This is a genomic window from Paenibacillus artemisiicola (assembly GCF_017652985.1).
Lineage (GTDB): Bacteria > Bacillota > Bacilli > Paenibacillales > Paenibacillaceae > Paenibacillus_Z > Paenibacillus_Z artemisiicola.
This window is the reverse complement of the sequence record NZ_JAGGDJ010000014.1, coordinates 56,600-114,270: the sequence shown is the minus strand read 5'-3', so window position 1 is coordinate 114,270 and position 57,671 is coordinate 56,600. Positions and strand designations below refer to the sequence as shown.

Annotated in this window: 54 protein-coding genes; 49 read left to right on the top strand and 5 right to left on the bottom strand. The window is 62.6% G+C overall.

Annotated elements, in window-relative coordinates; translation table 11 throughout:
- Nucleotides 1-57: 57 nt before the first annotated feature.
- From I8J29_RS17715 to I8J29_RS17695, 5 genes are all read left to right on the top strand, one after another.
- Nucleotides 58-459, top strand: coding sequence for a LysM peptidoglycan-binding domain-containing protein (locus tag I8J29_RS17715; RefSeq protein ID WP_208848856.1), 402 nt, complete (start codon nt 58-60; stop codon nt 457-459).
- 170 nt (nt 460-629) lie between these two features.
- On the top strand, nt 630-827 hold the full coding sequence (locus I8J29_RS17710; RefSeq protein WP_090636015.1) for a DUF896 domain-containing protein: 198 nt from the start codon (nt 630-632) through the stop codon (nt 825-827).
- A gap of 27 nt (nt 828-854) precedes the next feature.
- The gene (locus I8J29_RS17705; protein WP_208848855.1) at nt 855-1,841 is read left to right on the top strand and encodes an aldo/keto reductase; all 987 of its coding nucleotides are present in this window, start codon (nt 855-857) and stop codon (nt 1,839-1,841) included.
- A 69-nt stretch (nt 1,842-1,910) separates the two neighbouring features.
- Complete coding sequence (locus I8J29_RS17700; protein WP_208848854.1) at nt 1,911-2,432, top strand: hypothetical protein; 522 nt, start codon at nt 1,911-1,913, stop codon at nt 2,430-2,432.
- A 24-nt stretch (nt 2,433-2,456) separates the two neighbouring features.
- A complete protein-coding gene (locus I8J29_RS17695; protein WP_208848853.1) occupies nt 2,457-3,242 on the top strand; it encodes an HAD family hydrolase in 786 nt (261 codons plus the stop codon).
- A 262-nt stretch (nt 3,243-3,504) separates the two neighbouring features.
- Here I8J29_RS17695 and I8J29_RS17690 read toward each other — a convergent pair whose 3' ends face one another.
- On the bottom strand, nt 3,505-4,041 hold the full coding sequence (locus I8J29_RS17690) for a 1,2-dihydroxy-3-keto-5-methylthiopentene dioxygenase (protein WP_090636021.1): 537 nt from the start codon (nt 4,039-4,041) through the stop codon (nt 3,505-3,507).
- A 228-nt stretch (nt 4,042-4,269) separates the two neighbouring features.
- On the opposite strand from I8J29_RS17690, the gene metH reads away from it, so the two are divergent.
- The 19 genes from metH to I8J29_RS17595 all read left to right on the top strand — a co-directional run bounded on the left by metH (nt 4,270) and on the right by I8J29_RS17595 (nt 28,139).
- Nucleotides 4,270-7,707 carry a methionine synthase gene (gene metH, locus I8J29_RS17685; RefSeq protein WP_208848852.1) on the top strand — a complete coding sequence of 1,146 codons (3,438 nt, stop codon included), beginning with the start codon at nt 4,270-4,272 and terminating at the stop codon, nt 7,705-7,707.
- 97 nt (nt 7,708-7,804) lie between these two features.
- The gene (gene rnz, locus I8J29_RS17680; protein ID WP_208848851.1) at nt 7,805-8,743 is read left to right on the top strand and encodes a ribonuclease Z; all 939 of its coding nucleotides are present in this window, start codon (nt 7,805-7,807) and stop codon (nt 8,741-8,743) included.
- Between the two features lie 84 nt (nt 8,744-8,827).
- Entirely contained in the window at nt 8,828-9,802 is a 975-nt protein-coding gene (locus I8J29_RS17675; protein WP_208848850.1) for a metal-dependent hydrolase, read from the top strand.
- Between the two features lie 238 nt (nt 9,803-10,040).
- The gene (locus tag I8J29_RS17670) at nt 10,041-12,290 is read left to right on the top strand and encodes a DEAD/DEAH box helicase (protein ID WP_208848849.1); all 2,250 of its coding nucleotides are present in this window, start codon (nt 10,041-10,043) and stop codon (nt 12,288-12,290) included.
- Between the two features lie 95 nt (nt 12,291-12,385).
- Nucleotides 12,386-13,864, top strand: coding sequence for a ribonuclease H-like domain-containing protein (locus tag I8J29_RS17665; protein ID WP_240546276.1), 1,479 nt, complete (start codon nt 12,386-12,388; stop codon nt 13,862-13,864).
- 5 nt (nt 13,865-13,869) lie between these two features.
- Nucleotides 13,870-14,697: a TIGR01457 family HAD-type hydrolase gene (locus tag I8J29_RS17660; RefSeq protein ID WP_208848848.1), complete on the top strand. Its 828-nt coding sequence runs from the start codon at nt 13,870-13,872 to the stop codon at nt 14,695-14,697.
- 16 nt (nt 14,698-14,713) lie between these two features.
- Nucleotides 14,714-15,556 (top strand): Fpg/Nei family DNA glycosylase, encoded by an 843-nt coding sequence (locus tag I8J29_RS17655; protein WP_208848847.1) that lies wholly within the window; start codon nt 14,714-14,716, stop codon nt 15,554-15,556.
- 6 nt (nt 15,557-15,562) lie between these two features.
- Nucleotides 15,563-16,396, top strand: a complete 834-nt coding sequence (locus I8J29_RS17650; protein WP_208848846.1) for a deoxyribonuclease IV — start codon at nt 15,563-15,565, stop codon at nt 16,394-16,396.
- Between the two features lie 5 nt (nt 16,397-16,401).
- On the top strand, nt 16,402-16,710 hold the full coding sequence (locus tag I8J29_RS17645) for a cyclic-phosphate processing receiver domain-containing protein (protein WP_208848845.1): 309 nt from the start codon (nt 16,402-16,404) through the stop codon (nt 16,708-16,710).
- Nucleotides 16,711-16,729: 19 nt separating this feature from the next.
- The gene (locus I8J29_RS17640) at nt 16,730-17,512 is read left to right on the top strand and encodes an ABC transporter ATP-binding protein (protein ID WP_208848844.1); all 783 of its coding nucleotides are present in this window, start codon (nt 16,730-16,732) and stop codon (nt 17,510-17,512) included.
- Nucleotides 17,509-18,525: an SAM-dependent methyltransferase gene (locus tag I8J29_RS17635; protein ID WP_208848843.1), complete on the top strand. Its 1,017-nt coding sequence runs from the start codon at nt 17,509-17,511 to the stop codon at nt 18,523-18,525. Before I8J29_RS17640 ends, I8J29_RS17635 begins: the two co-directional genes overlap by 4 nt.
- Before the next feature lie 119 nt (nt 18,526-18,644).
- Nucleotides 18,645-20,258: a serine/threonine protein kinase gene (locus I8J29_RS17630; RefSeq protein ID WP_208848842.1), complete on the top strand. Its 1,614-nt coding sequence runs from the start codon at nt 18,645-18,647 to the stop codon at nt 20,256-20,258.
- Nucleotides 20,259-20,460: 202 nt separating this feature from the next.
- Complete coding sequence (locus tag I8J29_RS17625) at nt 20,461-21,159, top strand: response regulator transcription factor (protein WP_090636040.1); 699 nt, start codon at nt 20,461-20,463, stop codon at nt 21,157-21,159.
- Nucleotides 21,156-22,514, top strand: coding sequence for a HAMP domain-containing sensor histidine kinase (locus I8J29_RS17620; protein ID WP_208848841.1), 1,359 nt, complete (start codon nt 21,156-21,158; stop codon nt 22,512-22,514). Before I8J29_RS17625 ends, I8J29_RS17620 begins: the two co-directional genes overlap by 4 nt.
- Before the next feature lie 25 nt (nt 22,515-22,539).
- Nucleotides 22,540-23,403: a carbon-nitrogen hydrolase family protein gene (locus I8J29_RS17615; RefSeq protein WP_208848840.1), complete on the top strand. Its 864-nt coding sequence runs from the start codon at nt 22,540-22,542 to the stop codon at nt 23,401-23,403.
- A gap of 37 nt (nt 23,404-23,440) precedes the next feature.
- On the top strand, nt 23,441-24,118 hold the full coding sequence (locus tag I8J29_RS17610) for a GNAT family N-acetyltransferase (RefSeq protein ID WP_208848839.1): 678 nt from the start codon (nt 23,441-23,443) through the stop codon (nt 24,116-24,118).
- A 20-nt stretch (nt 24,119-24,138) separates the two neighbouring features.
- A complete protein-coding gene (locus tag I8J29_RS17605) occupies nt 24,139-24,807 on the top strand; it encodes a GNAT family N-acetyltransferase (RefSeq protein WP_208848838.1) in 669 nt (222 codons plus the stop codon).
- 90 nt (nt 24,808-24,897) lie between these two features.
- Nucleotides 24,898-25,671 carry an MBL fold metallo-hydrolase gene (locus tag I8J29_RS17600; protein ID WP_240546275.1) on the top strand — a complete coding sequence of 258 codons (774 nt, stop codon included), beginning with the start codon at nt 24,898-24,900 and terminating at the stop codon, nt 25,669-25,671.
- Between the two features lie 470 nt (nt 25,672-26,141).
- The gene (locus I8J29_RS17595) at nt 26,142-28,139 is read left to right on the top strand and encodes an endonuclease MutS2 (RefSeq protein ID WP_208848837.1); all 1,998 of its coding nucleotides are present in this window, start codon (nt 26,142-26,144) and stop codon (nt 28,137-28,139) included.
- A 58-nt stretch (nt 28,140-28,197) separates the two neighbouring features.
- Here the strand turns inward: I8J29_RS17595 and I8J29_RS17590 are convergent, their stop codons facing one another.
- A complete protein-coding gene (locus I8J29_RS17590; protein WP_208848836.1) occupies nt 28,198-28,839 on the bottom strand; it encodes a thiamine diphosphokinase in 642 nt (213 codons plus the stop codon).
- Nucleotides 28,840-29,213: 374 nt separating this feature from the next.
- On the opposite strand from I8J29_RS17590, the gene I8J29_RS17585 reads away from it, so the two are divergent.
- Together I8J29_RS17585 and I8J29_RS17580 are read left to right on the top strand one after the other, a co-directional pair.
- Nucleotides 29,214-29,897, top strand: a complete 684-nt coding sequence (locus I8J29_RS17585; protein ID WP_240546285.1) for a trimeric intracellular cation channel family protein — start codon at nt 29,214-29,216, stop codon at nt 29,895-29,897.
- Nucleotides 29,894-30,376 (top strand): low molecular weight protein-tyrosine-phosphatase, encoded by a 483-nt coding sequence (locus tag I8J29_RS17580; RefSeq protein ID WP_208848835.1) that lies wholly within the window; start codon nt 29,894-29,896, stop codon nt 30,374-30,376. The genes I8J29_RS17585 and I8J29_RS17580 overlap by 4 nt, the downstream gene beginning before the upstream one ends.
- Nucleotides 30,377-30,493: 117 nt before the next feature.
- On the opposite strand, the gene I8J29_RS17575 is transcribed toward I8J29_RS17580, so the two are convergent.
- Complete coding sequence (locus tag I8J29_RS17575) at nt 30,494-31,234, bottom strand: alpha/beta hydrolase (RefSeq protein ID WP_208848834.1); 741 nt, start codon at nt 31,232-31,234, stop codon at nt 30,494-30,496.
- 353 nt (nt 31,235-31,587) lie between these two features.
- On the opposite strand from I8J29_RS17575, the gene pdhA reads away from it, so the two are divergent.
- The 11 genes from pdhA (at nt 31,588) to I8J29_RS17520 (ending at nt 44,452) form a co-directional block, all read left to right on the top strand.
- Nucleotides 31,588-32,655, top strand: a complete 1,068-nt coding sequence (gene pdhA / locus I8J29_RS17570) for a pyruvate dehydrogenase (acetyl-transferring) E1 component subunit alpha (protein ID WP_208848833.1) — start codon at nt 31,588-31,590, stop codon at nt 32,653-32,655.
- 41 nt (nt 32,656-32,696) lie between these two features.
- Nucleotides 32,697-33,674 (top strand): alpha-ketoacid dehydrogenase subunit beta, encoded by a 978-nt coding sequence (locus I8J29_RS17565; protein WP_090636055.1) that lies wholly within the window; start codon nt 32,697-32,699, stop codon nt 33,672-33,674.
- 55 nt (nt 33,675-33,729) lie between these two features.
- On the top strand, nt 33,730-35,067 hold the full coding sequence (locus I8J29_RS17560) for a dihydrolipoamide acetyltransferase family protein (protein WP_208848832.1): 1,338 nt from the start codon (nt 33,730-33,732) through the stop codon (nt 35,065-35,067).
- Nucleotides 35,068-35,072: 5 nt separating this feature from the next.
- Nucleotides 35,073-36,491, top strand: coding sequence for a dihydrolipoyl dehydrogenase (gene lpdA, locus I8J29_RS17555; RefSeq protein ID WP_208848831.1), 1,419 nt, complete (start codon nt 35,073-35,075; stop codon nt 36,489-36,491).
- Nucleotides 36,492-36,638: 147 nt separating this feature from the next.
- On the top strand, nt 36,639-37,127 hold the full coding sequence (locus I8J29_RS17550; RefSeq protein ID WP_208848830.1) for an acyl-CoA thioesterase: 489 nt from the start codon (nt 36,639-36,641) through the stop codon (nt 37,125-37,127).
- 57 nt (nt 37,128-37,184) lie between these two features.
- Nucleotides 37,185-38,147 (top strand): thymidylate synthase, encoded by a 963-nt coding sequence (locus I8J29_RS17545; RefSeq protein WP_208848829.1) that lies wholly within the window; start codon nt 37,185-37,187, stop codon nt 38,145-38,147.
- 29 nt (nt 38,148-38,176) lie between these two features.
- A complete protein-coding gene (gene folA, locus I8J29_RS17540) occupies nt 38,177-38,674 on the top strand; it encodes a type 3 dihydrofolate reductase (RefSeq protein WP_208848828.1) in 498 nt (165 codons plus the stop codon).
- A gap of 205 nt (nt 38,675-38,879) precedes the next feature.
- The gene (locus I8J29_RS17535) at nt 38,880-40,367 is read left to right on the top strand and encodes a glutamate synthase subunit beta (RefSeq protein ID WP_208848827.1); all 1,488 of its coding nucleotides are present in this window, start codon (nt 38,880-38,882) and stop codon (nt 40,365-40,367) included.
- Nucleotides 40,368-40,448: 81 nt separating this feature from the next.
- Complete coding sequence (locus tag I8J29_RS17530) at nt 40,449-40,772, top strand: hypothetical protein (protein WP_208848826.1); 324 nt, start codon at nt 40,449-40,451, stop codon at nt 40,770-40,772.
- A gap of 47 nt (nt 40,773-40,819) precedes the next feature.
- Entirely contained in the window at nt 40,820-41,965 is a 1,146-nt protein-coding gene (locus I8J29_RS17525; protein WP_208848825.1) for a glucosaminidase domain-containing protein, read from the top strand.
- Nucleotides 41,966-41,980: 15 nt separating this feature from the next.
- The gene (locus tag I8J29_RS17520; RefSeq protein ID WP_208848869.1) at nt 41,981-44,452 is read left to right on the top strand and encodes a DNA topoisomerase 3; all 2,472 of its coding nucleotides are present in this window, start codon (nt 41,981-41,983) and stop codon (nt 44,450-44,452) included.
- A gap of 70 nt (nt 44,453-44,522) precedes the next feature.
- Here I8J29_RS17520 and I8J29_RS17515 read toward each other — a convergent pair whose 3' ends face one another.
- Nucleotides 44,523-45,263: an HAD family hydrolase gene (locus I8J29_RS17515; protein ID WP_208848824.1), complete on the bottom strand. Its 741-nt coding sequence runs from the start codon at nt 45,261-45,263 to the stop codon at nt 44,523-44,525.
- 126 nt (nt 45,264-45,389) lie between these two features.
- Between I8J29_RS17515 and I8J29_RS34235 the strand changes: the two genes are divergently transcribed.
- A complete protein-coding gene (locus I8J29_RS34235; protein WP_256252509.1) occupies nt 45,390-45,524 on the top strand; it encodes a hypothetical protein in 135 nt (44 codons plus the stop codon).
- Nucleotides 45,525-45,732: 208 nt separating this feature from the next.
- Here I8J29_RS34235 and I8J29_RS17510 read toward each other — a convergent pair whose 3' ends face one another.
- Nucleotides 45,733-45,954, bottom strand: coding sequence for a hypothetical protein (locus tag I8J29_RS17510; RefSeq protein WP_090636072.1), 222 nt, complete (start codon nt 45,952-45,954; stop codon nt 45,733-45,735).
- Nucleotides 45,955-46,136: 182 nt separating this feature from the next.
- Between I8J29_RS17510 and I8J29_RS17505 the strand changes: the two genes are divergently transcribed.
- The 11 genes from I8J29_RS17505 (at nt 46,137) to I8J29_RS17455 (ending at nt 57,652) form a co-directional block, all read left to right on the top strand.
- Nucleotides 46,137-46,862: a phosphonate ABC transporter ATP-binding protein gene (locus tag I8J29_RS17505; protein WP_208848823.1), complete on the top strand. Its 726-nt coding sequence runs from the start codon at nt 46,137-46,139 to the stop codon at nt 46,860-46,862.
- Entirely contained in the window at nt 46,859-47,392 is a 534-nt protein-coding gene (locus I8J29_RS17500; protein WP_208848822.1) for a GNAT family N-acetyltransferase, read from the top strand. Before I8J29_RS17505 ends, I8J29_RS17500 begins: the two co-directional genes overlap by 4 nt.
- A 70-nt stretch (nt 47,393-47,462) precedes the next feature.
- Nucleotides 47,463-48,080, top strand: coding sequence for a DUF3298 and DUF4163 domain-containing protein (locus I8J29_RS17495; protein WP_208848821.1), 618 nt, complete (start codon nt 47,463-47,465; stop codon nt 48,078-48,080).
- Nucleotides 48,081-48,105: 25 nt separating this feature from the next.
- The gene (locus tag I8J29_RS17490) at nt 48,106-48,675 is read left to right on the top strand and encodes a response regulator (protein WP_208848820.1); all 570 of its coding nucleotides are present in this window, start codon (nt 48,106-48,108) and stop codon (nt 48,673-48,675) included.
- 236 nt (nt 48,676-48,911) lie between these two features.
- Nucleotides 48,912-50,603, top strand: coding sequence for an amino acid permease (locus tag I8J29_RS17485; protein WP_208848819.1), 1,692 nt, complete (start codon nt 48,912-48,914; stop codon nt 50,601-50,603).
- 287 nt (nt 50,604-50,890) lie between these two features.
- The gene (locus I8J29_RS17480) at nt 50,891-51,553 is read left to right on the top strand and encodes an MOSC domain-containing protein (protein ID WP_208848818.1); all 663 of its coding nucleotides are present in this window, start codon (nt 50,891-50,893) and stop codon (nt 51,551-51,553) included.
- Nucleotides 51,550-52,599, top strand: coding sequence for a phosphotransferase (locus tag I8J29_RS17475; protein WP_208848817.1), 1,050 nt, complete (start codon nt 51,550-51,552; stop codon nt 52,597-52,599). The genes I8J29_RS17480 and I8J29_RS17475 overlap by 4 nt, the downstream gene beginning before the upstream one ends.
- A 139-nt stretch (nt 52,600-52,738) precedes the next feature.
- Entirely contained in the window at nt 52,739-53,659 is a 921-nt protein-coding gene (locus I8J29_RS17470) for a polysaccharide deacetylase family protein (protein ID WP_208848816.1), read from the top strand.
- A gap of 213 nt (nt 53,660-53,872) precedes the next feature.
- Nucleotides 53,873-54,883, top strand: coding sequence for a 2-oxoacid:acceptor oxidoreductase family protein (locus I8J29_RS17465; RefSeq protein WP_208848815.1), 1,011 nt, complete (start codon nt 53,873-53,875; stop codon nt 54,881-54,883).
- A 42-nt stretch (nt 54,884-54,925) separates the two neighbouring features.
- Complete coding sequence (locus tag I8J29_RS17460; protein ID WP_208848814.1) at nt 54,926-57,232, top strand: thiamine pyrophosphate-dependent enzyme; 2,307 nt, start codon at nt 54,926-54,928, stop codon at nt 57,230-57,232.
- Nucleotides 57,233-57,364: 132 nt separating this feature from the next.
- Nucleotides 57,365-57,652, top strand: coding sequence for a hypothetical protein (locus I8J29_RS17455; protein WP_208848813.1), 288 nt, complete (start codon nt 57,365-57,367; stop codon nt 57,650-57,652).
- The last annotated feature ends 19 nt before the right edge of the window (nt 57,653-57,671 follow it).

The window sequence follows — 57,671 nt, the reverse complement described above, 5'->3', positions numbered from 1 at the left end:
TGTTCGTGTTAAGCTGAGTGCATAAGAACAGAACAAACGTTTGGGGTGCTGATGATCATGCAAACAATCTCGACATACTCGACTGCTTATACCGACTCGACTGTTAATTCCAATAAGAAACCCGCCGTTCGCAAAGCGAACGCGTCCCGTAAGGATCGCGCTATCGAACGGCTGCTGCTTCGTCTTGCCGCCGCCTCGCTGTTTTTCGTCCTGTTGTTCGTCGGACTCACGATCGTGAAGGGACACGCGGACAGCGACCTCCCCGCCGTACCTGCCGCGGGCGAACAAACCATCGTCGTCGGAGCCGGAGATACGCTGTGGGACATCGCGAGCAGCGTGCGCAAGGAAGGCGAAGATATTCGCCGGACGGTCTACGATCTGCAGAAGCGGAACAACTTAAGCTCCTCTTCCTTGCGGGCGGGCCAGACGCTTATCGTGCCTGCGGACGACCGGGAGTAACGCCTAGCCTAGACCAGACGACGAAGACCGAACGCATGCGTTCGGTCTTTTCTCTTGTCCGAAGCTTGTCCGGCTCTGCGCGCAAGGCCGCCTTGCCTTGACAATGGCCGTTAGAAAATGTCAAAGTAAAGGATGGGATATTGGCCGAAGGACGAGAGGAGTAGACATACATGGAGAAAATCATCGCTCGCATCAACGAGCTTTCCCGGAAAAATAAAACGGTGGGACTGACGGCGGAGGAGCTTGCGGAACGCGACGAGCTGCGCCGCATCTACCTGGACAACTTCAAACGCAATTTCCGCAACCAGCTGGACACGATCAAGTGGGCGGAAGACGAAGAAAACGGCGACGGTTCCATCAAGCATTAAACGATTCATTCGAGGAGGGGAAACCGAATGCGATATCGGCTTTTGGGCCGCAGCGGTCTTGCGGTGTCGGAACTCTGTCTGGGCACAATGACGTTCGGCAACACGACGAGCGAAGCGGATTCCATCGCGATGGTCCATGATTTCCTGGGTCGGGGCGGCAATTTTCTGGATACCGCCAACGTATACGTGCAGGGCAAGTCGGAGGAGATCGTCGGCAAAGCGATCAAGGGCCGGCGCTCGGAAACGGTGCTGGCGACGAAGGTCAGGTTCATGACCGGCGCGCATCCGAACAGCGGCGGCGTCTCGCGCAAGCATATCATGGACGCGGCGGAAGCGAGCCTGAAGCGGTTGGATACCGATTACATCGACCTCTACCAAGTGCATGTCTGGGATCACGCGACGCCGATCGAAGAGACCCTCCGCGCGCTCGACGACCTGATCACGGCGGGGAAAGTCCGCTACATCGGCTGCTCGAATTTCTTCGCGTGGCAGCTGATGAAATCGCTGGCCGTCAGCGACCGCGAGCGTTACGCCCGGTTCGTGTCGATTCAGCCGCAGTACAGCCTCGTGAGCCGCGAGATGGACCGCGAGATGATGTCCCTCTGCCTGGAGGAGAACGTCGGCGTCATTCCGTGGGCGCCGCTCGGCGGCGGGTTCCTGACGGGCCGCTACACCCGCGAGGAGCCGGTCAGCGGACGCCTGACGGCCAAGCAGGGCGAGAGCTCCTGGGCGCTGCGTGCGTCCGACAAAAACTTCGCCGTGCTCGAAGCGGTGCGGTCCGCCGCGAAGGAATTGGATAAGACGCCGGCTCAGGTCGCGCTGGCCTGGCTGCTGCGTCGCGAAGGCATCACCTCGCCGATCTTCGGGGCGAGCACGCTCGCGCAGTACGAAGAGAACATGGGCGCGGCCGGGTGGACGATGCCGGACGGGATTTGGAACGCCCTCGACGAAGCGAGCGCGCTTCCGAGCGAGTATCCGAACCGGTTCATCGCCAAATTCGCCCGTCCGTTCTGATCGCGCGCTTACATATGAAGAGGCAAGCGAACGAGAGAAAGGTTTGCAACATTTCGAGGGGGTTCATTCGTGTCCAGATCGTGGCAGCGTAAAGTGCAAAAAAACCAGGAACTCATCAACAAACAGCGCAAAAAGCGCGGAGAAGCCCCGCTAATGTCCGCCAAGTCCGGCGGCGCGGCCGGGGTGGAGACCTTCAAGGGGCGCAGCTATTTAATGCCGGCGTTCCTGCTGCTCTTCATTCTGTTCTACGTGATCGTGACGGTCACGTCCGACGCGTTCAAGCAGGGCGATACGATGTTTTGGGTGACGATCGCGTGTTACGTGCTGCTCGCGGGCTTGTTCGTCCTGCGCCGGCCTTACTTGGCGATCGGCCGCGACTTCGTCCGCTCCCGCCGGTTCGCGGGGGACCGCAACATTTACGTCAGCAACATCAAGGGAATCAACGCGCAGAAGGGCTATGTCGTCATCGAGCAGCACAAGGGCGGCAATTGGGTGTTCTCCCGCGTCATGAACCGCTATCCGACGGAGCAAATGGCGGCGCGCCTGAAAGCCTTCGCGGAACAGAACGGAATTCCGTTTACCGAAAAATAACGAGAGTGGAGTGCGACTGGAACCATGGCCAAACAAGCAGTTTTGTTCGATTTGGACGATACGCTCCTATGGGACGACCGCAGCGTGCAGGAAGCGTTCGACGCGACCTGCGAGGCGGCGGCGGCCCTTACGGGCGTCGACGCCAAAGCATTGGAGGAGGCCGTTCGCCGCGAGGCGCGCGCGCTCTATGAATCGTATGAGACGTTTCCGTTTACGAAAATGATCGGCATCAACCCGTTCGAAGGGTTGTGGGCGAATTTCCTGGAAGGCGAGCAGGAAGAGTTTCGCAAGCTTCAGGCGCTTGCGCCCGGCTACCGCAAGGACGCGTGGACCCGCGGACTGAAGGCGCTCGGCGTGAACGACGAAGCGCTCGGCGCGGAGCTGGCGGAGCAATTCCCGGCGGAGCGGCGCAAGCGGCCGTACGTGTACGACGAGACGTTCGCCGTGCTGAACGAGCTGAAAGGGAAGTACAAGCTGCTGCTGCTGACGAACGGTTCTCCGGACCTGCAGCGCGAGAAGCTCGCCGGCGTGCCCGACATCGTTCCATACTTCGACCATATCGTCATTTCGGGCGAATTCGGCAAGGGCAAGCCGTCCGCGGACATTTTCCGCCATGCGCTGGAGCGCCTCGGCATCGAGCCGGAGCACGGCATCATGGTCGGCGACAAGCTGACGACCGACATTCTCGGCGCGAACACGATCGGCATGACCTCGGTATGGGTCAACCGCCACGGCGCGATGCGTACGGACGATATCATTCCTACGCACGAAATCAAGCATCTTGCGGAGCTGCTGCCGCTGCTGGCCTAGCGGTTCCGGCTATCTGCCGGACATTGCCGGACGCTTGTTGCAACAGGAAGAGACCGACAGTAAGCAACCAGCGGAAAGCAACCAACGGAAAGCAACCAACGGAATGCAACCGACGGAATGCAACCGACGGAATGCAACCGACGGAATGCAACCGGCGGAATGCAACCGATAGAGCAGCCCAATGCAAAAGAGACCTATCTGCGGACAGGTCTCTTTTGCATTGCTGTTTTGTCCTAGCGCTTGTGCTCGGGATCCTTGGCGCTTACGCGAACGCCGAGTCTTCGACGTTGTGCGCGATCCAGCCGTCTTTCTCGATGAACAGGCGGACGGCGATGATTTGGCGGTTGTCCATCAGCGTGAAGAAGTGATTCTTGTTCTCCGGCACGGAGATGACGTCGCCGGCTTCGAGTTCGACGTCGAAGTAGCCCGTCTCCTCGTCGCCCTTAATGATGAAGATGCCGCGTCCGGACACGATGCCGCGGATCTCGTCTTCGGTGTGCGTATGAATCTGCTCGAACTTCTTCAGCAGCTCTTCAATGTTCGGAGTGGCGTCGGACAGGGAGATGACGTCCCAGATCTGATACCCGCGGCGCGCGGCAAGGTCGCGGATCTCGCCGTCGAACGTCGACAGAATCGTCGCTTTCTCTTCGTCGCTCAGGACGAATTTGTCCTGCAGCTCGGCCGGGAGCTTGGAAGCGTCCCAATGCTCGTACAACACTTCCTGTTTGTCCAAAAACGCCCGGACGTTCGCTTCGCCGGTAATGCGTTCGTTCGTGCTGCGAATACGGATTTCTGCCATGCGTATCCCTGCTTCCTTCAATAAGATCGTTATTCCGATACGAATAAGTATAGAGCATATTCCGGGACCTGTCGACCGGAGCGCGGAAGCTTTCGAATACGGGTGAACATGCCTTTTCACCGGGTGCGAATTCTGGTAGAGTATAGGGAAATGATTTTTGAGCTGGACCTTGACCAAGTTGAACCATGGTTCGGCGGCGAGCGGCAGCTTCGGAAGGGAAGGGCACCAATGACGAAACCGACAATCAAAGAAGAGCTAGGGAAGCGCATTCTCATCTTGGACGGCGCCATGGGGACGATGATTCAGCAGCGGGACCTCGGTCCAGCCGACTTCGGCGGCGACGAGCTGGAGGGCTGCAACGAGATGCTCGTGCTGACCCGTCCGGACGTCATCCGCGACATTCACGAGGAATATTTGGCCGCGGGCGCGGATATTCTCGAGACGAACACGTTCGGCGCGACGAGCGTCGTGCTCGCGGAATACGACATTCCGGAGAAGGCGAGGGAAATCAATCTGGCGGCGGCGAAGCTGGCGCGCGACGCGGCGGATAAGTATTCCACGCCGGACAAGCCGCGGTTCGTGGCCGGCGCGCTCGGGCCGACGACGAAGACGCTCTCCGTCACGGGCGGCGTGACGTTCGACGAGCTCGTCGACAGCTACTACGAGCAGGCGATCGCGCTCATCGAGGGCGGCGTGGACGCAATGCTGCTGGAGACGTCGCAGGATACGCTCAACGTCAAAGCCGGCACGATCGGCATCCAGCGCGCCTACGAAGCGGCCGGCAAGACGCTGCCGCTCATGATCTCGGGCACAATCGAGCCGATGGGCACGACGCTCGCCGGGCAGAACATCGAGTCGTTCTACATCTCGCTCGAGCACATGAACCCGGTCTCGATCGGGCTCAACTGCGCCACCGGCCCGGAATTCATGCGCGACCATATCCGCTCGCTCGCGGGCATCGCGCGCACCGCGGTCAGCTGCTACCCGAACGCGGGCTTGCCGGACGAGAACGGCAACTATCACGAGTCGCCGGCTTCGCTCGCGAAGAAGATCGCCGATTTCGCCGAGAACGGCTGGCTGAACATCGCCGGCGGCTGCTGCGGCACGACCCCGGCGCATATCAAGGCGCTGGCCGAGACGCTCGCGAACTACGCGCCGCGCAAGGAGTACGGCGACCATCCGCCGGCCGTCTCCGGAATCGAGACGGTGTTCATCGAGGAAGACAACCGCCCGATCATGATCGGGGAACGGACGAACATTTCCGGCTCGCGCAAATTCAAACGCCTCATTAAAGAAGAGAAATTCGACGAGGCGTCGGAAATCGCCCGGGCGCAGGTCAAGGGCGGCGCGCACGTCATCGATATCAACCTGCAGGACACGGACATCGACGAGTCCTATGCCGTCAAGCGGTTCTTGCCGGAGGTCGTCAAAAAAATCAAGGTCCCGCTCATGCTCGATTCGACGTACGATCACATCATCGAGCTCGGGCTCAAATATTCGCAAGGCAAAGCGATCATCAACTCCATCAACCTGGAGGACGGCGAGTCGAAGTTCGAGAAGATCCTGCCGCTCATCCACCGTTACGGAGCGGCGGTCGTCTGCATCTTGATCGACGAGCGCGGCCAGGCGGTCTCGCGCGAAGCGAAGATGGAAGTGGCGACGCGCGCGTACGAGCTGTTGACGGAGAAGTACGGCATGCAGCCGGAGGACATCATTTTCGACCCGAACATGTTCCCGGTCGGCTCGGGCGATCCGCAGTACATCGGCTCCGCCGTGGAGACGATCGAAGGGATCAAGATGATCAAGGCGAAGTACCCGCGCGCGAAGACGATTCTCGGCCTCAGCAACATATCGTTCGGCTTGCCCGACGCCGGCCGCGAAGTGCTGAACTCGGTCTACCTCTACCATACGACGAAGGCCGGCCTCGACTACGCGATCGTGAACACGGAGAAGCTGGAACGGTACGCGTCCATTCCGGAAGAGGAGCGGCGCTTGGCGGAGGACCTCATCTACAACACGAACGACGAGACGCTCGCCGCGTTCGTCGCCGCGTTCCGGGAGAAGAAGGTCGAGAAGAAAGAAAAGGTGTCCACGCTGACGCTGGAGGAACGGCTCGGCGCGTACATCGTGGAAGGCACGAAGGAAGGGCTTTATCCGGATCTCGACGAAGCGCTCGGCAAGTACCCGCCGCTCGACATCATCAACGGTCCGCTCATGAAGGGGATGGAAGAGGTCGGCCGTCTGTTCAACAACAACGAGCTGATCGTCGCGGAGGTGCTCCAGAGCGCCGAGGTCATGAAGGCGTCCGTCACGTACCTCGAGCCGCATATGGAGAAGGCGGAGTCCGCGGTCAAAGGCAAGATCATGCTCGCGACCGTCAAGGGCGACGTGCACGATATCGGCAAGAATCTGGTCGAGATCATCCTCTCGAACAACGGGTACAAGATCATCAATCTCGGCATCAAAGTACCGCCCGAGCAGCTCATTGAAGCGTACCGCAGCGAGCCGGTCGACGCGATCGGCCTCTCCGGCCTGCTCGTCAAATCGGCGCAGCAGATGGTCGTGACGGCGCAGGATTTGCGCAACGCCGGCATCGACGCGCCGATCCTGGTCGGCGGCGCCGCGCTGACGCGGAAGTTCACGAAGACGCGGATCGGCCCGGAATACGACGGTCTCGTCCTGTACGCGAAGGACGCGATGGACGGCCTCGACATCGCCAATAAGCTGATGGATCCGGCGCATCGCCTCGCGTACGAGGAAGAAATGGCGGCGTTCAAGGCGTCCGGCGCGTTGGACGAGGCGGAGAAGAAGCCGATGCCGGAGCTGACCCGCGCCGTCCGCTCCAACATCTCGCCGGACGCGCCGGTGTACATCCCGCCGGATACGGACCGCCACGTCCTGCGGAACGTGCCGATTCCGCACATCGTCCCGTACGTCAACATGCAGATGCTGCTCGGCCATCACTTGGGGCTGAAGGGCAGCGTCGACGCGCTTCTGAAGGAAGGCAACGAGAAGGCGGTCAGCCTGAAAGCGACGGTGGACGGCCTGCTGGACGAAGCGGCGAAGGGCCAGCTGCAGGCGCACGGCATGTACCGGTTCTTCCCCGCGCAGTCGTCGGGCAACGACATCATCATCTACGACCCGCGTCAGCCGGGCGTCGAGATCAAGCGGTTCACGTTCCCGCGGCAGCACGTGGAGCCGTACTTGTGCCTCGCGGATTTCTTGAAATCCGTGGAGAGCGGCGTCATGGATTACGTCGGCTTCCTCGTCGTGACGGCGGGCGAAGGCGTGAGGGAGAAGGCAAGCGAGCTGAAGGACAACGGCGACTACCTGCGCTCCCACGCCCTGCAGGCGGTAGCGCTCGAGGTCGCGGAGGCGCTCGCCGAACGCGTGCACCATATGATGCGCGATACGTGGGGCTTCCCGGATCCGCCGGAGATGACCATGAAGCAGCGCCACGGGGCGCGGTACCAAGGCATCCGGGTCTCGTTCGGGTATCCGGCGTGTCCGAATCTGGAAGACCAGGGACCGCTGTTCGAGCTCTTGCATCCGGAGGACATCGGGGTCCAACTGACGGAAGGCTTCATGATGGAGCCGGAAGCGTCGGTCTCCGCCATGGTGTTCGCGCATCCGGAAGCGCAGTATTTCAACGTCGAGAAAGCATAGCCGACATCGGCCTACCCTCCGGAGCAAGGTATGAACCTTGCCCTTCGGAGGGTATTGTTATAAGGATCGGGATTGCAGACGAAATGGAGGGAACCGCTTGCAGCTAACGTTTCTAGGCACTAGCGCCGGCAGGCCGACAAGAACGCGCAACGTGACGTCGATCGCGCTGTCGCTCCCCGAGCCGCAGTGCGGCTTTTGGCTGTTCGACGCGGGCGAGGGCACGCAGCACCGGATGCTCGGCAGCCGGTTCAAGCTGAATAAATTGGAACGCATTTTCATGACGCATCTTCACGGCGACCATCTGTACGGCCTGCCCGGCCTGCTGAGCAGCCGAAGTTATTTCGAAGGGGCCGCGAAGCTGGATATCTTCGGTCCGCCGGGGCTGAAGCGTTACCTGGATACCGTCTTCGAGCTGACGGGCGTGCATCTCGGCTACGAGCTGAACGTCGTCGAAATCGCCGAAGGCATCGTGCTGGAGGACGAGCGTCATATCGTCGAAGCGGCGGAGCTGCAGCATCGGCTGCCGTGCTTCGGCTATCGGATCACGGAGCGCCCGCAGCACGGGCCGCTCAACCTGAAGCGGCTGGCCGAGCTCGGCGTGCCGGCGGGGCCGCTGTACGGCAAGCTGAAGCGGGGCGAGGACGTCACGCTGGAATGCGGGAGGACCGTCGCCGCGGCCGACGTCGTCGGCAAGCCGCAGCCCGGCCGCGTCGTGACGATTCTCGGCGACACGCGCCCGTGCGACAACGCGGTGCGGCTCGCGCGCGGCGCCGACCTGCTCGTGCACGAGGCGACGTTCGCCGTCGGCCTGGAGGAAAAGGCGGCGGCCTACGGCCATTCGACGTTCGGCCAGGCGGCCGAGACCGCCCGCGCGGCCGGCGCCAAGCGGCTCGTCGTGACGCATTTCAGCTCGCGCTACGACGACGAAGCCGTCGCGGAGCTGGCGAACGGCGTCAAGCCGATCTTCCCGGACATCGAGCCGGCCGTCGAGATGGCCGACATCGTCATCCCGCGGCCCCCGCTTACAAATTCGTAAAGAACCGCGAACGCTCCCTTGACAGTCCGCTGGTAGGATGATGGCGAAGACCAACGACACCAGCAGACGAAGGGATGATGAAGCATGGATACCGGTAGTCACCTGTTGTTCGGCGTCACGCTTGCCGGCTTGGCCATGGCGGATCCGGCCGTGGCGGCCCATCCGGAGCTGCAGCACGCCGTGCTCGCGGCGACGCTTCTGGGCAGCCATGCCCCCGACTTCGATTCCGTGATGCGGCTGCGCGGCCCGTCCGCGTACATCCGGCATCACCGCGGCCTGACGCATTCGCTGCCGGCCCCGCTGGCGTGGGCGCCGCTGCTCGGCTTTCCGATCGCCTGGCTGTGCGGCGCCGGCGAGTGGAGCTGGACCGTCGTCCTCTGGACGCTGTTCGCCGTTTGCTTCCACATCGTCTTGGACTTGTTCAACGCCTACGGCGTGCAATGCTTAAGGCCGATCACGCGCAAATGGCTGCATCTCGACGCGCTGCCGCTGTTCGACCCGTATCTGTTCGCGGGGCACGCGGCCGCGGCGCTGCTGTGGCTGTCCAGCTATCCGCACGCCGTGCTCGTATTCATGCTCGTCTATGCGCTGACCGCCGTTTATTTGGCCTGGCGCCTTGCCGTCAACCGCGTCGTCCTGCGCAAGCTGGCCGCGCACTACGGCATGGACGAGGCGAACGTCACGATGCTGCCGACGCTGCTCGGCGCGTCTTGGCAGTACGTGGCCGACCTGGGCGACGAATACGCGACCGGCTACTTCAAGGGCGGCCGGGTGGACGAGGCGGCGCAGCTGCCCAAGGCGAAGCCGGAGAGCCTCGAGGAACCGGCGAAGGCAACGATGGCCGCGGCCGGCGTGCGGGCGTTCCATCACTTCTCCGAGCGCGTCCACGTGAAGGTGCAGGAAGTCGTCGACGGGTATCTCGTGACGTGGAGCGACGTTCGCTTCTGGCATCAGCGCGGCATGCCGTTCAGCGCGGCGGTGACGCTCGACCGGAACCTGAACGTGCTGAGCGAGCAGATCGGTTGGAACAAGAAATCGTGGCAGCCGCCGTTCGTGTAACGCGCATTCCTTTATTCATGCGATAGACATAGGAAAGTCCGCGGCAAGGCGGCCGGCAGCATGCGGCGCCCGCTCCCGCGGGCTTTTTTGCGTTTGGTCGGGAAGCGAGGACGCGACCGGACGCCCGGGCAAGCGAGGTCTCCGGACGTTTGCCCCGGAATTCGCGCCCGGCCCACTTCCTGCTGGCCAAGCGAACAGATATTCGCTAAAATATAGCGTATAAAGAGGTGAGCCGCACATGTTCAAACGAAAATCGCTGCCCGATCTGATCGAGCAGCTTCGCCATAATGAAAACGTCATCCACTGGCACGAAATCGAACCTCGGGAGGCCCGGCTGCGGCCGGTTCCGGACCGCGTCGACGCACGCATCCGCGACGCGCTGGCGAGGCGCGGCATCGAGGCGCTGTACACGCACCAGCATTCCGCCTTCGAGGCCGTGAACAAGGGCGAGAACATCGTCGCGGTCACGCCGACCGCTTCGGGGAAGACGATGTGCTACAACCTGCCGGTGCTGCAGGCGATCGCCGCGGACGCGTCGAGCCGCGCGCTGTATATTTTCCCGACCAAGGCGCTGGCCCAGGACCAGAAGAGCGAACTGAACGAAATCATCGCCGAGATGGGCATCGACATCAAGAGCTATACCTACGACGGCGACACGGCGCCGACGATCCGGCAGGCCGTGCGCAAAGCCGGCCACATCGTCATCACGAATCCCGACATGCTGCATTCCGCGATCCTGCCGCACCATACGAAATGGGTCAGCCTGTTCGAGAATTTGAAATTCGTCGTCATCGACGAGCTGCATACCTACCGGGGCGTCTTCGGCAGCCACGTCGCCAACGTCATCCGGAGGCTGAAGCGCATCTGCGCGTTTTACGGGAGCAATCCCGTCTTCATCTGCACGTCGGCGACGATCGCGAACCCGAAGGAGCTCGCGGAACAGCTCACGGGCAATCCGATGCGGCTGATCGACGACAACGGCGCGCCCGGCGGACGGAAGCATTTCGTCTTCTACAACCCGCCGATCGTGAACAAGCCGCTCAACATCCGCAAAAGCGCGACCGTCGAAGTCAATCACCTCGCCCGCGAGTTTCTGAGGAACAAAATCCAGACGATCGTGTTCGCCCGCAGCCGGGTGCGCGTCGAGCTCATCTTGAGCCATCTGCAGGAGCTGGTCAAAAACGAGCTGTCCGCGAAGTCGATCCGCGGCTACCGCGGCGGCTACCTGCCGCAGCAGCGCCGGGAGATCGAACGCGGCTTGCGGGACGGCGAGATTCTGGGCGTCGTCAGCACGAACGCCCTGGAGCTCGGCGTCGACATCGGGCAGCTGCAGGTGTGCGTCATGACCGGCTACCCCGGCAGCGTCGCGAGCACGTGGCAGCAGGCGGGCCGGGCCGGACGCCGCCACGGCGAGGCGCTCATCGTGATGGTCGCCGGCTCGACGCCGATCGACCAGTACATCGTGCAGAACCCGGATTACTTCTTCGGGCGGACGCCGGAGTATGCCCGGATCAACCCGGAGAATCTGATGATTCTGGTGGACCATCTGAAATGCGCCGCGTACGAGCTGCCGTTCAAGGGCACCGAGGAATTCGGGCCGCTGGACGTGACGGACATCATGGAATATTTGACGGAGGAGCGGGTGCTGCACCATAAGGGCGACACCTATTATTGGGCGAATTTGGCGTTTCCGGCGAGCAACGTCAGCCTGCGCTCCGCTTCCCAGGAGAACGTCGTGATCGTCGACCAATCCGTGACCGCGGACGTCAAAATCATCGGGGAGATGGACAAATTCAGCGCCATGACGCTGCTGCACGACGAAGCGATTTATTTGCACGAAGGGGTGCAGTACCAGGTCGAGAAGCTGGATTGGGACCATAACAAAGCGTACGTGCGGGAAGTGGACGTCGAGTATTATACGGACGCCAACCTGGCGGTGCAGACGAAGGTGCTGGAGATCGACCGGACGGCGCAGCGCGCGCTCGGCGCCATTCATTACGGCGACGTCAGCGTCACGGCGCTCCCGACGCTGTTCAAGAAAATCCGCTTGACCACCAACGAGAACATCGGCTGGGGACCGATTCATCTCCCGGAGCAGGAGCTGCACACCAGCGCGACCTGGATCGAGCTCAAGGACGTCGATTCGCGTCTCGGCACGAAGACGCTGGAGCAGCTGCTGCTCGGCATCGCGAACGTCATGAACCACATCGTGCCCGTGCTCGCGATGTGCGACCGCAGCGACGTGCACGTCATTTCGCAAATCAAAGCGGACCATACCGGCCTGCCGACGATATTCATCTACGATCATTATCCCGGCGGCATCGGGCTCGCCGACGGCGTCTACAAGCGGTTCGACGAGGTGAAGGCGGCGGCGATCGACCTCATCCGCCGCTGCCCGTGCGAAGACGGCTGCCCGTCGTGCATCGGGTCGGAGATCGAAGGCATGGACGCGAAGCCTAAGAGCCTATTGGTATTGGAGGGGCTGTAAATGACCGAAAACCTTCGCAATCGTCCGGGACGGCGGGGGCCTTCCGTCCGCGGCCGATCGCTAGTCAACTTGCGCATCAAGGCGGACATGGCGCCATGAGCGGGCTCCGCGACAAGCTGCTGCGGCTGAAGAGCGCCCAGACCGCGCAGGCGGAACGGCTGGCGGGCATGGCGGAGCAGCCGCCGGCGGACGCGGTCCGTGCGGAAGCGCCGGGCTTCGCGGCCGGGGCGCACGGGCCTGAAGCCGCCGAAGGCAGGAAAGAAGGCAGGGAAGAAGGCGAAGCCATGACGTTCGGCGAAGGCATCGGGGGCGCCGCGGGCGCGGCAGCCGCCGATGCCGGGGCGGCCATCGGAAGCATCGGCGACGCCGTCAGCGGGGAAAGCGGCCCGGCCGCGCAAGCGGAGGAGGAACTTCATCCGGCGTGGAGCGGGATGGGCGTTCGGCTCGTCAGCTCGACCGAAGGCGAATTCCTCGTGCGCGAGACCCGCTATCCGCTCTCGCACCGGCACGGGGCGCACCGGCTGGACGAATGGCACGGCGTCCAGGAGGCGATGTCCGCGTTCGGGGCCGGCGACGATTCCGGGTATCGGAACGCGCTGTTCCTCGACCTGGAGACGACGGGGCTCGGCGTCGGCGCGGGCAACGTTCCGTTCATGGTCGGCTTGGCGTACGTGCAGGACGACCGGTTCGTCGTCGAGCAAATGCTGATCCGCCATCCCGCGGAGGAACGGGCGATGATCGGCTATTTGAGCGCCATGCTGCCGACGTTCACGCATCTCGTGACGTACAACGGCCGGACGTTCGACTGGCCGGTGCTGCACAACCGCTTCATCCTGCACGGCCACCGCGCGTTCAAGTGGGAGCCGGTCCACATCGATCTGCTCCACCCGTCCCGCTCCGTCTGGCGCAACACGCTCGCGTCGTGCAAGCTGAGCCGCGTCGAAGAGGATCGGCTCGGCATCAGCCGGGAGGACGACGTGCCCGGCTCGCTGGCGCCGGCGATTTATTTTCAATATTTGGCGGACGGGGATCCGGAGCCGCTTCGGGGCGTCTTCGCGCATAACGAGACCGACATGCTGTCGCTCGCCTCGCTGGCGATCCGCTTCGGCCATTTTCTCGCCGGCGGGGTCGGCACGCGCGTCGCGATGCCGGAGGAAGCCGAGGAGCTGCTCCGCACCGGCTTATGGCTGGAACGGATGGGCAAGGCGGAGCTGGCGGAGCCGCTGTACGCCCGGTTCGCGGAGCATCCGCGGCCGTCGTACCGGAGTCTGTGCCTGCTGGCGGAACGCGACAAGAAATGTGGCAATTGGTCACGCGCTGTGTTATTGTGGCAGAAGGCTGTCCGTACGTCCGGGGACGCGGTGTTGCCGGACTACGAGGCGCATATCGAGCTTGCGATGTATTACGAGCATAAGACGAAAGAACTGGAGCGCGCGCTGCAGCTGGCGGAGCAGGCGTTCGAGCTGGCGGCCGGACGCCGCGCGGGCCTGCGCGCGCGCGGCAAGCGGCCGGGCGAGCTGGACCTGATCCGCAAGCGGATCGACCGCCTGCGCCTGAAACGATCGAAGGGGTGAACGACATGGGACAGGGCGCCGGCCGCCTTCGCGGTTTGTTGATTGACCTGGACGGCACGCTGTACCGCGGGGGCCGGATGATCCCCGGCGCGGACGACTTCGTCCGGACGTTGAAGGAAGAGGCCGTCCGCTATTTGTTCGTCACGAACAATTCGTCCGCGACGCCCGCCGTCGTCGCGGAGCGGCTGAACGGGATGGGCATTCCGGCGGAGCCGGAGGACGTCTGCACGTCCGCGCAAGCCGCCGCCGCCTATATCGCGGAACGGCAGCCCGGCGCGCGGGTGCACGCGATCGGCGAGGCCGGCTTGATCGCCGCGCTGGAGGAAGCGGGCTTGCGCCCGGTCGAGGACGAACCGGAGCTGGTCGTCCAAGGGATCGACCGGGCGTTTACATATGAGAAAGCCGCCGCCGCCGTCCGGCATATTCGCGGCGGCGCGCCGTATATTTTGACCAATCCCGATCTGCTGCTGCCTTCGGATCACGGGCTCGTCCCGGGCGCCGGTTCGATCGGCGCCATGCTGAGGGCGGCCTCGGGCGTCGAGCCGGTCGTCATCGGCAAGCCGTCTCCGATCGGGATGCGCTTCGCGCTGGACCGGTTGGGCTTGGAGCCGAACGAAACCTGGGTCATCGGCGATAATCCGGCGACCGACATCGCCGCTGGAAAATCCGTCGGATGTTCGTCCGTCCTGGTATTAACCGGGCTGGCTACGGCCGACAATTATAAAGAGCTGCTCGCGTCGGCCGACTGCGAGGCGAACGAGATCATCGACGATTTGCGACGTTTGCGGGAGTGGCTGCAGCGCCGGCTGACAAGGCAGAGAGAGAGCCGATAGGAAGGAAGTTGTAGGCATGCCGGAATATCCGGAAATGGAACATTATCGCAGGCTGCTGGCGGAACGCATCGCCGGCCAGCCCATTACGAAGGTCGACGTGACGCGGCCGAAATCCATCAACGTGCCGGTCGAGACGTTCGAGCGCGAGCTCCTCGGCCGGACCGTCTGGTTCGTGGAGCGGCGGGGCAAAATGCTGCTCTTCCACCTCGACAACGGCAAACGGCTGCTGCTGCATCTGATGCTGGGCGGCCTGATCCGGTACGAATCGCATACGCTGCTGACGCCGGAAGGGCTGCCGCCCGAACGTCCGGACCGCTCGGTGCAGGTGACCCTCGGTTTTCCCGCGGGGGACTTGTGCTTCATCGGCCTGAGGCTGGGCTATCTCCATCTCCTGACCGTGAAGGAGACGCTCGCGCGCCTGGCGGACTTGGGACCGGAGCCGTTCGATCCGCGGTTGAGCCTGGCTGCCTTCAAGGCGCGGTTCAAAGGGAAACGGGGCTCGTTCAAGACGGCCTTCGTCGACCAGCACGTCATCGCCGGCATCGGCAATTGCTACGCGGACGAAATCGCGTTCGAGGCGCAAGTGCGCCCGGACGCCAAGCTGGCCGACATCGAGCCGGCAAGCTGGGAGCGCCTCTACGGCGCCATGCACGCGGTGCTGAACGACGCGGTCGCCAAGGGCGGGTACATGGAGCTGCCGTTGACGGAGGGCGATACGGTGACGGGCGGCTATAATGATCACTGCCGCGTCTACGACCGGGGCGGCGAAGCGTGCCCGCGCTGCGGAAGCGAGATCGTGCAGACGGAGCTCAATTCGCGCAAGCTGTTCTTCTGCCCGTCCTGTCAGAAGGAACGGTAATCCCGGATGCGCGCCGGTTTTCACGTATCGACCAAAGGGGGCTACCGCGAGGCCGCGAGAAGAGCGGCGGCGTTCGGCGCGGAAGCCTATCAATATTTTCCGAAGAATCCGCGGAGCCTGGCGGTCAAGAGCTTCGACCGCGCGGAGGCGCTGCGCTGCGCCGAATTCTGCGCTGAACGGGCCATCGTCTCGATCGCGCATTCGCCGTACCCGACCAACGTCGCCTCCGAGGACGCCGATCATCGCGCGCAGACCGTGCTCTCGCTGCTGAACGATCTCGAGATCGCAGAGGCGTGCGGCTCGCTCGGCGTCGTCGTGCATTTCGGCGTCTACAAAGGGCCGGACCCGCTGGAAGGGTACCGCAACGCGGTCGTGACGCTGAGCGCCGTCTCGCAGCAGTGGCGCGGCAAGGCGAAGCTGCTGATCGAGAATCAGGCGGGCGATCATACCTTCATGGGCACGACGATGGAGGAGCTCGCCCAGATCCGCGGGTTGTGCACGGACAACCGGAACATCGGGTTTTGCCTCGACACCTGCCATTTGTTCGCGAGCGGGACGTGGGACGGAAGCCCGGACGCCGATTGGCTGCGGAAGGCGCAAGCGCTCGGCGTCATCGAGCATCTCGCGGCCGTCCACTTGAACGACTCCGTCTATCCGAGCGGCGAGAAGCGGGACCGCCACGCGGTCATCGGCGAGGGCCATATCGGGGAGCCGGGCTTGACATGGCTGCTGCGGCATCCGCTGCTCGCGGGCACGCCGTTCGTCTTGGAAACGCCTTCGGGGCAGGACGGCACGCATCGGGAGCAATTGGCGCTAATCCGGCGCATGGGAGGCGCGTGAGTCGCATGATCAACGTCTATTTGGACGATTACCGGCCGTGCCCGAAGGGGTTCGTGCTCGCGAAGTCGGCGGCGGAATGCATCCTGCTGCTGGAGCACGAGGAAGTGGACGTGCTGTCGCTCGATTACGAGCTGGGCTGGGGCCAGCCGAACGGCCTCGCCGTGGTGCGGTACATCGTGGACAGCGGGCGCTATCCGCGGAGCTGTTATTTCCATACGTCGAGCGCCGCGGGCCGGATCGGGATGATCCATTTGCTGACGCGGCACGCGCCGCCGGACGTGGCCATCCACCACGGGCCGATGAAACAAGCGTAATTTGGGGGAGGGGACCGGCATGATCACGCTGCAAAATATTACGTTCCGCCGCGGGGAACGGCAAATTCTGAACGGCGTCAATCTGCGGATGAACAAAGGGGAGCATTGGGTCATTCTCGGGCGCAACGGCTGCGGCAAGACGACGCTGCTCGAGATGATGAACGGCTACGAGTTTCCGACGTCCGGCACGATCGACGTGCTCGGCAACCGTTACGGCGAGTGCGACGTGCGCGAGGTACGCAAGGAGATCGGCTACATCAGCCAGTCCATCATGGAGAAGCTGACGCTGCGGGACCCGGTATGGGAAGTCGTCGCGACCGGCGAATACGCGTTCCTGCGCTTCTATCAGGAGATCGACGAAGCCGTCCGGCAAAAAGCGCTGTCCCTGCTGGAGCAGGTAGGGTTGGCGCATACCGCCGAGCAGTCGCTCGGTTCGCTGTCTCAGGGAGAGCGGAAAAAGGTGCTGCTCGCCCGGGCGCTCATGCAGGAGCCGAAGCTCCTGATCATGGACGAGCCGTGCGCGGGCCTCGACCTGTACGAGCGCGAGAAGCTGCTGATCGACCTCGGTCAGCTCAGCCGGCGCGAGCTGATGGTCGTCTACGTGACGCATCATATGGAGGAAATCATCCCGCTGTTCACGCATGTCGCGCTCGTGCAGAACGGGGAGATCGTCGCGGCCGGACCGAAGAAGGACGTACTGAGCGCCGAATGGCTCTCGGCCGCCTACGACTGGCCGGTCGAGGTGAATTGGGCAAATGACCGCCCGTGGATTCGGGCATTACCGGGAGGAAAGACGCAGTGACGGAATGGATAGGAACCGCGAACCATGGCTTCGCCTCGCTGGCGATGGAAGAGCTTCGCAGAATGATTCAAGGCCTTAAATTTACGCAGCTCATCGCCGGCGAGACGTTTCGGATGGAGGTTCCGCTGAACCGGGAAGCGATGGTCGACCTGCTCCGGACGAACGAGCCGATCTTTTTGCGGCATATCCAGGCGATCGACCGCATCCTGCCGATTCAAGGCAACGCGGACGATCTGCAGGCGCTGTCGGAGCTCGTCCGGCACGCCCGGGCGCGCTGCGCGTCCGGCTCGACCGCGATTCATCTGCGCAAAGTCGACGGCTCGCGCTATCCGTACTCCGCCGCCGACACGAAGACGGTGCTGGAAGCGGTGATCATGGAACTGGGCGGGGAGACGACGATGCAGGCGCCCGAGCAGATCCTGTCCGTCTTCGCCGGGACGGACGAGCTGTACGTCGGCTGGGGAACGCCGACCGAACAGCTCTCCGATTGGCCGGGGGGCGCCGTCCGGTTCCAGCGCGAGGAGGGGCAAATTTCGCGCGCGAAATTCAAGCTGCTGGAGGCCGAGCGCGCGTTCAACCTTCATTTCGAGACGTTCCGGGACGCGCTCGATATCGGCGCCGCGCCGGGCGGGTGGACGCAGCTGCTCTTGGAGCGCGGGCTGCGCGTCACGTCGATCGACCCGGCGGAGCTTCATCCGAAGCTGGACGGGTATCCGCGGCTGACGGCGCTCAAGAAGAACGCCTCGGACGTGACGTTCGCGCCGGGCTCCTTCGATCTGCTCGTCTGCGACATGAGCTGGAGCCCGATGCAGATGGCCAAGCTGGTGCTCGAGAAAACCGACGCGCTCCGGGAAGGCGCGGCGGCGGTCATCACGATCAAGTTGATGCACAAGAAGCCGCTGCAGACGATCCGGGACGTGGTCGCGAAGCTGGAGACGGCGTTCGAGCTGCGCAAGGCGAAGCAGTTGTTCCACAATCGCGACGAAATGACGATCTACATGGCGAAACGCTGACGCGTTCATAACATCGCTTTACGAATATAAGGAAACCGCAGGAAAGCATCCTGATCGCACGGACCGTCGGTCCGTTCGTTCGGGATGCTTTTTTGACGTTGAACGGAGGCAGGTTCAGGATGAACAAGGAACGGGAAGAAGTTTTTGCGAGCGGTACGCTGATCGGCGGGCGTTACCGCATCCACGGTTTGATCGGCAAAGGCGGGATGGGCGAGGTGTACACGGTGGAGGATACGCGGCTCCACGGCAAGATTCGCGCCCTGAAGGCGAACCGGCCGGGCGCCGGAACGGGCTTCCGCGGCGCGGAGGAAGCGGCGCTGCTCATGCGGCTGAACCATCCGCATCTGCCGCTGATCGTGGACTATTTTCCGGCGGAGGAGCATGACGGCTGCGAGCTGATGGTCATGGATTACATCGACGGGATGACGCTGCAGGCGTATGCGGAACGGCAGGGCGGCGTCGTGCCCGCGGCCAGCGTCGTCGAGATCGGCCTTCAGCTGGCCGAGGCCCTGCATTATCTGCACGGTCAGCGGCCCGCGATCATCCACCGCGATTTGAAGCCGACGAACGTGATGATGGACCGCGGCGGGTTCGTGCGGCTGATCGACTTCGGCATCGCCCGCGAATTCAAGCCGGGGCAGGCGAAGGACACGGTCACGCTGGGCACGCCGGGCTTCGCGGCGCCGGAGCAGGAAGGCGACCGCCAGAGCGACGCGCGGACGGACGTGTACGGCCTCGGCGCGCTGCTCTATTATTTGCTTGCCGGCGGGATCAAGCTGGGGCGCGGTCCGGCGGGCGGAGACGCGCCGATCATGGGCGGTCTGCTTGGCGGGCCGCAAGCCTTGGTCGCCGTCATCGCCCGGATGACCGATCCCGTGCCCGCGCTGCGCTATCCGTCCATGGTAGAAGCCCGGCAGGCGCTCGCGGCTTGCCAGAACAAACGCGCAGCAGACGCAGCGGATCGGCAGCCGCTTGCGGCGCATGGCAGGCAAGCGGCTTCGCGCCGGCTGTCGGTGGTCGTCGCTTCCTTGTCGCCCGGGGCCGGCGCGACGTTCACGGCGATCACGCTCGGGCATTTGCTCGATCGCCCGCCGTATCCGCCTGCGGCGGCCGTGGAACATCCCGCGCTGGAGCCGGAATGGCATGCCCTGCTGCCCGATGCAGGCAAGGGCCGGGCCGGGGGACGGCTGGCTGACAGCCCCGACAGGAGGTATGCGGCGACGGCTTCGCCGTCCGGGAGGACGATCTGGTACCGCCTGGAGCCCGCGGCCCACGCGGCAGCCGGGCAGGACGCGGAGCTGCAGCTCAAGCACCGGCTGATGCTGCAGGCGATCGAAGCGCCGATCGTGCTGACCGACGTGTCCAGCCGGTGGCTGTCGCCGGAGATGGCGGAGCAGCTGGCGTCGTGCGATATGCTGCTGTTCGTGGCCGATCCGTTCCCGGCCAAATGGACGATCGAACGGCTGGCCGCCGCGAAACGGATCTGCGGCGAGCGGGAGCTGACGGGCCGCAGCACGTACTGGATCGCCAACAAGGACGGCAAGTTCGGCGCCCGCGGCGACTGGCTCGCGGCGATGCCGGCGAAACCCGGCTGCTCCTTACCGCTGCTCCCCGCTGAAGCCTGGGCGGATCAGATTTGGTCGGGAAAATGGGCTACCGCACACCGGACGTGGCAGCCCTTGCTGGAACGGTCGCTGCAGCCCGTGCTGCAGGCGATTTCCGCGTCGGTATAAGCCCCGCGAGGCGCTTCATGTGATACAATGAGGGACGTGCGGTTGCAGGGGAAGCGCAGAATGGACGCTGCCTAATATGCGGTTTTGACTTGGCGCGGGCGTGCCGAAGACGCTTGCAATGGCGGACATGCTTCATTATGATTATGGGAAGGGTTCGCCGGGAACCCGGATACAGATTAGAGCAAAGTAGGTGCAAAGGCGTATGAACGAACGCATTCTCGTCATCGAAGACGAGGACGGCATCGCGCGGATTCTTCAACTCGAGCTGGAACACGAGGGCTATATCGTCGGCCGCGCGGCGGACGGCAGAAGCGGACTGGAGCAGACGACGAACGGCGAATGGGACATGCTGCTGCTGGACGTGATGCTGCCGGAGCTGAACGGCATCGAGGTGCTGCGGCGCATCCGGCAGGCGGGCAATCCGATTCCGATCATTCTCTTGACGGCCCGCGATACGATTCCGGATAAAGTGAGCGGATTCGAGCACGGCGCCAATGATTATATAACGAAGCCATTCGCCATGGAGGAGCTGCTCGCGCGGGTGCGCAACCTGCTGCGGATCTTCCAGCAGCAGCCGAAGGAGCCGGAGAGCCCCGACGTGCTGAAGGCCGCGGATCTGTCGATCGAGCTGCGCACGCGCAAGGTGTTCCGCAAGGATCTGCCGATCGAGCTCACGCCGCGCGAGTTCGAGCTGCTTGTCTATTTGGCGGAGCATCGGAACGAAGAGAAATCCCGCGAGGACATTTTATCCGAAGTGTGGGGCTACGATTTTATCGGGGAAACGAATCTAGTGGACGTCTACATCCGGTATTTGCGGCAGAAGGTCGACAAAGGCTATCGCCATAAACTGATTCATACGGTCCGCGGCGTCGGATACATGCTGAAGGAGCCGGATGCATGACGCTTCGCCGCCGATTTACGTTTTTTACCATATTTTGGCTTATTTTCATTTTGATCTTGTTTAATATCTTCGTCTACTTGTTCGTGATCAAAATCACGATCCGCAGCGAGGACCAGCTGCTCACGAACAAAGTGAACATTCTGCTCGAGGATCCCCGGATTAACGACCCGACCCAGCTGTCGAACGCCGATTTGCTCCGGGATTACTACAACGTCAGCGAGCTGATGCGCGTCGTGGACGTCAACGGGAAAGTGGTCAACACGCAGGGCTCCGACCCGGAGCTGCTCGCGCTCAAGCCCGATTTCACCACGCGGCACGATACGGGCATGTTCTTCATCGACGGGCGGCGCGTGCTATACATGAAGGTGCCGCTCTTCCATAACAACGAGATCATCGGCACGCTGGAGCTGTACCGCAAGCTGACGCTGCTCGACAGCTACTTGAAAGTACTCGTCATCGCGCTGACGATCACGAGCATCGGGGCGATTCTATTCGCCATCTTCGGGACGTATTGGTTCACGTCCCGCCTCACGTCGCCGATTCAGCACATGGTGCAGACGATGCGGGAAATCGACCGGAGCGGCAAGCTGCGCAAAATCGAGCTCGCCGAGCGCGACCAATCCGCGGAGCTGCTGCAGCTCGCCCGGGCGTTCAACCAGATGGTCGATCGGCTCGAGCGGACGTTCGATCGCCAGAAGCAGTTCGTCGCCGACGCGTCGCACGAGCTGAAGACGCCGATCACGGTCATCACCAGCTATGCCGGCATGCTGAAGCGCTGGGGCCGGGACGACGCGAGCATTCGCGACGAAGCGATCGAAGCGATCAGCAAGGAATCGACGCGGCTGCAGAATCTGACGAAGTCCATGCTGCAGCTCGCGCAGGCGGAGCAGGAGGATTGGCTCCAGCGGGAAACGTTCAATCTGGTGCAGCTGGCCGACGAGACGGCGGACATGCTGCATATGACGTTCCAGCGGATGATCCGCGTCCACACGACGGGCAAGCAGGATATCCGGATGAACGCCGATAAGGAGAAAATCCGCCAGCTGCTGGTCATTTTGCTCGATAACGCCATCAAATACAGCAAGGAACCGATCGACATCAATATCGCGCTGCACAAGAACGTCGTCCGGTTCTCGGTCTCGGACAAAGGCATCGGCATTCCGGAGGAAGAGATGCCGTACTTGTTCGAGCGGTTTTACCGGGTAGACGGCGCCAGAAGCCGGTCGACCGGAGGGGTCGGCCTCGGCCTGTCCATCGCCAAACGGATCGTCGACCTCCACGATGGCCAGATCGACGTGTTCAGCAAGCCCGACCAGGGAACGACGATCTCGATCGCGATTCCGCAAAAAAAATAACGTCACGTAAAGGGGAGAGCGTACCATGAGCGGCATCCGCGTCTGCGCCGTGCAGTATAAACTGGCCGATATCGACGGCTTCGATCAATTCGCGTTTCAAGTCCGGCACTACGTCCGGAACGCCTCGGAATACGGGGTGCAGGTCATCCTGTTCCCGGAATTTTTCACGACGCAGCTGCTCTCCATCGGGGACGGGACGGGCGCCGCGCTGCCGATCGGCCGACTGCCGGAATTCACGGACGCCTACATCGCGCTGTTCCGGTCGCTGGCGGGGGAATACGGCGTCCATATTATCGGCGGCACGCACGTCGTCGCGGCGGAAGGCGGCAAGCTGAACAACGCCGCGCATCTGTTCTATCCGGACGGCCGCGTGGAGAAACAGGCGAAGCTGCACATGACGCCGACGGAGCGGGAAGAATGGAACATGTCGCCCGGCGAAGGGCTCGAGGTGTTCGACACGCCGTTCGGCACGATCGCGATGCTGACGTGCTACGACATCGAGTTTCCGGAGATCGTCCGGATGGCAAGAGCCAAGGGAGCGGATATCATATTCTGCCCGTCCTGCACCGACGACCGCCACGGCTTCTACCGCGTGCGCTACTGCTGCCACGCGCGCGCCGTAGAGAATCAAGTGTACATCGTCACGACCGGCACGGTCGGCTCGCTCCGGAAGGTCGACTTCATGCGGGCGAACTTCGGGCAGGCCGCGGTCATCTCGCCGAACGACATTCCGTTCCCGCCGGCCGGCATTCTGACGGAAGGCGTCATGAACGACGACATGCTCGTCGTCGCGGACGTCGACGTCCGCCTCCTGCACGACGTTCGGGCGGCCGGCTCCGTCACGACCTGGCGCGACCGGCGCACCGATCTGTACGGCGACTGGTCCTGATCCCCCGGTCCGTCCGCGCGAAGGAGGAGCAACCGCGATGCGCAAGCAAATGATCGTCTTCTTGAACGGCAATCCGATTGAAATCGTCATTCGCAATTATACGTTTTCCGATTTTTCGGGCATGATCGAGATTCAGAAGCTGTGTTTTCCCCCGCCGTACCCGGCCGAGCTGTGGTGGAACGAGGCGCAGCTCCGCGAGCACGTGACGCGATTCCCCGAAGGCGCGTTATGCGCGGAGCACGACGGCAAGCTGATCGGTTCGATGACGGGCCTTGTCGTGAACTGCGACGCGCTCCGCGGCGATCATCGCTGGGAAACCGTCACCGACCGCGGCTATATCCGCACGCACGATCCCGGCGGCGACACGCTCTACATCGCGGACATCTGCGTCGTTCCGGAGATGCGCAAAGCCGGCATCGGCAAATGGCTCATGCAGAGCATGTACGAGACGGTCGTTCATCTCGGACTCAAGCGGCTGCTCGGCGGCGGAAGGATGCCGAGCTATCACCGGTATGCGGACGTGGTGGCGCCGGACGACTACTTGGCGGGCATCGTCGCGGGCCGGTACCGCGATCCCGTCATCACCTTCCTGCTGCGCTGCGGCCGGATGCCGATCGGAACCGTCGCCGGCTATCTGGACGACGAAGAATCGCGCGATTACGCCGCGCTCATGGAGTGGCGCAACCCCTTTCTACCCGGAGAGGGCGTCCATTAACAGACCGAAGGAGCGAAACCATGGACTACATACGCATTCAATCCATTGACAACCCGCTGTTCGCCAAGATGCACGACCTGATGAAGACGGTATTCCCGCCGGAGGAAGTGCTGGCGTTCGAGAAGTGGCGCGCGCCGCTGGAAGACGAGACGATCCACGTCTACGTCGCCGTGCACGAAGGCGAAGTCGTCGGCACGACCGAGTACCGCTATTATCCGGACCTGCGGGTCGCGATGACGGACTTCACGATCGTCGGCCGTCCGGGGCTCGGCATCGGCCGTTTCCTGCTTCGCAGCCGCGAGCGGGACTTGCGGCGATTGGCGATGGAGAGCGGGACCGTCTCGCTCGGCATGTTCGCGGAAATCTACGATCCGACGCAGGCAAGCTACGAATTCGGAGGCATCTATCCGATGAATCCGTACGTGCGCCGGGAAGTGCTCTCGCATATCGGCTACATGCGCCTGGATTTCCCTTACGTCCACCCGTCCTGGGAAGAGGACGGTTCGGCGGTAGGCGGCCTCAATCTGAGCTTCCTGCCCGCCGACGAGAACCGGACGGAGCTCGATGCCTCGCTCGTGACGGCGTTTCTGACCCAGTACTACTCGGCGCTGCCGAACAAGCCGGAGGAATGGTTCGCGATGATGGAACGGTTGAAGACGCAGGACAAGCTGCGTTTGCTGCCGTTGTAATCCCGCTCCTTTGCCGCGCCCGCGTCGCGCGAAGCACCGGCGCGGCTGTAGGTCATTCTGGGCAAGGTGATGCAAAAGGAGTATCGCAGCATGAAAATCACGTTTTGGGGAACGGGCGACGCCATGGGCGTTCCGCGCGTCTACTGCGCTTGCCCGGTTTGCGAGGAGGCGAGAAGCGGCGGCACGAACCGCCGATACCGCTCGCTCGTCCGGCTGGAGGACGAAGGGACCGGCACGCTGCTGATCGACTGCGGTCCGGATTGGCGCCGCGGCATGGAAGCCGCGGGGCTTCGGCAGCTCGACGCCGTCTTGATCACGCACGCCCATTTCGACCATATCGCCGGGCTGCCGGAATACGCGGACATGTGCCGGTGGCTCGGGCGCCGAGGAACGGCGTACGCGATGCCGGACACGATCGAGGAGATTCTCGTTCGTTTTCCGTGGCTGTCCAGGCAAATCGCGTTCGTGCCGATCGGCGGCGAGCCGGCATTCGGCGGTTGGAAGGCGTTCTGCTGGAAGGTTAACCACGGCAAGAACGGCCACGCGTATGCCTACCGGTTCGATCATGCCTTGACGGGACGCAGCTTCGCGTATTGCTCCGACGCCATCGCGCTGTCGGACGAAGAGCTGGAGCCGCTCCGCGGGCTCGACGTGCTGATTCTCGGCACGAGCTTCTACGAGGAGCCGTACGCGTTCGAATCCCGTTCCGTCTACGACGTCCGCGAGGCGCTGGCGCTGCTCGAACGGTTGAAGCCGGGACGCACGCTGTTCACGCACATGTCGCACGACATCGACGTCGGCCGCGATTACGGACTGCCGGCCGGTACGGCGTTCGCGCGGACGGGACAGACGATTACGGTGTAGGCCTGGCAGATCCGGAATAGGCGTAACCTTGCTTGACTTTTGCGGCGGCCAGCCGTTATGATGAGAATAACTTTAACCAGCAAGGGGAAATTTTGATGCGTGTCGGTGTTCTTAACTTCTAATTGGATATGACCTGGGGCCGACGGCCGCCAGGGACGAAAGCGCGAGTTTTAGAGCATGATCGAACGACGCCTTGACCGCTTAGCGGCAGGTCTGTTTCGAGATTCTCACTTCCGCGTTCTCGTCGCCAATGAGTTAAGAACATGACCCATTTCCCGCCTGCTGCAGGACGGTAATTGAGCGTGCTCTTCGAGCACGCTTTTTTCATGACGGCGTTCCATTTCTCGCGAGAAATGGAACGCCGCCTGAAGAACCGTCGATCCCAGAGGGACGGAATGCGTTTATGCGCTTTCCGTCCCTTTTTCTATTTTCATCTGAACTTCAAATCAGAAAAAGAGGATGGGTGTACAATGAATCACACGACGATGACGGCTTTGGAATTCCATAAAATCAAAGCAAAGCTGGCCGACTTTACGGTCTCGGATGCTGGAAGGGCGCTTGTCGACCGGCTGGAGCCGAGCCGGCACTTCAAGCAAGCGGCGGCCTGGCTGAAGGAAACGGAAGAAGCGGCCGCGCTGCTTGCGACCGGCGCGAGCGTACCGCTGTCCGCGATGGAGGGCATCGGGCCGTTCCTGGCGCTGCTCGGCAAAGGCAAAATCTACACGGAGCACGAGCTCGGCCAGCTCGCGCTCTGGCTGACGTCCGTGGCGCAAATGAAGCGCTACATGGACGGGAAACGGATGACGGCGCCAACGATCAGCGGGTACGCCGATTCCATGCAGGACTGCCCGGAGCTCGTCCGGGAGCTGGACCGCTGCATCCGGCACGGACGGCTGACCGACCAGGCGAGCCCCGAGCTGGGCGACATCCGGCGTCATATCGCCGTTGCCGAAGACCGGATCGAACGCAGGCTCAATCAACTGCTCGGCAAGTATAAGAGCGCGCTGCAGGAGCAGCTCGTCAGCAGGCGAAACGGCCGTTTCGTCATTCCCGTCAAGCGCGAGCTTCGGCGTCAAGTGCCGGGTACGGTATGGGACGAATCGGCGAGCGGCCAGACGCTGTTCGTGGAACCCGCCGACGTGGCGGACTTGCAGGGCGAGCTGCAGCTGTGGCGTAGCGAGGAGGAGCGCGAGCGGACGCACATTTTATCGGGGCTGTCGGACCTGGCGGAAGGGCATGCCGCGGCGTTCCGGTGGAACATGGAGGCGATGGCGTCGTTCGATTTTATCTTCGCGCGCGGCAAGCTTGCCCGGACGTACGACGGCATCGCGCCGGCGCTCGTCGACCGGCCGCTCGTCCGCTTGGTCGGCGCGCGGCATCCGCTGCTCGGCGAGAAGGCGGTGCCCCTGACGGTCGAGATCGGCGCAGCATGGCGGCAGCTGATCATTACGGGGCCGAATACGGGCGGGAAGACGGTCGCGCTCAAAACGATCGGCCTGTTCGCCCTGATGGGCCAGGCGGGGCTCCTGCTTCCGGCGGAGCGCGGCACGGAGATGGGACTGTTCGAGCATGTCCTGGCCGACGTCGGCGACGGGCAGAGCATCGAGCAGTCGCTCAGCACGTTCTCCGCGCATATGGACGCGTTAAGCGGCATGCTGCGCGCGGCGAACGGCCGATCGCTTCTGCTGCTCGACGAGCTGGCGGCCGGCACGGATCCGGGGGAAGGCATCGCGCTTTCCATCGCGGTGCTGGAGGAGCTGCTGCAGCGGGGATCGCTGGTGGCGGCGACGACGCATTTCAACGAGATCAAACGATTCGCCTCGCTCGTGCCGGGCTGCACGAACGCGCGGATGACGTTCGATTCGGAGTCGCTGAGGCCGCTCTACCTGCTGGAGATCGGCGAAGCCGGCGACAGCTTCGCCTTCGCGATCGCCCGGCGGTTCGGCCTGCCGGAAGCCGTGGTAAAACGGGCGGAGCAGCGGGCGAAGACGGCGATCCGCAACGGCGGAGGCGCGGACGCGGACGCAGCCGTTCCTTACGGTGCTTTGGCGGATTCGCCTTCGCGAAGCCAAGGTTCGGCGAAAATGCCGGAGCGATCGAAGAAGCCCGGCAACGTCGCCGGCGCCGCGGACGATGCGCCGAATTCGCCGGCGGAAGAACCGAAGGCGAAGCGGCCGCTAGAGGTCGGGGACTGCGTCTGGATCTACCCGCTCCGACGAACGGGCATCGTCTACCGGACGGCGGACGAACGCGGCGATGTCGTCGTGCAGGTGCAGAAGACGAAGATGACGTTCAACCGGAAGCGGCTGTCGCTGTACATCGCGAATACCGAGCTGTATCCCGGGGGCGGCTACGACCTCGACATCGTGTTCGAATCCAAGGAGAACCGGAAGAAGAGGAACCTCATGCGCCGCAAATACGTGCCCGGCTTGTCGATCGAATCGCCGTCGGAGGATAAAGAAAAGTAGCGGAGAGGGCGGCGCCGAAGAAAGCGCCGCCCTCTCTCCTTGCAGCGGGGGGACGGACTCAATCCCGGCTCTCGATTGCGAGCAGCAGTCCTTGCTTGATCGCGATCGTGCCCGCGTCGCCGGTCAGCTTGTTGCTGATGCCGATCGATTGGCCGATCTCGATCGTTGCGTCCGCAAGGGGATAGAGGAAGCCGGTCAGCGTGATGCCGGTTACCGTTTCCGTAAGCGGCAGCAGCGAGACGTACGGGTAGCCTTCGTCCGCGATCTGCAGCGACCCCGACACGAGCCGGATGCGGTTGTGCTCGTCCGCGAGGCAGGCCGGGACGCCTTCGCGCGCCGCGAAACGAAGCAGGTGCACGTTCGCGAGCGTATGGTCGAAGCGGGTGCCGATGCCGCCGATGAGGACGATCTCCTTCGGGCGTTTGGCGACGGCCAGCCGCCAGGCGAGCTCCGTATCCGTATAGTCCTTGTCCACGGGATCGTATTCCCGCGTCTCGGCGCTGGCTCTGCGGATGAGCGCGAGCTCCCCCGCGGTGACGGAATCGAAATCGCCGAGCGCGATGTCCGGCCGGATGCCGCGCCGCGCGAGGAACAGCGCGCCGGCGTCGGCGCCAATGACGAAATCGTCCGGTCCGATCAGGAGTAGCGCCCAGTCTCCAAGCCGGCCTCCCGTCACGATCACAATGCGTCTGTCGTTCATAGCGCGTAGAAACCGCCTTTCAAGAAAAGGTTCGGATCAGCTGTACGGATCCGTCATTGGGAGCAGCCGGTCACTGCCGTATTCACATCCGCGTGCGGATTCATATTCAGATGCGTATTCAGATCCGAATTCAGACTTGTAATCCGGACGGACCGCTTCCGGGACTCGAATCCGTGCGGCAGCCGATTTCATAAATAGCCGCGACGGCTGCTTTAGCCAAGTATACGTTCGTCCGCCGTCGTTTGCCAACCGTCCGCCTTCCGATACTTGCGCGCAATTACCGCTTGAAGATTCCATCCGCCGCGGCTAAAATGAGAAAGGATTATTGAAGAATAGGTCGGAACCGGCGGAGGCATCATGAGATGAATGCAGCGATGAATATGGACATCTTCACGGTCTTCAGCATTATCGGCACGATCGCGTTCGCGGTGAGCGGCGCGATCGTGGCGATGGAAGAAGAATACGATATTCTGGGCGTCTACGTCCTCGGCCTCGTGACCGCGTTCGGCGGCGGCGTGATCCGCAATCTCTTGATCGGCGTTCCGATCACGACGATTTGGACGCAGGGCATGCTGCTCAAGACCGCGGTGATCGCGATGACCGTCGCGTTCGTCCTGCCCTTGAAATGGATTCGGACCTGGAAGAAGAGCGAGGCGTTCTTCGACGCGATCGGGCTGTCCGCCTTCGCGATCCAAGGCGCGCTGTACGCGACGGGCAAATACCCGCTCAGCGCGGTCATCGTGGCCGCGATGCTGACGGGGATCGGCGGCGGCATGATCCGCGACGTGCTGGCCGGGCGGAAGCCGCTCGTGCTTCGCGACGAGATTTACGCGGTCTGGGCGATGAGCGCGGGCGCCGCGATCGGACTCGGCTGGTTCCGTTCGCCGGTAGAGCTGCTGATTCTGTTCGCGATCGTCATCCTGTTCCGGATGCTCTCGGTGCATTACGGATGGCGGCTGCCGCGGCGGTCGCTGAAATACGCGTTGTCGCAGTCGGTGTTCGCGGAAGAGGAACGGACCGCTGCGAAGAACGAGCATAAGGAAGGGGTAGGGCTTTGATTCGGGTTTTGTTTGTATGTCTCGGCAACATCTGCCGGTCGCCGATGGCGGAGGCGGTGTTCCGGAACCTGGTGAAGACCAGGGAATTGGAGGACCGGATCGAGGTCGATTCCGCCGGCACGGGGGACTGGCATCTGTGCAAGCCGCCGCATGAGGGAACGCGCGCCCTGCTCGACCGGCACGGCATTTCGTACGAGGGCATCCGGGCCAGGCAGGTGCTGCTGGACGATTTCAACCGGTTCGACTACATCGTCTGCATGGACGCCAACAACGAACGCGACGTACGGGCCGTCTTCGGAAGCAAGGCGGACGGCAACGCGAAAGTGTTCCGGTTCATGGATCTGCTGCCGGAGAAAGAAAGCAAGGACGTGCCGGACCCGTATTACACCGGCAATTTCGACGAGGTGTACGAGCTGGTCGCGGAAGGCTGCGAGCGGCTGCTTGACCGCATCCGCCGCGCGCATCCCGACAACGTGTAACCGAGGCGACGCGCGGACCTCAACCAGCGGCTTTTACGAACCAAAAAACCGTAAGCTCCCGGCCGGGACGCTTACGGTTTTTTGGTGTTTCAATCGCCATGCGGGGCTGGGAGGTCCTCAGCTTTCCGAGCGAAGGAACGTGCGCAGCGCGTCCGGGAGGAATCGCTGCCAGAAGCCCCAGACGTGGTCGCCGTCGTGCTCGGCGTAGACCGTCGACGCGCCTTTGCTTTCGAGAATGCGCCGCATGTCCCGGTTAAGCGCGACGAAATCGAAGACGCCGAGATCGGATTTGAACGCCGTCTCCTGCAGACCGACGATCATGTACAGCGAGAGCGCGCTCAGATCGCCCGCGGCTTCGACGATTTTGCGCGCCTCGGGATAAAAGGCGCCGGACAAGGCAATAATTTGATGGAACAAATTGGGATACGCGAGCGCGAGCAGCACGCTGACGGACCCGCCAAGCGAGTCCCCGGCGAGAATCCGCGACTCCGACTCGCGGCGGATCGGATATTTGTCTTCTATAAACGGGACCAGCTCTTCGCCGAAAAAAGAGACGTAAGCCCGGTGGCGATCGCCTTCCGGCGCGTATTCGGCCGTGCGACGGGCGAGATCCACGTCGACGCCGACGATGATGAACGGCTCCGCGCCTTCGTCGAGAATCATCTGGTTCGCGATCGTCGCGATCCGTCCGAAATTGAAAAACTGCTCGCCGTCTTGGCAGTAGACGACGGGATAGCTGAGCAGCTCGTTGTAGCCCGGGGGCAAATAGACGCGAAGATTGCGGGAGCCTTCCGGCAAAAAGCGGCTGGCGACGACTTCTTTCACGATCGTTCGTTTTAAATAGCGTTCGTCCGTCATGCGGCGAAATCTCCTTTCGGTTGTAGCTCATTCGTAGCTCATTTATAGCACAAATGCAGCTCGATGCAGCTCGAATGCGGCGCGATTTTTGTTGCATGGTTTGGCGGGCGTTAGGGTAAACAAAAAGGGAGGCGTACCACGCTTGGCCACGGGTTTTTCATGCCGTTGTATTATGCTGTACTACCAAAGTTTAATAGCTGTTACATATACAATTTGGCAGGATAATAGACATTTTGTTGCCGAGTACAGCGGAATTTAGTGCTTTATGCTTTGACCATATCGGTTAAACAGGTTTATAATCATTCTATAACAGAGCTACGCGTTTTTTCAAATATTTAACTGAGGTGAACAATATGAGCAAGTTGCCTTACGAAGTTCATTCGGAACCGGTTACGCCGCTTTCCGTCTTGTCTCCCGAGGGAGAAGTCGTAAACGAGGCTTATATGCCGAATCTTACCGACGAGCAATTGAAAGAAATCATGTACCGCATGGTCTTTACCCGCACGTGGGATGAGCGCGCCGTCAACCTCGGCCGCCAAGGCCGTCTCGGCTTCTACGCGCCGGTATCCGGCCAAGAAGCGTCCATGGTGGGCAGCGAATACGCCCTGAACAAAGACGATTTCGTCTGCCCGGGCTACCGCGACATGCCGCAGATCGTATGGCACGGACTTCCGCTGTACCAGGCGTTCTTGTATTCCCGCGGTCACCAGCACGGCGGCCAAGTGCCGGAAGGCGTACACGTTCTCATGCCGCAAATCATCATCGGCGCGCAAATTTTGCACGCGACGGGCGTCGCGATGGCGTTCAAGAAAAAAGGCGAGAAGCGCGTCGCCATTACGTACACGGGCGACGGCGGTTCCTCCGAGGGCGATTTCTACGAAGGCTTGAACTTCGCTGGCGCCTTCAAGCTTCCGGTCATTTACGTGGTTCAAAACAACGGCTACGCGATCACGACGCCGTTCGCCAAGCAAACGGCGGCGCAATCCATCGCGCATAAAGCGCTGGCTGCGGGCGTTCGCGGCGTGCAGGTCGACGGCATGGACGTCCTGGCCGTCATCAAAGCGGTATCCGAAGCGGCGGAACGCGGCCGCAACGGCGAAGGCGCGACGCTGATCGAGATGCTCACGTACCGCTTCCGCCCCCACTCCATGGCGGACGACACGTCGAAATACCGCACGAAGGACGAAGAAGGCGAATGGAGCCTGAAGGATCCGATCACGCGCTTCGCCAAATTCCTCGAGAAGAAAGGCCTGTGGACGGAAGAAGACACGGCCCGCGTGAAAGAGGAAGCGAAGGCGGCCGTCAACGAGAACATCAAAAAAGCCGAAGCGACGGAAAAAATGACGGTTTCGGGCCTGATCGATTCCATGTTCGAAACGACGCCGGCTTACCTGGAAGCGCAAAAAGCCGATTTTCAATAATGGGATGAATAGAGAAGCAAGCTAAGGAGGAACTCGCGACAATGGCTCAAATGAATATGAAAGAAGCGATCCGCGACGCAATGCGCGTGGAGCTCAAGAACGATCCGAACGTAATCGTCTTCGGTGAAGACGTCGGCAAAGTCGGCGGCGTCTTCCGGGCAACGGAAGGGCTGCAAGGGGAATTCGGGGAAGAGCGCGTATTCGACACGCCGCTGGCGGAATCCGCGATCGCCGGCATGGCGGTCGGCATGGGGATCCAAGGCTTCCGTCCGGTAGCCGAAATCCAGTTCGTCGGCTTCATCTACGAAGCCCTTGACCAAATGTTCGTCCAAGCGGCGCGCATGCGCTACCGCTCCGGCGGCCGCTACAACTCGCCGATCGTCTTCCGCACGCCGTTCGGCGGCGGCGTCAAGGCGGCCGAGCTGCACACGGATTCGCTGGAAGGCCTCGCGATCCAAACGCCGGGCATCAAGGTCATCGTGCCTTCGAACCCGTACGACGCGAAAGGCCTGCTCATCTCGGCGATCCGCGACAACGATCCGGTGTTCTTCATGGAGCACTTGAACCTGTATCACGCGTTCCGCGCGGACGTGCCGGAAGAGGCGTACACGGTCGAGATCGGCAAAGCGAACGTCGTCCGCGAAGGCGCCGACGTCACGATCATCGCCTATGGCTTGATGGTTCATACGGCGCAAAAAGCGGCCGACGAGCTCGAGAAGAACGGCGTGAAAGCCGAGGTCATCGACCTGCGCACGCTGCTGCCGCTCGACATCGAGACGATCGTCAAGTCGATCCAAAAAACGAACCGCGCCATCGTCGTGCAGGAAGCGCAGAAGACATCCGGCGCCGCTGCCGAAATCATCGCGCAAATCAACGAACACGCCATCCTTCACCTGGAAGCGCCCGTGCTCCGCGTTGCGGGTCCGGATACCGTGTATCCGTTCGCGCAAATCGAGGACGCTTGGCTTCCGAACGTGGACCGCATCGTGAAGGCCGCGAACCAAGTTCTGAACTTTTAAGCACCGCTAGACGACAATTGGGCAGGTTGTGAGACCTGAAAGGAGGTCACGGGACGTGGCAAAGTTTGAATATCGTTTCCCGGAGCTGGGCGAAGGCTTGCATGAAGGCGAAATCGTCAAAATGCACATCAAGCCCGGCGATACGGTGACGGATGAAGATATCATCATGGAAGTGCAAAACGACAAGGCGATCGTCGAGGTTCCTTGTCCTGTGAACGGCAAAGTGCTCGAAGTGCTCGTGAAGGACGGACAAGTTTGCCACGTTGGCGATATCGTCGCCGTCATCGATGCCGAAGGCGAAGTGCCCGAGCAGGCGGCGCCGGCGGGCGGCGGCCACAGCGAGCCGGCTCCCGCAGCGGAAGCGCCGAAGGCGGAAGCACCGGCCGCGCCGAAAGCGGAAGCTCCTGCAGTTCCGGCAGCGCCTGCTTCTGCGCCGGCAGCTCCGGCGGCTTCGAAACCGGCCGGCGGCCTCGTGCTGGCGACTCCGAGCGTGCGCAAGTTCGCCCGCGAGCAAGGCGTCGACATCGCGAACGTAGCCGGTTCCGGCAAGAACGGCCGCATCACCCGCGAAGACGTCTCGTCGTTCGCGTCGGGCGGCGGCACGGCGGCAAGCGCTCCGGCTGCCCAAGAAGCGGCTGCGGCTCCGGCCGAGTCCAAAGCGGCTCCGGCAGCGGCTGTATCCGTCGGCGACCGCGCCGAAGAGCGCGTGCCGTTCAAAGGCATCCGCAAGGCAATCGCGAACGCGATGGTCAAATCCGTGTATACCGCTCCGCACGTCACGATCATGGACGAAGTGGACGTAACGGCGCTCGTCGAGCTCCGCACGAAAGCGAAGCCGCTCGCCGAGAAGAAAGGCGTGAAGCTGACCTACCTGCCGTTCATCGTGAAGGCGCTGGTCGCGGCATGCCGCCAGTTCCCGATCATGAACGCGATGCTCGACGAAGAGAAGCAGGAGATCGTCTACAAGAAGTATTACAACATCGGCATCGCGACCGATACCGACAACGGTCTCGTCGTGCCGGTCATCCCGGACGCGGACCGCAAGAACGTCTGGATGGTCGCCGACGCGATCCGCGACCTCGCGGTCAAAGCGCGCGACGGCAAGCTGAGCGCGCAAGAGATGCGCGGCAGCACGATCAGCATCACGAACATCGGTTCCGCGGGCGGCATGTTCTTCACGCCGGTCATCAACTTCCCTGAAGTGGCGATCCTGGGCACGGGACGCATTTCCGAGAAGCCGGTCGTCAAGAACGGCGAAATCGTCGCCGGTTCCGTCATGGCCTTGTCCCTCAGCTTCGACCACCGTCTGATTGACGGCGCGACAGCTCAAAACTTCATGAATTACATCAAACAGCTGCTTGCTGATCCGCAATTACTAGTAATGGAGGTTTAAAAACCATGGTCGTAGGTGACGCTTCACTCGATATCGATTTGCTCGTCGTAGGCGCGGGACCGGGGGGCTACGTCGCGGCGATCCGCGCGGCCCAGCTCGGTCAGAACGTGCTGGTCGTCGATAAACAATACGTAGGCGGCGTGTGCTTGAACGTCGGATGCATTCCGTCCAAAGCGCTGATCTCCGCTTCCCATCAATACGAATCCATCAGCCACGCGTCCGATTTCGGCATCACGGCTTCCGACGTGAAGGTCGAATGGAGCAAGGTGCAGGAGTTCAAGAACGGCGTCGTCAAAAAATTGACGGGCGGCGTCGCTTCGCTCCTCAAGGCGAACAAGATCCAATACTTCGCCGGCGAGGTCATGTTCATCAACGAAAACGAAGCGCGCGTCTTCAACGATCAAGAAGCGCCGCGCTACCGCTTCAAAAACTGCATCATCGCGACGGGTTCCCGTCCGATCGAGCTGAAAGCATTCCCGTACGGCGGCCGCATCGTGTCCTCGACCGAAGCGCTGTCGCTGCCGGACATCCCGAAGAGCCTCGTCGTCATCGGCGGCGGCTACATCGGCATCGAGCTCGGCCAAATGTATTCGAAGTTCGGCACGCAAGTGACGATCATCGAGGGTTCCGACACCATCCTGCCGGGCTTCGATTCCGACATGTCCTCGCTCGTGGCGAAGAAGCTGAAAGGCGCGAAAGCGGAAATCGTGACCGGCGCCCAAGCGAAGAGCGCGGAGCAAACGGACAAGGACGTTACCGTTACGTACACGGTTAACGGCGAAGACAAGCAAGTGACGGCGGACTACCTGCTCGTGACCGTCGGCCGCCGCCCGAACACGGACGGCGAGCTCGGCCTCGACCTGATCAACCTGAAGATGACCGACCGCGGACTCGTCGAAGTCGACGACCAATGCCGGACGAGCATTCCGCATATCTACGCGATCGGCGACATCATTCCGGGTCCCGCGCTCGCGCACAAAGCGATGTACGAAGGCCGCGTAGCGGCTGAAGCCATCGCCGGGCAGCCGAGCAAGATCGACTACAAGTGCATCCCGCTCGTCGTGTTCTCCGATCCGGAATGCTCGAGCGTCGGCTACAGCGAGAAGGAAGCGAAGGAAAAAGGCTATAACGTCAAAGTGGGCAAATTCCCGTTCAACATCAACGGCCGCGCCTTGTCGCTCGGCGTGAACGAGGGCTTCGTCAAAGTCATCGCGGACGCGGACAACGGTCTCGTGCTCGGCGCGCAAATCGCCGGCATCGAAGCGTCCAACATGATCGCGGAGCTCGGCCTGGCCATCGAAATGGGCGCAACGCTTGAAGACATCGCCTTGACGATCCATGCGCATCCGACGCTTGGCGAGATCGTGCTCGACGCCGTCGAAGTGGCGCTCGGCCATCCGATCCACGCGATCGCGAAGAAGTAAGCATCGCCTTGCGCGATATGCACATACAATAGCGTGACAAGCGCGTAGAGGTCCCGCCGCAGTCGTTCTGCAGGCGGGCCTCTTTTTACATAATGACGCAGCCGAACGCCGCTTCGGCCGACTCCGCGAACAGGAAGGGATAGGCAAATGACCACGAACGCCAAATCGACGCGGGAATCGCGTTCGACGATGATGCAGCTCATTTTTCCGCTGGACGCGAATTATCACGGCACGATGTTCGGCGGCAAAGTCATGGAGTACATGGACAAAATCGCGGCCATCGCCGCCATGCGCCATGCGCGCGGGCCGGTGGTGACCGCTTCCACGGACAGCCTCGACTTCGTCGCGCCGATCCGTGTCGGCGACATGATCGACGTCGAGGCGTTCGTCGCGTGGACGCATCGCAGCTCGATGGAAGTGTACGTCAAGGTCGAGACAGAGAACGTCTATACGGGCGAACGGAAGACGGCGGTCACCGCGTTCTTCACGTTCGTCGCGCTCGACGACGCCGGGAAGCCGAAGCCGGTGCCGGCCATCGTCCCGGAAACGGACGAGGAGGCCGATCTGCACCGCACGGCTCCGGATCGCTATGAACTTCGCATGCAGCGAAAGCGGGACAGATCCGACATAAAGTGATAAAATAGGTGAAATACCATTGCGGCCGCGGCCGCAATGAGCGGGAGTGGAACGACGTTGAGCACGAGCGAACGGCAATACCTGGACCTGCTTCGGCATGTCCTGAAGCACGGCGCGAAGAAGGAGGACCGGACCGGAACGGGAACGTTATCGGTATTCGGCTACCAGATGCGCTTCGATTTGCAGGCGGGCTTTCCCCTTCTGACGACCAAGCGCGTGCCGCTGCGGCTGATCGCGAGCGAGCTGCTCTGGTTCATGAAGGGCGATACGAACATCCGCTATCTGCTGCAGCACAACAATCATATCTGGAACGAATGGGCGTTCAAGAAATGGGTGGAAAGCGACGCTTACGCGGGCCCGGACATGACGAACTTCGGCCTGCGCTCGCAGACCGATGAAGCTTTCGCGGAGGAGTACCGGGAGCAGGAAGCGCTCTTCGTCGAGCGGATCTTGAACGACGACGCGTTCTCCGCCGAGTTCGGCGACCTGGGGAACGTCTACGGCAAGCAGTGGCGCAGTTGGCAGACGTCGCAGGGCGAGACGATCGACCAGCTGAAGAACGTGATCGCGGAGATCAAGCGCAATCCCGATTCGCGGCGCCTTATCGTCACGGCATGGTCGCCGGAAGACGCGACGCCGCAGCGTTCCGCGCTGCCGCCATGCCACACGCTGTTCCAGTTCTACGTAGCGGACGGCAAGCTGTCCTGCCAGCTGTACCAGCGCAGCGGCGACATTTTCCTCGGCATTCCGTTCAATATCGCCAGCTATGCGCTGCTGACGCATATGATCGCGCAGGAATGCGGCCTCGCGGTCGGCGAGTTCGTGCATACGATCGGCGATGCCCATATTTACTCGAACCACCTGACGCAGATCGACGTGCAGCTGGCCCGCGAGCCGCGGCCGCTTCCGGTGCTGAAGCTGAATCCGGACGTGGCGTCCGTCTTCGATTTCGAAGTCGGGGACATTACGGTCGACGGCTACGATCCGCATCCTTCCATTAAAGCGCCCGTGGCCGTATAACCATACCAGAGATAAAGGGGGGATCAGCCATGACGATTACGATGATCGCCGCGATGGCCCATGACCGCATCATCGGCGCGGATAACGCGATGCCGTGGCATCTGCCGGCCGAGATGGGCCATTTCCGGCGCTCGACGACCGGGAAAACCGTCGTGATGGGCAGGAAGACGTTCGAATCGTTCGGCGGACCGCTCAAGAACCGGCGCAACGCGGTCCTGACGCGCAGCGAGACGTACCGTCCCGAAGGCGCGGAGACGGTCCATTCCGTCGAAGAGGCGCTCGCGCGCTACGCGGGGGAAGACGAGCTGATGGTCATCGGGGGCGCGGAAATTTACGCGCAATTTCTGCCGCACGCGGATAAAATGTTCTTGACGGAAGTTGACGCGACCGTCGAAGGAGATACGCGGTTCCCCGAATTCGATGCGTCGGAGTGGCAGGTCGCGAGCCGCGAGTTTCATGCCAAAGACGAGAAAAACGCCTATGATTTCACCATCGTCACCTATGTGAGGACGAAGCCCGAACGCTGAACGGCACCGTAGGAAACGTCGAACATTATGTACGAAAGTGCAAATGATTGTACGGAAAATCCATTACATGCCGTAGGCCTTATTGCTACGATATTCTAAATAGTTTTGGGAAAGTTTGATATTGAATCATGGCGGATTTCCCGATATAGTTTTGAGAGAGAAGACGAACATTCGGTAATGGGAAAATGGATGGAGGAAAGCGATCATGTCGACACCTACTGGATTTATGGACTACAAGCGCGAATTGCCGGCCGACCGCGACCCGCTGGAGCGGATCAAGGATTGGAATGAATTTCATAAGCATTTCAGCGAAGATCAATTGCGGACGCAAGGCGCGCGCTGCATGGATTGCGGCACGCCGTATTGCCATACGGGCATCGAGCTTCCCGGCGGCACGTCCGGCTGCCCGGTCAACAACCTGATTCCGGAATGGAATAATCTCATCTATCGCGGCTTGTGGCGCGAGGCGCTCGACCGTCTGCACAAGACGAATAATTTCCCTGAATTTACCGGCCGCGTCTGTCCGGCTCCGTGCGAAGGCTCCTGCACCGTCGGCCTGATCGGCGACGCCGTCACGATCAAGACGATCGAATCGGCGATCATCGACAAAGGCTTCGAAGAAGGCTGGGTCGTTCCGCAGCCGCCGCACATGCGCACGGGCAAGAAAGTCGCCGTCGTCGGCTCGGGCCCCGCAGGCTTGGCTACGGCCGCGCAGCTGAACAAAGCCGGCCATACGGTCACGGTGTACGAGCGTGCGGACCGCATCGGCGGACTGCTCACGTACGGCATCCCGACCATGAAGCTCGACAAGAAAGTCGTGCAGCGCCGCGTCGACCTGCTTGAAGCCGAAGGCATCAACTTCGTGACGAATGCCGAAGTCGGCGTGAACGTGCCGGCAGAGCAGCTCATGAACGAATTCGACGCGGTCGTGCTCTGCGGCGGCGCGACGAAGGCGCGCGACGTGGAGATCGAGGGGCGCGACTTGAAAGGCGTCCATCTCGCGATGGACTACCTGAACGGCACGATCAAGAGCTACCTGGATTCCAACCTGGAAGACGGCAACTATATCGACGCGGCCGGCAAGGACGTCATCGTCATCGGCGGCGGCGACACGGGCACCGACTGCGTGGCTACGGCGCTTCGTCACGGCTGCAGCTCCGTTACCCAATTCGGCACGCACGCGAAAGCGCCGCTGACGCGCGACAACGAGAAGAATCCGTGGCCGCAATTCCCGAACGTCTATACGCTCGATTACGCGCAAGAGGAAGCTCGCGCGCTGTACGGCGAAGATCCGCGCGCCTTCTCCGTCTTGACGAAGAAATTCGTCGGCGACGAGAACGGCAACGTGAAAGAGCTGCACACGGTGCAAATCGAACGTACGGTCGACGAAACCGGACGTAAAATCTATAAAGAGATTCCGGGTACCGAGAAAGTATGGAAAGCGGATATCGTCCTGATCGCCGTCGGCTTCGAAGGACCGGAAAACACGCTGATCCAGAAGCTCGGCGTGGAGCAGGACCGCCGTTCCAACGTCAAAGCGACGTACGGCAAATACAACACGAACGTCGAAAAAGTATTCGCCGCCGGGGACATGCGCCGCGGACAAAGCCTGGTCGTATGGGCGATCAACGAAGGCCGCGAAGCCGCGCGCGAAGTCGACCGCTACCTGATGGGCACGACGATGCTTCCTTAAGCCCATTCTTCACAAGCCTATCCACCCAAAGCGCCTTCGGGCGCTTTTATTTCGTTCATGCCGTTCGAAAGGAGCAGACCTATGATTCAATACGGTTCCGATACCGTTACGCACCTGAAATTCCGCTCGTTCGCGCCGCGTCTGGAACGCCGCGATGCCCAATGGATCGACATCGAGCTGGCGGTCGACGTCGACCCCGCCACGCCGGTCCCGTCCGGGCTCGCGGCGATGACGGCGCTCGTCATCTGCACGCACGGCGGCGTCATCGCCCAGATCGTCCCTTTAGATGAAGGGACGGACTGCGAGTTTCAATTTACGGCGGACGAGAAGGATCAAATTCGCGCGTATATCGAAGACGAAGCGATGCAGCAAGCGATCGCAAATCTAGCGCGCGGCGAAGTCTAGCTGTGGTACTATATTCCTGAGAGCCATGGTGATCAGGAGGCGATGTCATGTACGGCCAAGCCGCAGGCGTGCTCACGAACGCCGATATCCGCAAGCTCCGCCATTATGTCCAGCACAAGCACGGCGCCCTTCCGAACGAACGCCGGGCCGAAATCGTGGCGGACGCCATGCAGCGCATCGTGCTGCGCCAGCTGCCGGACTTTCCGGAAGACGCGAAGCACACGGTCATGCGGGCGCTGATTCGCGACGTCGCGGCCGGCAAGGCGCTGCCGGTTAATGAAGCCCTGATTTACGAGACGTGCATGCAGCTCGATACGGAGCTGCCCGAGCTGCTGCGGCCGCTGCATGCTTGGTGCGAGAAACGCGCGGGCATCGCGATCGATCCGGCGCGGTTTCGGGAAGCGCTGGCCGAAAGCAGAGTCATCGCGGCGTCGCCGGAGCTCGGGCTGTCGGCATGGGACGCGGTCGTCGGCGCGGCCGGCCTGCGCGACAGCGGCCGATTCGTCCCGCGCGGCGCGTTCGCGGCAGAAGCGCTGCCGGTACGGCTGCCCGAGCCGGTAAGACTGCCTGCGCGAAAGGCGGCAAAGCTGCCTTCGGGCGCCTATTTGGCCATGTCGCTCGCGCTGTGCGCGGCCATGCTCGGCTACGGCTGGTGGTCGGTTCGTCCGGTGCCGGCCGAAATCGAGCGGCCGCGAACGATCGTGCGGATCCCGGCGCCGACGCCGCCGGTCGTCAAGCAGAAGAACGCGCTGCCCGCGGAGCTGCGGTACGCCGAGGTCGACCGGGAACGGCTCGTGCGGTATTTGCGGGGCAAGTCGTCGCTGCTGGCGGACGAGCCGTATTTGAGCGCGATCCTGCATGCCGCGAAGGAGCATGACATTCATCCGCTGCTCTTGTTCGCCATTACCGGACAGGAGCAGGCCTTCGTGCCGAAGACGGCCAAGAACGCCGCCAAGATCGCGAACAATCCGTTCAACGTCTTCTATAGCTGGAAAGCGTTCAACACGACGATCGCCGAATCGGCCCGCATCGCCGGCAATACGATCAACCGGCTCAGCTTCGACCGGCCGGAGCGCGTCGACGCGGTCACGTGGATCAACCGCGAATACGCGGAGGACCCCAATTGGTCGAAAGGCGTGAACAGCCTGTTCAACGCGATGCTGACGCAAATCACGGCGGACTCGAAACGCTGAAGAAGAGGGATAGTCCTGAAAACATTAATCATAGCCGAAAAACCCGACATGGGCCGTACCATCGCCGCCGTCGTGGAACCGCGGGCGCAGAACAAGCGCACGTATTTGGAAGGCGAGCGGTATATCATCACCTGGGCGATCGGACATCTGGTCGGCTTGGCCGAACCGGATCAATACGACCCGAAATATAAACGGTGGAACGAAGCGGATCTTCCGATCATCCCGGATCGCTTCAAGCTGTGGCCGAACGCGCGGACGAAGGATCAGCTGAAGACGATCGGCGAGCTGTCCAAGCGGTGCGGCCGGCTGGTCAACGCCTGCGACGCCGGGCGCGAAGGCCAGCTGATCTTTCATCTCATCCGGCAATACCTGAAGCTTCCGCAGCCGACGGACCGGCTGTGGATTTCCGACCTGACGCCGGAGACGATCCGCCGCGGCTTCGACGGTCTGCGCAGCGACACGGACTTCGACGATTTGACGCGCGCCGCGCGCGCCAGGAGCGAGGCGGATTGGCTCGTGGGCATGAACGCCTCCCGCGCGTTCACGATCCGCCATAAGGCGCTGCTGTCCGTCGGACGGGTGCAAACGCCGGTGCTCGCGCTGCTGTACGACCGCCATAAGGAAATTACGGCGTTCAACAGCGAGACGTACTTTATCGTGCAGGCGGCCTTCACCCAGGATGACTTCGGCTACAAGGGCATCTGGCAGGGCGACCGGATCACAAAGCGCGAGGAGGCGGAGAAGCTCGCGGCCAAGGTGAAGGGCAAGCCCGGCACCATCGTCAGTTACACCGTCAACGAGTCGAAGGAATACCCGTACCGCCTCTACGACTTGACGCTGCTGCAGCGCGAGGCGAACGGCCGCTATGGCTATCCGGCGAAAAAGACGCTGGATATCGCGCAGGCGCTCTACGAGAAGCACAAGGTCATCACGTATCCGCGGACGAGCTCCAACTACGTGACGGAAGAGAACATCCCCGTCATGGGCAGCGTGCTGAACATGCTGAAGGGGACCGCGTACGCGGATCTCGCGAACGGAGCCGACCGAAGCCGCGTGCATAAAGGAAATCGGGCGGTATGCAACCCGGCCAAGGTCGAGGACCATCACGCGATCCTGCCGACGCCGAAGAAGCCGGGGACGTTAAGCACGGAAGAGCAGAATATTTACGACATGATCGTGCGCCGCTTCCTGTCGCATTATTATCCGCCGGCCGTCTATAACAATCACGAAGTCATCACGGAGGTCGAAGGCGAGTCGTTCCGCACGCGGGCTAAGGAACAGCTGGAGCTCGGCTGGCGCGTCGTGCTGGAGCAGACGGAAGCAAACGCGGCCAAGGGGAAGGGCAAAGGCAAGAAGAAGGACGACGACGCGTCGGCGGCGGTCGAAGGCGACGAGGATCTGGTCGAGACCGATCGCCCGTTCTCGGTCGATGCCGACCGGCCCGTCCGCTGCGACGACGCCTCGGCCGTCGAGAAGGAGACGAAGCCGCCGAAGCCCTACACGGAAGGCACCTTGCTGAAGGCGATGGAAAGCGCGGGCAAAGCGATCGAGGACGAAGAGCTTCGCGATGCGATGAAGCAGACCGGGCTCGGCACGCCGGCTACCCGCGCCGCCACGATCGAACGGCTGAAGCAGGTCGGATACATCACGTCCGCGGGCAAGCGGCTCGACATTACGACGAAGGGCTGTACCGCGATCGAGCTCATTCGCGGCGCGGGCGTCGAGCTGCTGGCCTCGCCGGAAATGACCGGCCGCTGGGAGCAGCGTCTGCATCAAATCTCCAAAGGCGAAGCGTCGGACGAGCAGTTCATCGCCAAGGTGAAGCAATTCGCGGAGATGATCGTGGGGAAGGTGAAGCAGCAGCAGCAGGCGCCCGCGAGTCTGTTCGACGAACCGGACGGCGGCGGCAAGCGCGGGGCGAAAGGGAAGGGCCGCGGAGCTGCGGCATCGGCGCGGAAGGCGGGCGGGACGGCGCCGCGCGCCGGCACCCGGTCGCGAGGAGCGGCGGCTGCCGATTCGGCGCCGGTCGCTTCCCGCGGTCGCCCGTCCGCCCGCACGGGCGCGAGCGATGGCGGCCGGATGCTCGCCGCCCCGGTCGAAGCAGCTCCGGCTTCGCGCGCCAAGGCGCCGGCCGCAGCGTCCCGCCCGAAGACGGAGGGGCGCGCGACTAAGCCGGCGCCGGCGAACGGCGAAGGCTCGGCCGGTTCGCGCGGCACGATCGCGGCATGCCCGAGACCGGGCTGCGGCGGGCAACTGATCGAAGGCAAGCGCGGATACGGCTGCCTCCGCTTCCGGGAGGGCTGCGGCTTCGTCATCTGGAAGGAACAGCAGGGGAAGCACGTGACGCCGGCTATGGCCAAAGCGCTGGCGGAGAACGGCGTCACGCGGAAGTCGACGTTCAAGCTCGCGGACGGCACGGCCGTCTCGGGAAAATGGACCTTGACCGACCCGGCCAAAGGCACGATCGCCTTTCAACCGGCAACCTAAAAAACAGGCTTGTCTTAAGCAAGAGCAGCGCTGCTCCGGCTTAAGGCAAGCCTGTTTGCGTCTTCCGCATTCAGTGCGGACGTCCGTCGACGTAATTCTTGATGCTGTCCGGAATTTGGTGCAGGTGGTTCAGCGTGATGAACGCGCCCTTCGGCTCCACGTCGATGCCGACGATATTATAGACCCACTCGGAATCGGTCTTCATGTGAATGGCGTTAATGCCGGCCGTCAACGCCGGAATGACGTCGGTGCGGATGGAATTGCCGATCATCCAGGTGGCGTTCCGGTCGAACTGTCCTTCCCGGAGGATGTCTTCCATCGCTTCCGTGTTCTTCTTGGCGCGAACGTAAATGCGGGGACCGAAATACCGTTCCAGCTGCATGTGTTCGATTTTCTTCCGCTGAATGAGCAGCTCGCCGCCGGTATACAAGTGCAGCTCATGCCCTTGATCGGATAGCTCGTACAACGTTTCTTCCATGTTCGGATACGGCTCCGCCTGGAAGTCGTACACGCTGTGTCCGAGCTTCCAAAGGAAATCTTCCTCCGACGCGGATTTCGCGCGACCCAGCAGATCGGAGAAATGCCGGTACGTGTCAATGAAGGAACGCGGGAAGTGATCGCTCTTGAATCCTTCGAGCTGCACGCCGGCGATATCGATTTCCGTCTGTTTGTCGTGGATCTCCTGCTTCGTGACGCCATAGCCTCGGAACCAGTCGGTCATGCAGTCGGTGAACTGGTCAATGACGAAGAAGAAGTATTTGTTGCAGTAAATAAGCGTATCATCGAGATCGAATAGAATGGTTTGTTTCATCTTAAGCACGGCTCCTTCCCCGGATGATTTCGCTGTAGATTCAATCTACCGCATCTTGGGATTCGCCGTCAAATCGAATAGCGCTGGGATGATTTACAAACCCTAAGGTCCGGAGGTGAGTGGGAAATGGTGCTGAACAAGAACGGCAAGCGGAACCGGAACGACGAGTCCGGCTTGAAGGAGTATTACGTCAGCCTGAAGCCGGAAAAAGCAGCCAATAGGCCGGCAAGCCTGAACGGCATTAACAAGCAGCTGCCGTAACCGAACGGACGCGGCATCGATGTCTTGATGAGGAAAGTCCCTAACTAGGATAAAGGTCTCTATATGATGGAGGGCATGATGGAGGGCATGATGGAGATGACGTACGGCATGACGGAAGGTACGACGTACGGCATGACTAACGGCGTCCATCGGGAGGCCGGCCGTCATATAGAGACTCCGATAACCCGAAATGTCCGCGCATGCGCGATCACGCGTATTTTTTCATCTTGGCGGTCAAATCCTGCTTGATGAACGCCAGTCTCTTCTTAACATAGAAGTCGTAGCTGGCGCCTTTCAGATCGCGGGGGCTGATCACCTCATCCGCACTGTTGTCGATAATGGTCAACGCGCCGTTGGAATAGAACTTGAACGTCAAATCCCGGAACGGACGGTGGTTCTCGATAAAACGATAGTTTTCACAGTTTGTCATGATGGTCAGCCTCCTTACGGTATCTGAGAGATTAGAACATTTGTTCCTGTTTTGATTATAGCAAACATCTGTTCGTATGGAAACTATTATTTTTTTCCCTTACACTAGATTCATATGTAAGCCTTTTATCGCGAACGATTAACGAGATTAAGCAGCCCCGCGAGGGATAAGGAGCGCCAGTCATGATCAGAGTATCGCAATTATCGAAACAAATTCCGGGCGGGCCCCAGGTTCTCTCCGGCATCAGCCTGACTATAGAACCGGGCGAATTCATCGCCGTGAAAGGCGCGAGCGGGAGCGGCAAATCCATGCTTCTGAAATGCCTCGCGCTGAAAGAAAAATGGACGAGCGGCAGCTATACCGTCGACGGCGTCGATATTTTCGCCAAAGGGCTGCAGGGCCGCTTGAAGGTGCACCGCGAAATCGCGTACCTGGAAGAGAAGCCGACGCTGTACGGCAACCGGACGGCGCTCAAGAACGTGACGATCGGCGCGGTCGGACAGACGCCGTTCTGGCGGCGGTTCACCGGCATGGTCCGCAGCGACGATTACATGGGCGCCATGGACATGATCGAGAAGATGGGCTTGATCGACAAGGCGCACCAGAAGGGCGACAAGCTGAGCGGCGGGGAGCGGCAGCGCATCGCCATGGCGCGGGCGCTGGTGCACGGCGCCAAGACGCTGCTCGTCGACGAGCCGGTATCCGGCCTCGATCCGCACGCGGCAGAGCAGGTGCTGTCCGACTTGAAGCGCATGTGCCGGATTCAGCAAATCTCCGTCGTCGCGGTCATGCACCAGGGCGATTGGGCGGAACGGTTCGCGGACCGGATCGTCGGTCTGAATAACGGCGAGATCGTGCTCGACATCAAGGGCAGGCGCATGACGGAGCGGGAGAAGAACCTGCTGTGAGCGCCGCGGATCCTAACGGGCGCGCGTTCGAGATCCGGCCGATGCGCGCGGAAGACCTCGATGCGGCCCATGTGCTGGAACTGGCCTGTTATCCGGCCGAGGCGGCGGCGACGCGCGAGGCGTTCGCCTTCCGGCAGCGGCATTTCCCGGGCTATTTCCGTTCGGCCTGGCGAAGCGGCGAGCTGGTCGGCCTGGCGTGCGGCGTCCGTACCGACGACGACAGCAGCGCGGCGGACGGCGTCAAGAGCGCGCACGGTTCGCCGGGCGACGAAGGCCGCTACTTGTGCGTGCTGTCCGTCGCGGTGGCGGAGGCGCACCGCGGACGGGGAATCGCGAAGGCGCTCATGGAAGCGCTTATCGGCCAAGCCGCGGCCGACCGGCTCGAAGGCATCGTGCTCATGTGCGAGGCGCATCTGATCGGCTTTTACGAAGGACTCGGTTTCCGGCATATAGGCAAGTCGGCTTCGGCGCACGGCGGCCTGGAGTGGCACGAAATGAAGCTTCAATCACCCGCGCTGCCGGGCGAATGAAGCAAATGGCAACGGCAGGAAGAAACCGGCATAGAATGGAACATCATCCTATATAGGCAGGTGTTCCGACATGGCGTTTCAATTCCAGCAGCCGGCCATCGTGCAGTCCTCGCGGGTCGCGTTTCCGAAGGCGGAGCTTTACGTGCCCGTCGTGAGCGGGCTCCGGCAGCCGGCCGCGCAGACCGCGATCAACAACAAGATCCGCCAGACCGAGCGGCAGCTGGTCCAAGACCAAGGCTCGCTTGCCGATCCCCGGGCGGAGATGATCGGCTATTTCGAAATCAAGACGAACGAAAAAAACGTGCTCAGCCTCTCGCTCTTCAATTACGCCTATACCGGCGGGGCGCACGGCCTGACGCTTCAGGAATCGCTTACCTTCGACGCGGCGACGGGCAAAGCGTTCACCCTCGCCGAGCTGTTCAAGCCGGGAAGCGATTACGTGAAGCGACTGTCCGACTTGGTCAGGGCCCAAATCGCGGAGCGGCAGATCGAGACGTTCGAGCCGTTCAAGGCGATTCGGCCGGATCAGCCTTTTTACATCGCGGACCGCGCCTTGGTCATCTATTTCGCGCTTTACGAAATCACGCCTTACGCCTTCGGATTTCCCTATTTTCCGATTTCGGTGTATGATGTGAGCGACATCGTCAATCCGAACGGGCCGCTCGGACGGATGGACGCGAACGATTAACGTGTAGAAGGGGTTCCCGGTTCCCATGGTGTATGTTCTCGTATCGCTGCTCGTCCTGCTAGGCATCCTTCTGTTCGCCGCGCGGCGCCGGAGGGACGAGCGGAGCAAGCCGGCCATCGCGAATCGCGGCGCCGCGGACCCGCGACGGCCGAAGCCTCCGGAAACGCCCGGGCGGGAAATCGCGTCTTCGGGCGAACCGGCCGGCGGCGTCCGCCGCGTGCTCATCGTCGACGATCAGCCGCTGATCCGGACGATGCTCGCCGAGCTGTTCGAACGGGAAGGCGCGACGGTCAGCCAGGCGCTGAACGGCGCATCCGCGATCGACGCGGTCCGGTCGGGCGGCATCGATCACGTCCTGCTCGACCTGAAGCTGCCGGACATGGACGGCATCGAAGCGTTAAGGGCCATCAGGCGCCTGGACGATCGCGTGCCGGTATCGTTGATGACGGGCTACGGGAGCCCCGAGCAATTGGCCGAGGCCGAGCGGCTGGGGATCGGCGCGTGCTTCATGAAGCCGTTCGACCTGCAGCGCGTGAAACGCCACGTGCTGGGAGGCGCGAACGGCGCGGGCATCGACGCCGGCGAAGTTTCCTGATCGGCTGCGGCAACCGCGCGTTTCCTCTAAGTCCGAATCACGCGCCCGCATCAAGCGTCTTTATCAAGCGATGAAGGTTTTAAACCCTGGTCCTTAGCCTCATAACGACCCACGTTCGTCCGCCGGCTGCGCGCAGCCGGCGGTTTTTCATGGGCGGGGAAATGTTTGCGGGGAAATGCTCCGGCGGCGTGCTGACCGAACGGGCCGCTTCATAGAGTCAATTAGGAGGTGTCGGCATGCTGCTGCTTTGGATCGGATGCGCGTTGTTCGCCGCGGTATGCGGACTGGCCTTCTTTTTGGCGCGCGTCGCCGAGCGCGGCGCGAAGCTGTCGCTGCACCAGCCGCTGCGAAGCCACGGCGCCTACGTTCGTTACATGCGGGACAAACACGAGCTGAACGGACTGGGCATCGCCCAGCAGCTCACCCGGCATATGGGCGCCCCGTCGTCCTTCGGCCTCGCGTTCTCGTCGCTGCCGCTTGTCGGGGGCGCTTTGTTTCTGCTCGGTCCCGCGATCGAGGCCGGCGGGCCCGCGGTCATCGGCATTGGCTGGCCGATCGTCGGCTTGTTCGGCCTGTTGACGGCGTGCTCGGTCGCCGCGTACGCATCGGCGGTGCCGACGGCCGGCGGCTGCTACCATTGGGCGCTGGCCGCGAGCGGCCGGCGGGCCGGGCTGTGGTCCGGCTGGCTGCATATCGGCGGATCGGCGCTGCTGTTGATTACCACGAACGTATGGCTCGCGGATTGGAGCTGCCGGAAGATCGAGCGGCTGTTCGGCTCGACCGGCGGCGCGGGCCTGTATTATACGGTGCTGGCGGGACTCTTCGCATCGCAGGCGGCCGTGGCCGCGCGGGCGATGCGCGGCTTCGGGCGCGTGCTGGCATGGTCCGCGGCCGTCCAGCTGCTGCTGCCGGTCGCGATCGTCGCGCTGCTGGCGGCCCAAGTCTGGCACGGAGACGATCCGTTTCAGGCGCTCGGCCTGACGGCGGCGGACTTGAGCCCGGCGGGGGAGGGGGGCGGGCAGGCCCCGGCGCTGCTCGGCTTCGTGCTGCTGCAGCGGCTGTTCCTCGGCCTGGGCGAAGGGGCGCAGGCGGGGGAAGAGACGAACGACCCGCGCGTCACCGTGCCGTGGTCGGTCTTCCTGTCCGCCGCAGCGCTCGCGCTGCTCGGCTTCGTGCTGTTCGCGTTCATCGCCATGCAAGCCCGGAACGGCGCGGGCGGCCCGGTCCCGCAGGCCGCGGTCGGCGATTGGCTCGTCGGCGCGTGGGAGCGGCTCGGATCCGCCGCCGCCGCGCTGTTCTTCGCGCTGGCCGCGGCAGTCGTCTGGGCGGGCGGAACGACGACGCTGGCCTCCGTCTCGAAGACGCTCTTCGCCATGGCGCGCGACGAATCGGCGCCGTACGCGGCGAAGCTGGCCGCCGTGTCCATGCGGCTCCGCTGGCCGGTCCGGGCGACGCTGGCGGCCGCGGCGGGCGCCGGCTTGCCCGCCCTGGCGTTCGCCCTGGCGGTGCCGCGCGACGCGCTGCCGCTGCTGCTGCCGCAGCTCGTGCTGGCCGGCATCGCGGCCATGCATGCGGCCTATGTGCTGCCGATCGGCGGCCGGCTGAAGGAAACGCTGCGCGGGCAAGGCGCCGGAGGGACGTGGAAGCGCTCCAGGCTCAAGGGGCCGTGGGAGCTCGGAAAATACGGCGCCGCCGTCGACGCGGCGACGGCGAGCTGGCTCGCGGGGACCGGCTTGACGGCCGTCTGCCTCCTGAAGCCGGCCGCGCTGCTGACCGCGGCGGCCGTCCTGCTGGCGACGGCGATCGGCATCGAGCGCCGGCATCGCGCGCTGCGGCGCAAATCGCCGCTCAAAATCGTCGGATCGATGCGCTTCAGCCGAAGGTCGATCGATGAATGTATCAGAATTGAAAGAAAATTCCCGCAATAAAGGATCAGACCAGCGCCGACGGTGCCCGGACGGGGAGCGGCCGGCATTCTCGGACGCCTCGGACGCGCGGGAAATGACGCGCGGATGACCGGGGAAATATTCGCGGCTAGCCGTCCGTCATTTCCCGGGGAAGCGCAGAATGCAACACGATCGGCGGACTTTCGACACGGACTGTAACATTCTGCCTGTTCGTGCCGGATCCGCTGCCGCGCCCTCGCCGGAAGGATTGCCAACCTCCCGGGCTGCGCGTATAATTTCGTTAACGCTTGCTAGGCTGGAGGTCGAATATGGAACTCGGAACATTGCTGTCATTGAACGTCTCGCTGCTCGAGACCGTGCCGTTCGGCAACAAGGAAGTCGTAACGGGCATCAATAAGAAGCCGTTCGCCGGCAAGCTGCGTCTGGGCGCCGCGGGGCTGACCGGCGACGCGCAGGGCGATCTCGTCTATCACGGCGGACCGGACAAGGCGGTCTGCGTCTACAGCGCCGTCCATTTCCCGTATTGGACGGAACGTTGGGGGAGAACCGCGGCAGCCGGCGATTTCGGCGAAAACTTCACCGTATCCGCGCTGACGGAGACGTCGCTCTGCATCGGGGACGTCGTCGAAGCCGGCGGGGCGCTGCTGCAGGTCAGCCAGCCGAGGCAGCCGTGCTACAAGCTCGGCATGAAGCACGGTCTTCCGTCGCTGCAGCTGGACGTGCAGGAGAGCGGTTATACGGGCTTTTACTTCCGCGTGCTCGAGGAAGGCGAGGTCGCGCAGGGCGAGCGGCTCGTGCTGCGGCACCGCAGCGAAGCCGGAGTTACGGTCGCGGAAGCGAACCGCGTCATGCACCGCGACCAGAAGGACCGGGACGGCATCGCGAGGCTGCTCGCGGTCCCCGAGCTCTCCGAGAGCTGGCGGCAGACGCTGGCCAAACGGCTGGCCAAGCTGGACGGGCCGCCGGCATGACGGAAGCGCGTGCCGCGGCGTCCGGGGCGGACGCGTATTTCGCCGCCGTCGCTGGCCGGTATCCGCTCGCCGGGCCGCTGCGGATCGCCAAGGAAGAGAGCGGCATGAACAACACGACGCGGATGGTTTATGCCGCTAACGACCGCTACGTGCTCCGCGTGTACGACAATCACCGGGACCGCGCGATCGTCCGCATCGAGCACGGGCTGTTGGCGGCGCTGCAGCATGCGGGCCTCTCCTTCCGCGTGCCGTCGCCCGTCGCGGGCCGGGACGGCTCGACGATCGCCGAGGCGCCGGACGGCAAGCTGGCCGCGCTGTTCGGCTACATCGCCGGCAGCCGGCCGACGCCGGACAATCCCGCCCACGCCGCGGGCTTGGGACGCGCGGCCGGCGAACTGACGCGGGCGTTCGCGGCGTGCGGCCCGCAAGCCGGGCTGGAGCCGGCGTACAAGCCGTATTACGACTTCGAAGCGACGCACGCCGCCGCGGACGAGGCGACGCTCACGGCGCTGTGCCGGCGTTCGCCGGCGCTCGCGGAACGGGCGGAAGCCGTCGCGTCGCTGCACGCGCTGCGCACGCGGTTAACGGCGTTAATCGATCGCGTCAAACGGCTTCCGCACCAGTGGATCCACGGCGACATCGTGTTTTCGAACGCGCTGGCGGAGGGCGACGCGATCGTCGGGCTGCTCGATTTCGAATTCTGCGCGGTCGACGTCCGGGCGATGGAGCTCGCCGTCGTGCTGGCCGAATTTCCGTGCGGGGACGAAGAGCGCGCCGTCCGGCGGATGGAGCTGTTCTGCGCCGGCTACGGCGAGAAGCTTCCCCTCGAACCCGAAGAGATCGCGCTGCTGCCGGACTTGATGCAGCTGCGCCTGATCGACGTCTGGCTGCATTTCGCGGTCCGTCTCGCGGAAGGCCTGGATCCGGAGCAAGTATGGCTTCGGGAAATCGAACGCGTCTCCTTCGCGTGCGGCTGGATCGAGCGCCGTCGGGAGCGGCTGCTGGCGCTGTTTCGGAACGCGCTCGCGCGGAAGGCCTCCGTTTAACCGAAAGGAACGGCACGGGCAAAGCCCGGCGGTTCATCCCCGAAAGGGGCATGAACCGCCGGGCTTTCGTCATATACATGCCATGATGGGTTCGTAACGCCACCGCGTCCGCAGGCGCAGCAGGAGGGGAACGCAATCGATGAAAAGCACGGCCGAGCAGCTCGGATACGGTCCGAACGACCGCCTTTTGATCATTAACGCAGACGACTACGGCGTATGCCATTCGACCAATCTCGGCGTCCAGAAGCTGCTGGAGGAGCGCGCGGTCTCGTCCGCCACGATCATGATGCCCTGCGCGTGGGCCCGGGAAGCGGCGCAGTGGAGCGCCGCACGCGGCCGACTGGACGTCGGGGTCCACCTGACGTTCACGAGCGAATGGGACGCCTTGAAGTGGGGGCCGGTCTACCGCGGCGGTCCGACCCAGTCGATGACGACGGCGGAGGGGTATTTTTACAAGGACGCCAAGGCGTTCGAGCGGCGCGCCGACGCCGCGCAGGTCAAGCAGGAAATCGTCGCCCAGATCGAAATGGCGCTGACGCTAGGCGTCGACGTGACGCATGCCGACAACCATATGGGCAGCCTGTACGGGCTGCAGACGGGCCGGGATTTCCTAAGCGAGACGTTCGAGGCGTGCGCGCATTACGGCTTGCCGTTCCGGCTGCCCCGCTGCTTGCTGCTCGAGAGCGGCATGCCGGCGCCGCCCGAGCTGGCGGGCTTGGCCATGAAGCAGGCGGAGGCCGCCGCGCGCAAAGGCGTGCTCGTGCTCGATTACCTCGTCGGCATGCCGTTCCGGTCGGCGCCGGGCGAGACGTACGCCCAGTTCAAGGCGGGGATGATCGCGCTGCTCAAGCGGCTGAAGCCGGGCGTGACGGAGCTCATCATCCATCCGTCGTTCGTCACCGACGAGCTTGTCGCCTTCCACGGCGAGCCGTACCGCAGGGGCATGGAGCTGGACGTCTTCCGCGATCCCGAGGTGCAGGACGCGATGAGCCGGGAAGGAATCGCGCGGATCGGGTGGCGCGAACTGAGACAGCACCAGCGCAGGCGCAGCGCGCCGTAACGGGCGGCGCGGCAAGGCGGAACCCGCTGTTCCAGCCTTGTTGCGGCAAAACGGACGAGCTGTACTAGCACAGTACGTCGGACAAATCGGCTGTAGCAGTGTTTTGGGCTTCCTGTTTTGGAAAAAACCGCTATTCGGTGGGGGGTTCTAGTGTTATACTGACTGTTGTGAATATAAAAAGTTTTCAGTTAATTCGGAAAGGGAGTGGAGCAGGTGGCAATACTTCCAAAGCAGAATGAACTTGGATTCTTTGAAATTCGTTTGGAGTCGATCGGCGGCCTGGGGGCAAACCTGGCCGGCAAAATGTTGGCCGAGGCGGGCGTTGTTGGAAGCGGTTTCAACGGAGTCAGCTTTTCCTCGTACGGTTCGGAGAAGAAGGGTTCGCCGGTCAAGGCGCATATCCGGTTCTGCGACATCGACACGAATATCCGCGACACGACGCCGGTGGAGCGCCCGCACATCGTCGGCGTGTTCCACGAGAACCTGTCGAAGACGATCAACGTCATCAGCGGCATCTACGAGGACAGCGTCGTGCTGGTCAACTCCTCCAAGACGCCGGAGCAGCTGAAGGACAAGATCAAGCTGGCCGGCGGCACGCTGGCGGTCGTCGACGCTACGGGGATCGCGCTCGAGGAGAACAACCGCGTCAACATGGCGATGCTCGGCGGGCTGTTCCGGCTGTGCGATTTTCTCGATTTCGAGCATATGAAGGGCATTATCCGCAAGTCGCTGGAGAAGAAATACCCGCAGGCGGTCGATCCGGCGCTGCGCACCTTCCAGCGCGGCTACGACGAGGTTCGGTTCCAGACGTTCGCGCTGCCGGAAGGCGTCGCGATGCCGGAGCCGACGCGGTGGGACGTGCCGGCGCTCGGCTACGCGACGCAGCCGATCGGCGGGATGATCGTCAATCCGGGCAACAGCGTGCTGAAGGACCTGAGCATCTCGCGGCAGGGCATGATGCCGCATTTCGACGAAGAGAAGTGCATCCATTGCGCGGCCTGCGACACGGCCTGCCCGGATTTTTGCTTCGTCTGGGAGGAGCAGCCGGACAAGAAAGGCCGGCCGCAGATGTTCCTGCAGGGGATCGACTACCAATATTGCAAGGGCTGTTTGAAATGCGTCGTCGCCTGTCCGACCGAAGCGCTCGCCTCGGAGCGCGAAACGGACGGCTACGGCGACGAGCACCGGGTACCGCACAAATTCGAATGGGCAGCAGCGAATTAACGTCGTGGCGCGGCACCGCGCGCGAAAGAGAGGAGCTTCGAAATGGCCATTGAAATCAATAAAGAAGTGAGCACGGGCACGGTCGAACAACGGATGGTGTACGAATCGGGCAACGAGATGGCCGCTTACGCGGCGCATCAAATCAACTACCACGTCATGGGCTACTTCCCGATCTCGCCGTCGACGGAGGTCGCGCAGTTCCTCGACCTCATGAAGGCGAACGGCCAGCACGACATCAAGCTGATCCCGGCGGACGGCGAGCACGGCTCCGCGGGCATCTGCTACGGGGCGTCGGCCGCGGGCGGACGCGTGTTCAACGCGACGAGCTCCAACGGTTACCTCTATATGCTGGAGCAGATGCCGGTCCAATCCGGCACGCGCTTCCCGATGGTCATGAATCTCGTCTGCCGTTCCGTCTCGGGGCCGCTCGACATTCACGGGGATCATTCCGATTTGTATTTCGCGCTCAACACCGGCTGGCCGATCCTGATGTGCCGCGATCCGCAAGCCGTGTACGACATGAACATCATGGCGCTCAAGCTGGCCGAGGACCCGGAAGTCCGGCTGCCGGTGCTCGTGGCTTCCGACGGCTACTTCACGTCCCACCAGAAGCGCCGCGTGCAGACGTTCGCGCACCGGGCCGACGTGCACGCCTTCGTCGGGGAGCATTCGCCGGACGGGTTCAAGCACGTGCTCGACCGCAACAATCCGATCACGGTCGGCCCTTACATGAACGAGCCGGACTATATCAACAACTGCTACCAGCAGTCCATCGCCATGTACAAGGCGGCGGACGTCTACGACCGCATCCGCCAAGAATACGCCGCGCTGACGGGACGCGATTACCCGATCCTCGACCAGTACCGGATGGACGACGCCGAGGTGGCGGTGTTCCTGATGAACTCGGCTTCCGAGATCATCAAGGACGTTGTCGACCAGCTGCGCGCCAAAGGCATCAAGGCGGGCTCCGTCGCGCCGAACATGATCCGCCCGTTCCCGGCGAAGCAGATCGCCGAAGCGCTGCGCGGCGTCAAGGCCGTCACGATCGGCGACCGCGCCGATTCCTACGGCGGGCACGGGGGCAACATGACGAACGAGATCAAGGCGGCGCTGTTCACGCACGGCGCCAAGGACACGCTCGTCGTCAGCCGCATCTACGGACTCGGGGGCAAAGACTTCTACGCCGAGGACGGCCACCATCTGTTCGAGCTCGCGATCGAAGCGGCGAATACGGGCAAGGTCGACGTGCCGTTCGATTATTGGGGCCATACGCCCGGCGATCCGGCCAAAGCGCCGAAGCGCGTGCTGGAGCCGCTGAAGTACGAGGATCTGAAGACGGGTCTGATCACCGTCGACCGCGACGCCGCGAGCGGCAAGCTCAAGGTGAAGGTGCCGCCGGTCCGCCAGCTGACGAAGAAGCCGAAGCGGCTCGCGCCGGGGCACGGCGCCTGCCCGGGCTGCGGCATTTTCTCGGGGCTCGAGCTGTTCTTCAAGGGCATCGAGGGCGATATCGTGGCGCTCTACCAGACGGGCTGCGCGATGGTCGTCACGACGGGCTTTCCGTATTCCTCGCACAAGGCGACGTATATCCACAACCTGTTCCAGAACGGAGCGGCCACGCTGTCCGGCGTCGTCGAAATGTTCTGGGAGCGCAAGCGCCGCGGCGAGCTGGACCAGTACGGGCTGAAGGACGACTTCACGTTCGTCATGATCACGGGCGACGGCGGCATGGACATCGGCATGGGCCCGGCGATCGGCAGCGCGCTGCGCAACCATAAGATGATCATTCTCGAATACGATAACGAAGGCTATATGAACACCGGCGCGCAGCTGTCGTATTCGACGCCGCTCGGCCACCGCACTTCGACGTCGAACGTCGGCAAGCATCAGGGCGGCAAGCTGTTCCATCACAAGGACACGGCGCAAATCATGGCGGCCACGAACATTCCGTACGTCTTCACGGGCTCGGAATCGCTGCCGCAGGATCTGCTCCGCAAAGCGGCCAAGGCGCAGTACTACGCGCAGAACGTCGGTCTCGTGTACGGCAAAATCCTCATCACGTGCCCGCTCAACTGGCTGTCCGAGGAGAAGATCGGCCAAACGCTGATCGACGACGCGGTGAACAGCTGCTTCTTCCCGCTGTACGAGGTGGAGGAGGGCATCACGTCCATCACGTTCAACCCGGAGGACAAGGGCAAGCGGATTCCGCTCGGCGACTGGCTCAAGAACATGGGCAAGACGAAGCACATGACGCGGCCGGAATACGCCGAGGCGCTGAAGATGTTCGAGGACGAAGTGGAACGCCGCTGGCAGCGGCTGAAAGCGAAGCACGAGAACGCGTATCTGTAAAGAGGATCCTTCACGCCGTTAACAAGGCGCGGCTCGAAAGGGCCGGCGCCTTGTTGCGTTCCGGCATCGGTCCCGGGAAGAACCGGCCGGCGCGCGGGCGGACCGGGCCCGGAAGAAAGGAGCGGCATCGCCATGCCAGTCGTACTGCGTCACCGCGCGTCGGGCGAGATCGCCTGCGGCATGTTGAAGAATGTCTATGAATTCGCATATTTTGGCGCCCTTTGGTGGGAGGATAACGAGACGGCGGAGCGCGAGGCCGAAGCGGCCCTCGCGCAGGCCGGCTACGAGGACGACGGCGGCTGGGACGCGCTCGACATCCGGGAGGAGCGGCTCAAGCTGTTCAACGTGAAGCTGAACAACGACCGGCGGCGCCGGCTGGTGCTCGAGCCCGACGGGACGGTCGCCGTGATCAAAACCTAGCGCCGGCACGGGAGGAAAG

Excerpts from the sequence above, each read along its gene's own strand:
- I8J29_RS17715 (WP_208848856.1), top strand. The coding sequence starts at position 58 with ATGCAAACAATCTCGACATACTCGACTGCTTATACCGACTCGACTGTT.
- I8J29_RS17710 (WP_090636015.1), top strand. The coding sequence starts at position 630 with ATGGAGAAAATCATCGCTCGCATCAACGAGCTTTCCCGGAAAAATAAA.
- I8J29_RS17705 (WP_208848855.1), top strand. The coding sequence starts at position 855 with ATGCGATATCGGCTTTTGGGCCGCAGCGGTCTTGCGGTGTCGGAACTC.
- I8J29_RS17695 (WP_208848853.1), top strand. The coding sequence starts at position 2,457 with ATGGCCAAACAAGCAGTTTTGTTCGATTTGGACGATACGCTCCTATGG.
- I8J29_RS17690 (WP_090636021.1), bottom strand. The coding sequence starts at position 4,041 with ATGGCAGAAATCCGTATTCGCAGCACGAACGAACGCATTACCGGCGAA.
- metH (WP_208848852.1), top strand. The coding sequence starts at position 4,270 with ATGACGAAACCGACAATCAAAGAAGAGCTAGGGAAGCGCATTCTCATC.
- I8J29_RS17675 (WP_208848850.1), top strand. The coding sequence starts at position 8,828 with ATGGATACCGGTAGTCACCTGTTGTTCGGCGTCACGCTTGCCGGCTTG.
- I8J29_RS17670 (WP_208848849.1), top strand. The coding sequence starts at position 10,041 with ATGTTCAAACGAAAATCGCTGCCCGATCTGATCGAGCAGCTTCGCCAT.
- I8J29_RS17665 (WP_240546276.1), top strand. The coding sequence starts at position 12,386 with ATGAGCGGGCTCCGCGACAAGCTGCTGCGGCTGAAGAGCGCCCAGACC.
- I8J29_RS17660 (WP_208848848.1), top strand. The coding sequence starts at position 13,870 with ATGGGACAGGGCGCCGGCCGCCTTCGCGGTTTGTTGATTGACCTGGAC.
- I8J29_RS17655 (WP_208848847.1), top strand. The coding sequence starts at position 14,714 with ATGCCGGAATATCCGGAAATGGAACATTATCGCAGGCTGCTGGCGGAA.
- I8J29_RS17650 (WP_208848846.1), top strand. The coding sequence starts at position 15,563 with ATGCGCGCCGGTTTTCACGTATCGACCAAAGGGGGCTACCGCGAGGCC.
- I8J29_RS17645 (WP_208848845.1), top strand. The coding sequence starts at position 16,402 with ATGATCAACGTCTATTTGGACGATTACCGGCCGTGCCCGAAGGGGTTC.
- I8J29_RS17640 (WP_208848844.1), top strand. The coding sequence starts at position 16,730 with ATGATCACGCTGCAAAATATTACGTTCCGCCGCGGGGAACGGCAAATT.
- I8J29_RS17630 (WP_208848842.1), top strand. The coding sequence starts at position 18,645 with ATGAACAAGGAACGGGAAGAAGTTTTTGCGAGCGGTACGCTGATCGGC.
- I8J29_RS17625 (WP_090636040.1), top strand. The coding sequence starts at position 20,461 with ATGAACGAACGCATTCTCGTCATCGAAGACGAGGACGGCATCGCGCGG.
- I8J29_RS17620 (WP_208848841.1), top strand. The coding sequence starts at position 21,156 with ATGACGCTTCGCCGCCGATTTACGTTTTTTACCATATTTTGGCTTATT.
- I8J29_RS17615 (WP_208848840.1), top strand. The coding sequence starts at position 22,540 with ATGAGCGGCATCCGCGTCTGCGCCGTGCAGTATAAACTGGCCGATATC.
- I8J29_RS17610 (WP_208848839.1), top strand. The coding sequence starts at position 23,441 with ATGCGCAAGCAAATGATCGTCTTCTTGAACGGCAATCCGATTGAAATC.
- I8J29_RS17605 (WP_208848838.1), top strand. The coding sequence starts at position 24,139 with ATGGACTACATACGCATTCAATCCATTGACAACCCGCTGTTCGCCAAG.
- I8J29_RS17600 (WP_240546275.1), top strand. The coding sequence starts at position 24,898 with ATGAAAATCACGTTTTGGGGAACGGGCGACGCCATGGGCGTTCCGCGC.
- I8J29_RS17595 (WP_208848837.1), top strand. The coding sequence starts at position 26,142 with ATGAATCACACGACGATGACGGCTTTGGAATTCCATAAAATCAAAGCA.
- I8J29_RS17590 (WP_208848836.1), bottom strand. The coding sequence starts at position 28,839 with ATGAACGACAGACGCATTGTGATCGTGACGGGAGGCCGGCTTGGAGAC.
- I8J29_RS17585 (WP_240546285.1), top strand. The coding sequence starts at position 29,214 with ATGAATATGGACATCTTCACGGTCTTCAGCATTATCGGCACGATCGCG.
- I8J29_RS17575 (WP_208848834.1), bottom strand. The coding sequence starts at position 31,234 with ATGACGGACGAACGCTATTTAAAACGAACGATCGTGAAAGAAGTCGTC.
- pdhA (WP_208848833.1), top strand. The coding sequence starts at position 31,588 with ATGAGCAAGTTGCCTTACGAAGTTCATTCGGAACCGGTTACGCCGCTT.
- I8J29_RS17565 (WP_090636055.1), top strand. The coding sequence starts at position 32,697 with ATGGCTCAAATGAATATGAAAGAAGCGATCCGCGACGCAATGCGCGTG.
- lpdA (WP_208848831.1), top strand. The coding sequence starts at position 35,073 with ATGGTCGTAGGTGACGCTTCACTCGATATCGATTTGCTCGTCGTAGGC.
- I8J29_RS17550 (WP_208848830.1), top strand. The coding sequence starts at position 36,639 with ATGACCACGAACGCCAAATCGACGCGGGAATCGCGTTCGACGATGATG.
- folA (WP_208848828.1), top strand. The coding sequence starts at position 38,177 with ATGACGATTACGATGATCGCCGCGATGGCCCATGACCGCATCATCGGC.
- I8J29_RS17535 (WP_208848827.1), top strand. The coding sequence starts at position 38,880 with ATGTCGACACCTACTGGATTTATGGACTACAAGCGCGAATTGCCGGCC.
- I8J29_RS17530 (WP_208848826.1), top strand. The coding sequence starts at position 40,449 with ATGATTCAATACGGTTCCGATACCGTTACGCACCTGAAATTCCGCTCG.
- I8J29_RS17525 (WP_208848825.1), top strand. The coding sequence starts at position 40,820 with ATGTACGGCCAAGCCGCAGGCGTGCTCACGAACGCCGATATCCGCAAG.
- I8J29_RS17515 (WP_208848824.1), bottom strand. The coding sequence starts at position 45,263 with ATGAAACAAACCATTCTATTCGATCTCGATGATACGCTTATTTACTGC.
- I8J29_RS34235 (WP_256252509.1), top strand. The coding sequence starts at position 45,390 with ATGGTGCTGAACAAGAACGGCAAGCGGAACCGGAACGACGAGTCCGGC.
- I8J29_RS17510 (WP_090636072.1), bottom strand. The coding sequence starts at position 45,954 with ATGACAAACTGTGAAAACTATCGTTTTATCGAGAACCACCGTCCGTTC.
- I8J29_RS17505 (WP_208848823.1), top strand. The coding sequence starts at position 46,137 with ATGATCAGAGTATCGCAATTATCGAAACAAATTCCGGGCGGGCCCCAG.
- I8J29_RS17495 (WP_208848821.1), top strand. The coding sequence starts at position 47,463 with ATGGCGTTTCAATTCCAGCAGCCGGCCATCGTGCAGTCCTCGCGGGTC.
- I8J29_RS17490 (WP_208848820.1), top strand. The coding sequence starts at position 48,106 with ATGGTGTATGTTCTCGTATCGCTGCTCGTCCTGCTAGGCATCCTTCTG.
- I8J29_RS17485 (WP_208848819.1), top strand. The coding sequence starts at position 48,912 with ATGCTGCTGCTTTGGATCGGATGCGCGTTGTTCGCCGCGGTATGCGGA.
- I8J29_RS17480 (WP_208848818.1), top strand. The coding sequence starts at position 50,891 with ATGGAACTCGGAACATTGCTGTCATTGAACGTCTCGCTGCTCGAGACC.
- I8J29_RS17475 (WP_208848817.1), top strand. The coding sequence starts at position 51,550 with ATGACGGAAGCGCGTGCCGCGGCGTCCGGGGCGGACGCGTATTTCGCC.
- I8J29_RS17470 (WP_208848816.1), top strand. The coding sequence starts at position 52,739 with ATGAAAAGCACGGCCGAGCAGCTCGGATACGGTCCGAACGACCGCCTT.
- I8J29_RS17460 (WP_208848814.1), top strand. The coding sequence starts at position 54,926 with ATGGCCATTGAAATCAATAAAGAAGTGAGCACGGGCACGGTCGAACAA.
- I8J29_RS17455 (WP_208848813.1), top strand. The coding sequence starts at position 57,365 with ATGCCAGTCGTACTGCGTCACCGCGCGTCGGGCGAGATCGCCTGCGGC.